This window comes from Shewanella pealeana ATCC 700345, assembly GCF_000018285.1.
GTDB lineage: Bacteria > Pseudomonadota > Gammaproteobacteria > Enterobacterales > Shewanellaceae > Shewanella > Shewanella pealeana.
Window position 1 is genome coordinate 114,905 of the sequence record NC_009901.1, and the last position, 57,103, is coordinate 172,007.

Sequence of the window (57,103 nt, forward strand, 5' to 3'; positions counted from 1 at the left end):
TGCGTGCAAGCTCTTCACTCTGCTGACCGAGCAACATACTGTCGATTAACACGCCTTGGCGTTCGATATTCGATAAGGTATTAACCAGTGGCAACTCAATATCAGTGAATACACTGGCCAGCTCAGGCAGCTTTTCTAGTCTTGACCAAAGGTGCTGATGCAGACGCAGAGTAATATCGGCATCTTCTGCGGCATAAGGCGCGGCAGTTTCAAGAGGAATTTGATTAAAGGTCAGCTGCTTAACGCCTTTACCAGCAATCTCTTCGAAACTGATGTTCTTATGGCCAAGGTATTTAAGTGCCAAATCATCCATGTTGTGCTTTGAAGCCACAGAGTTGAACACATAGGACTCAAGCATTGTATCGAACTGTACGCCACGTAAAGTGATGCCAATGTTGGCAAAAATGCTGATGTCGTACTTTAGATTTTGACCAACTTTTTTAAGGTTTTCATCTTCAAGCAGTGGTTGTAGTTTTTCAAATACAAGGGCGCGATCTAACTGCTCGGGAGCATCGACGTAGTCATGCTCTAGAGGTAGATAAGCCGCCTTACCTGCTTCAACCGCGAAAGAGATGCCGACTAGCTTAGCCTCCATATAATTGAGGCTAGTGGTTTCGGTGTCGATGGCGATAAGCTCTGCAGCTGTTAATTTTTCAATCCAGCAATCGAGTTGCTCTAGGCTCAGAATGGTATCGTACTCAACTTCGATATCTAGCTTTGCTGCAGGGGCATCATCTTCAGACTCTGTGGCTGCTGTGGTATCGCCCTTGTTATCGAGCACTTCTGCTAGCCAGCGCTTAAACTCCATCTCACCGTAACACTTAATGAGTTCGTCTTTGTCTGCAGGTGTTATCGACAGTTGATGCCAATCTTGCTCAAGTTCGACATCTAACTTGATGGTTGCAAGTTCATAGCTCAATTTGAGCATATCGGCATGCTCAATAATCTTAGCTGGCATAGTTTTCGACCCGCGAAAGCCTAGCTCTGGCATCTTCTCTGGCGCAGCAAGGATCTTATCGACACCACCGACACCTGTTAGCATAGCGAGTGCCGTTTTCTCGCCAACACCGGGCAGGCCTGGAATGTTATCGGCCTTATCACCTTGCAAGGCTAGTAAGTCGATAATTAACTCTGGTCCAACACCAAATTTCTCGGTGACCTCGGCCGGCCCCATGATGGTGTTAGTCATGGTATTAATTAGCGTGACGTTTTCATCCACTAATTGCGCCATATCTTTATCGCCGGTGCTGATCAATACCGCGCGGCCTTCTTTACTGGCTTGGGTCGCAATGGTGCCGATAACATCGTCGGCTTCAACGCCAGAAATGGATACAAGAGGTAAACCCAGAGCTTTAATGATTCTATGCAACGGCTCGATTTGCGTGCGTAGATCATCAGGCATAGGTGGACGCTGCGCCTTATATTCCGAATACATGTCGTTACGGAATGTTTTGCCTTTTGCGTCAAAAACCACAGCCATTTGTGATGGCTTATATTGGTTTAGTAGGCTACGAAGCATGTTGATAACGCCGTATACGGCACCAGTTGCTTCTCCCTTAGAATTCGTTAGGTGAGGTGGTGCATAGTAGGCGCGGTAGAGGTATGAAGAACCATCCACAAGAATTAAAGGGTTGTCGGCAATTTTAGGCATAGTTAAGTATTTATATATCGGAGTTCGATGATGGCGCTAGCATGCCATATTAGGGCTATTTCGGCCACGTAAAAATAAAATACAGCCTGTGGATAACTCTGTGAGTTAAACTGGGTAAGTCGATCTTGATTAAAAAATGGAATAACCGGCGCCGAACCTAAGTCATTGAAAAGTGGCTGGTTAAATTAAATGTGTGAAGTGGGTTTTATTTTGGTTATTTGAATTAAATATGTGGACTTTTTATTTTTATGCATTTTTTAAGTCCATTTTCTGATTAAATATTGCTCGCCTGCTAAAGTGTTGACCTAACTTAGCATGATAAATAATCTGATCAAGCTGTTTATTGCAATTTTGTTAAAACAATATGATATATAAAGAGGCTTTTTAATGAAAAAAATAGCAGTACTTTTAAGTGGTAGCGGTGTTTACGATGGTGCCGAGATCCATGAGTCGGTTTTAGCGTTATTAGAGATCACTAAAGCAGGGGCGAGTTACCAATGTTTTGCACCTGATATCCCTCAACTGCATGTGGTTAATCATTTTACGGGAGAGGTGCAGCAAGGCGAAACACGTAATGTGTTGGTTGAGTCTGCGAGAATAGCCCGTGGTGAAATTAAGGCGCTAGATGATCTTAATATTGCCGAATTTGATGCTTTGGTGATCCCTGGAGGTTTTGGCGCTGCCAAGAATCTATGTGATTTTGCCGTATCGGGCGCCGATCATGAGGTCGAACCGAGTGTTAAGCGATTTATCTCGCAGTTTAGCTCGGCTCATAAACCTGTCGGCTTTATCTGTATTTCACCTGTGATGATCCCTAAGCTTTATCCTCTAGGCGTTAACGGCACTATAGGGAGTGATGAAGGCACTGCAGCAGCCTTTGAGCTGCAAGGTGGTCTACATAAGATGGCACAGGTAGATGAGATCGTTGTCGATGAGGAGCATAAGGTGGTGAGCACACCAGCCTATATGTTGGCGGGAGATATCCTAGAGGCGCATTCAGGGATCAGTAAGCTGGTTGCGAAAGTAATAGAGATGGCTTAATGCTTTAGTATTAAAGAGTCTATAAGCGTTCGCCCGCTGTTTGCGGGCTAACGATTGTGGGTCTAGCAAACCTAGCTATCACGAGGGGAAAATACCGCTATCGATATTGATTCAGGAGATTTAAATCTTACGAGTCTTACTATCAACAAACCCTTGAATCAACCCTACCAATAAACCACCTAAGTGGGCACCGTTGGCAATAGAGAGGCCAAACATATCGGTAAAGCCAAAGACCAGCCATAACAACATAAAGCCAATATAAGCTGGAGGCAGACCTATGCCTGATTCGGGCCGTTTTACGCCCATAATCCATGTGTAACCGACAACAGCATAGACCACGCCAGACAGACCGCCAAAGCCAGGCCCTGCCATGTAGTATTGCAAGATATTAGGTAGCGTACCGCCAACGATTAATAGAATAAATAGTGGGGTAAAGCCGAGTTTGTTTTCAATCTTACCGCCTAGATACCACCACCAGAGTAAGTTAAAGATGATGTGCATGGCAGAAAAGTGTAGCAAACTCGGGGTAAAAATCCGCCAGAATTCACTCAGTGTGGCTGGGGAGGTGGCACCAAAAAAAGACAACTGTTCGAAGATAGGGTTAGCAAAGCCAAGATTCATCGCAGCGTAGATGACGACGCAGGTAAAGAAGACCAGCAAGGTTAAAGGTCCCGCACCGGTAATAAACTGACTGACCAGTTGCAGACTCGGGCTGCCATAATCGAGTGTGGTGCGAGTATCGCCATTCTCCCATGACGCTGCGAGATACTTTTCGTCGTAGGGATTATGAATAAAGGCTTGGAATTCGCGCTGGGCACGATCTAAGTGGTTTTGATCATGGATCATCAGTGCCACGCCTTGTTCGGTCGGCACTAACTCACAATCAATATTTAGCCCTTTGAGGTAGTCAATGAGAGCCTGTGCTGCTCGGTTGTTAGGAAGTCTGCCAATCTCAATCATTTTCTCCCCCTCTTACATGTTTATAAGTTAGCTTGATGCCACGCGCTATAGCCGCCATCTAAACTAAACACGTCATCAAAGCCTTGCTCATTAAGATAAGTGGCAGCGCTTTGGCTGCTGATGCCATGATAGCAAACAACAATAAGTGGCAGATCCATGTCGGCATCGCCAATAAAGCGAGCTAAGTTTTCATTGGTTAGATTGACTGAACCAAGGATATGACCGGCTTCATAGCTGGCTGCATCTCGGATATCCACGATTTGTAACTCGTCTGATTCAGACTGCATCTGAATAAGTTGATTAACACTAAGATGTTGAAAAGCAGACATAGAAAACCTGTATTGATTAGATTAGAGAAGACAAAAGCGACTGTAATAGTCTCAAGCAGATATTACAGTCACTTGTTCGGAGAATAAATCAAAAGCTGGCTAATGATTTAATCCCAGTTGAGGATCACTTTACCTGATTGACCTGAACGCATGGCATCAAAGCCTTGCTGGAACTCATCAATACTATAATGGTGGGTGATGATTGGCGAAATATCGAGTCCAGATTGGATAAGGCTTGCCATCTTATACCAGGTCTCAAACATCTCACGGCCATAAATGCCCTTAATGATAAGCCCTTTAAAGATCACCTTGCTCCAGTCGATAGCCATGTCGCCACCTGGAATACCTAGCATGGCAATTTTGCCACCGTGGTTCATGGTGTCGAGCATAGAGTGGAATGCCGAAGGCACGCCTGACATCTCTAGACCTACATCGAAGCCTTCTGTCATACCGAGCTCTTGCATTACATCTTCAAGATTCTCTTTGGCGACGTTAACTGCACGGGTCGCTCCCATTTTCTCGGCTAGCTCTAGGCGGTATTCGTTCACATCGGTGATCACCACATGGCGCGCACCAACGTGACGACATACGGCCGCTGCCATAATGCCAATTGGGCCTGCACCAGTAATAAGAACGTCTTCACCGACAAGATCGAATGACAGCGCAGTATGCACCGCGTTACCAAATGGATCGAAGATAGAGGCCAAATCATCAGAGATATCATCAGGGATCTTAAAGGCGTTAAATGCTGGGATAACTAGGTATTCAGCAAAGGCACCTTCACGGTTAACGCCGACACCCGAAGTATTGCGGCATAAGTGAGTGCGACCACCACGACAGTTACGGCAATGGCCGCAAGTAATATGGCCTTCACCGGAAACACGGTCGCCAATAGTAAAGCCACGTACTTCTTGGCCCATACCGACAACTTCACCCACATATTCATGACCAACAACCATAGGCACAGGAATGGTGTTTTGTGACCACTCATCCCAGTTGTAGATATGAACGTCGGTACCGCAGATAGCGGTCTTACGAATTTTAATTAATAGATCGTTATGGCCCACTTCTGGTTTAGGCGCATCTACCATCCAGATGCCTTCTTCAGGCTTTAGCTTGCTGAGTGCTTTCATTTTATAACCTATTACAGGCCGGCTTGCGGCTTGCTGAATGTCATTCAAAAAGGGCTACATACGTAGCCCCTATTGATTTGATTTTAGCTGATGATACCCATCTCTTTCGCGATACGGGTAAAGGCTTCAATTGCCTTGTCGATCTGCTCTTTGGTGTGAGCTGCAGACATCTGAGTTCGAATACGTGCCTGACCCTTTGGTACCACAGGGAATGAGAAACCGATAACGTAGATGTTTTCAGTTAATAGACGGTTAGCAAAATCGCCAGCCAGTTTTGCGTCACCAATCATTACAGGAATAATGGCGTGATCGGCGCCACCTAGGGTGAAGCCTGCCGCAGACATCTGCTCGCGGAAGTAACGGCTATTTTCCCAAACAGCTTCGCGTAGCGCTTGGCCAGATTTGAGCATCTCAAGTACATGGATAGATGCCGTGACGATTGATGGCGCTAATGAGTTTGAGAATAGGTAAGGGCGAGAGCGTTGACGCAACCAGTCGATGACTTCTTTTTTACCAGAAGTGAATCCACCTGATGCACCACCAAGGGCTTTACCTAAAGTACCTGTGATGATGTCTACGCGATCCATCACTTCACAATACTCGTGAGTACCACGGCCTTCTTGGCCAACAAAGCCTACGGCATGTGAGTCATCAACCATCACGAGTGCGCCGTACTTGTCAGCAAGATCACACACACCTTTTAGGTTGGCAATTACGCCGTCCATTGAGAACACGCCGTCGGTAGCGATCATGATGTTGCGAGCGCCAGCTTCTTTAGCGGCGATAAGTTGCGCCTCTAAATCTGCCATGTCGTTGTTAGCGTAGCGGAAGCGCTTCGCCTTACATAGACGCACGCCATCGATAATAGATGCGTGGTTTAGTGCATCAGAAATAATCGCGTCTTCTGCGCTTAATAGGGTTTCGAAAAGACCGGCGTTAGCGTCGAAGCATGAAGAGTAAAGAATGGTGTCTTCCATGCCTAAAAATTCGCTAAGGCTCGCTTCTAGTTGCTTATGGATATCTTGGGTGCCGCAGATAAAGCGCACAGATGCCATGCCAAAACCGTGAGCGTCTAGGCCAGCTTGTGCTGCCTTAATAAGCTCTGGGTGGTTAGCTAAACCTAGGTAGTTGTTGGCACAAAAATTAATAACTTGGTCGCCATTAACTTTAATTGCAGTTTGTTGAGGAGAAACAATGATTCGTTCGCTTTTATACAAACCTTCGGCTTTAACGTCGACAAGCTGTTGATTTATTTGGTCGTAGAATGAGGTCTTAGGCACCTTTATTCTCCTTAATTAGCATTATTTTGAGTATTGGAGTGCTGGCATTTTAACCCTAATTGCCGCGGCTCTACAGCCTTTTTTTAAGACTAAAACCGGGATTAATTAGATTGGGGGATACAGAGGTTTTACATTAGTTAAACTAATGCTTAACTTTCAAGTGCTTTTAGTCGAGGAGATAATGGGGATAGTGAGAGTCACTAAAGCTAGCGCATGAAAGCTAGTTCATGCGTCTAGGCCCAAGTGAGCTGTTATTGCATTTGTGAGCGGTAGTGCTCTTCTAGTCTTAAAAAAGTCGCCTGTGAGCTTGGTGTCGCATAGGATTTAAATAGCATAATCACCCGCAATAAGCCTTCATATAGTGACTCTTTGGTGATTGAGCCGATGTTTGACTGAGTTTGGGTGAGCTTATAGCTGATCCAAAAGCTGACTAGCATCTTTATGGTGTCGGCTAGAGGCTTAATATCTTCAGAATTAATCGCTAAGAAGCCATCTTGAGTTAATTTTTCTAGTACGCCGCTTGAGCGTTCGAGCACATCTTGCTGAGCCTTAAGGTAGCGGTTTTTTAGCGTTTCATCGCGGCTGAGAATATCGGCGAGATTGGCGTACATAAAGCGGAATTGCCAAAGGGTATAAAACATCGCATCGAAATAGCCGACTAATAGATCGACATCGACCTCTTTATCGACATAAGGCTGAAAACCAGACTCGAGATGTTGCTCATAAAGACCAAAAATCGAACGTATGATGTCTTCTTTATTGCGAAAGTGGTAGTAGAGGTTACCAGGGCTAATATTTAGGTGGGCGGCGATATGATTGGTTGTGATTGTTCTTTCGCCATGTTCATTAAAAAGCTCTAAACTGGCTTGTACGATTTTGTCACGGGTCTTCATATTCATCCTAAATGATTAATATCCAGTATAATTAATTCGGCAAGTAATTGACCGCTTAATAGCCTCTATTATGCCTATTCCGTTTGAATTACACCTGTGTCATTACGTTAAGGCCTGACTATCATGTTAGCATTGGCGCAATTGTTCAAGTAAAACGCAAGAAAGTAGTAAATTTGATGAATCGTAGCCTGTATTCGATAGTTTTATATTTAATTACTCCGCTGTTGTTGGTGTATCTTGCTGTGCGCGCCTTCAAAAGCAAAGATTATCGAGGCCGCTGGAATGAGCGTTTTGGCCTTAAATCATTAAAGCACACCGATCTCCTAGTGCATTCGGTCTCTATGGGTGAGACTTTAGCGGCGATTCCATTAATTAAGCAGCTCCAGCAACAGCATCCACATCTGAGTATTACCATCACCACGACTAGCCCAACGGGATCGGCCGAGGTGGTGCGTGCTTTTGGTACCAGTGTGCAACATTGTTATCTACCTTTCGACCTAGCTTGGTGCGCTCGCAGATTCGTTAAGCAGATAGCACCTAAGTGCTGCATCATTATGGAAACAGAGCTTTGGCCGAATCTGATCCATTACCTTAAACAGGTTGACGCTAAGGTATTGTTGGCCAATGCGCGTTTATCGCAAAAGTCGGCTAACTCTTATCAAAAGCATCAAATACTCACAAGGCCCATGCTCAAGTTACTCGATGGTATTGCGGCGCAGTCACAGCAGGCGGCTGAGCGCTTTATTGGCTTAGGTGTTGCGCCTGAGCGAGTTACCGTTTGTGGCAGCTTAAAGTTTGATATCAGTATCGATGAGCAACGTATTAATACGGCGAAAGCGCTAAGACTACAATGGCTGGCAACAGATAAACCAGTTTGGGTGGCAGGCTCGGTGCACCCGGGGGAGTTTGACGCGTTAATTGCAGCGCATAGGCAGCTGTTAGCGAAATACCCTAATGCCTTAATGATAATGGTGCCGCGTCACCCTGAGCAATTTGATGTCGCCGCCCAAGCCATAAAGTCGGCTGGGTTGGCTCTCACTAGGCGTAGTAACGGTGAACCGGTATTGGTCGACACTCAGGTTGTACTCGGTGATACTATGGGGGAGTTATTGACCTTTTATGGCGCCGCCGACCAAGCCTTTGTTGGTGGTTCATTAATCGTGCATGGTGGTCATAATCCTCTCGAACCCGCCGCTATGGGGCTGCCGGTGATGATGGGGCCTAACTATCGTGACTTTGTAGAAATTACTGGGCTGCTTGAGTCTGCTGGTGGTTTGCAAGTTGTCGATTCAGCTCAAGCGTTGACGCAAAATTTGATTCGGTTATTTGAAGATGAAGGCGCTTATAAACAAGCGAGTACAGCGGCAAAATCTGTGGTTGAGCAGAACCGTGGATCGCTGGCTAAGCAGCTGGCAGTAGTGGAAAGTTATATTCAGCGTTAGTGTGGTGATATCAGCAAAAAAGGTCAGCTTTGCGCTGACCTTTTTTATTGAATTTGATTGCTAACACTAATGATTGAGCTTGGCTAGATAGCCTTGATGCAGTTGCTGCCAATTGCCATCATTAAACGCCAGCGTTGGCAATTTACCCAGCTCCTTTCTAAAGGAGCGCAACAAACGACTCATGTTGGCTTGCTGCCATTGACTGTTGGGCTTTCTTAGCTCACCACGGTCAAAATCAATCAGATAAAACTTGTCATCACAGATAAGGATATTCTTAGCGTTGAGGTCCGCGTGGTAAACGCCGTGATTGTGAAATTCGGCAATGGTTTCACCGAGAACCAGCCACTGCGCATCCGTCATAGCGGCTTTGCTTAATCTGGCGACTAAGTCTTCGGCACCTTCTACCCGCTCTATAATTAAGTCGGCACGATAGAACAGACCTGAGCGCTCAACATTGGCGGCGATCGGCTTAGGTACGGCAAAGCCTTGCTGGTAAAGGTTTTCTAGCAGCGCTAGTTCAGCTACCGCACGGGTTTTTTCTAAACCGGTAAACAGATATTGGTCACGGCTAATTTTTTCTATCAAACCACCACGATAGTAGTGACGAAGTACCCACTGGTTTTGAGCTTTGCCAACGCTGTTAGCATCGACGAACCAGGTGGTGTAACGCCCCTTCGACGAACCAGTAATGGCAGATTGCTGACGCCAAAAGTCGGCAGCAAACCAGTTAGGTTCGATACTTGATGGTGTGTATTGGCAATAAGCGATACTGCCTTTGGCAGTTTTTTTAAACTTCATAGATAGAATTGTAAGCTAAAGCGTGGAACCTGCAGGCATTCTACATTAAGATCGGTAGATTGCGTTAAATAACCTTCGAGCACTAATGAGCCTATCAACTTCAAGTGACAATCCGAACTTAAAATCAAGCAGCTTAGACTTAAGTCAGGCTGAGTCTTTATGCCTTCTGAGGTTGTCGGCAATCGGTGATGTTTGTCATGCCGTGGCCATGGTGCAGGCTATTCAGCGCCGTTATCCACAGCTTAAAATCACTTGGATTTTGGGTAAGGTCGAATATCAATTGCTTAAGCATCTTGAAGGTGTGGAGTTTGTGATTTTTGATAAGTCACAAGGCTGGCGCAGCTACTTTAACCTTAAGCGCTCTTTAAAAGGTCGCAAGTTTGATGTGTTACTGCATATGCAGATTGCCCTGCGCGCGACGATTGCCTCATTAGCTATCTCGGCTAAAACTCGTATCGGCTTCGATCGATTTAGAGCCAAAGAAGGGCAGTGGTTGGTGACAAATCACCACATTGAGCCGCAAGCAACGCCTCATGTTCTCGAGGGATTTATGGGCTTTGCTAAAGCGGTAGGCGTTACCGACTTGACTCCAAGCTGGAATATACCTGTTCCCGTGATCGATACTGAATTTGCCGAGACGCTAATTCCCACTGGCACGCCAGTAATGGTTATCTGTGCAGCGGCGAGTAAAGCTGAGCGTAATTGGTTACCAGAGCGATATGCCGCAGTTGCAGATCATGCTGTAGCGAAAGGTTATCGAGTCATCCTATGCGGCGGTCCTACGCCACTTGAGCGTGAACTTGCCGAGAATATACAAGCAACGGCTCAATCAGAGTTAGAGAATCAAGTCGGCAAAACCTCTTTGCTGCAACTGTTAGCAATACTTAAGCAAGCGAGTGTGGTGCTGGCACCCGATACCGGGCCGGCACACATGGCTGTGACTCAAGGTACACCCGTTATTGGCTTATATGCTCATTCAAACCCAGGACGAACCGGCCCATATACCTGTTTAGATTCAGTGGTTAGCGTTTATGACAAAGTGATTAGTGAGCAGAAACAAGGTGATATTCCTTGGGGGACTAGGGCTAAGGGGGGGCATTTGATGGAGTTGATTGCTGTAGACAGTGTTGTTGCCCAGTTAGATCGTTTGTTAGAACAACCATAAGCATAAATTTTTGTTAGTATGCCCATTAGCATAGTGCTTCTTCGTAGTTTGATGAGTTGACTCAATGACCCTAGCCGCCCCTAAATTTCTATTTGTGCCCGTGTCTTCAGCTGAGGGGGTCGGTGAGTATATGCGTTCGTTAATCGTTGCCGATGAGGTTAAGCAGCGCTGGCCCAATGCGACGATTCAATTTATTTTAAGTCGTCAGGCTCCTTATGCCCTAACTTGCCCCTATCCTGCAGCGCTTTTGGATGATACGCCAACCAAGAATATTAAAGCAGTAAATGACTTTATGTCTTTCTTCCTGCCAGACTTTGTCATCTTTGATGCATCGGGTCGCCGCTCTCAATTGGTACATGCGAATAAGCTAGGCGCAAAAGTTATTTTCCTGAGTCAACATAAGCGTAAACGCAGTAGAGGAATGAAAATACTGCGAGCGCGGGTAACCGATAGCCATTGGGTGGTACAGCCTGAATTCGTTATAGGCCCAATTAGTTGGCTAGACAGACTAAAATTGAGATTAATTGAAAAGCCAGAGCCAACAGTTACTGGACCCATTTTTGTTAATCCTAACCCTAAACATCAAGCTGCTCTTCTTAGTGAGTATGGCCTAACTGTCGGTGAGTTCATCATACTCAACGCTGGCTCGGGAGGGCACACTAATAGTCGCGGCTTTATTGTTGAAGAATTTGCTCTCGCGGCAGCTAGTATTTACCAAGCAACGCAGATCCCCTGTGTGATCGTCTATGGACCGAATTACCCTAACACGATGATTGAGGCTGAAGGGGTTACAGCTATACAGGAGCTGAACCATGGTGAGCTAATCGATTTGCTCGATGCCGCAAAAGTTGCAGTGTTAAGTGGTGGAGATACTTTACTGCAGGCAATCGCGTTGAAGAAACCATGCTTATCGGTCGCTGTATCGAAAGATCAAAATTACCGACTAAAAGTTTGTGAAGAAAGGGGGTTAACCGTCTGCAGCGACAATAAAGCGCAACGGATATCGGATGGACTCGTAGAGTTAATGCAGGCTGATAACTTGTTAAAGTTAGAAACGGCTTTGGCGCAGTGTGACTGCGTTAATGGTTTGGAGCTGGGGATGAATATTATCACAGCGCTATACCGTAATAAATTTGGAGTTCATTGATGAGAATTGCTATTGCGATTGATAGCCTAGGTGGCGGCGGTGCACAGAAAGTGATGCTGACATTGGCTAAAGAGTTTACAGAGTTGGGCCATGAGCCGCATTTTTTTGTGATGTCCGATAATACGGCATTTGATATTCCTCAAAGCTTGCCCGTACATATTTGTTTTGCCAAAAAAGATCGAGATTTCAATCGATTCTGGAACTTGGCTCCAGCGGTAGAGAAACTTACTGCGAAAATTCGGAGTATCGAGCAGACCGTTGGGAAATTTGATCTATTCTTGTCAAACTTAGATAAAACTAATCGTTTGATGGTAAAAACAAATGTTTCCCCATTATTTGTTGTGGTTCATGCATCGGTTGAGGAGGAATTAACTCGACATGCTAAGTTAGGTCCTTTTGCCTATCTGAAGAAGCTGTTGGCTAAGAAAGCATTGAACGGGCACCATTTAGTAACAGTGTCTGAGGGGATTGCTAACGAGATTCGACAAACAAAGCGTATTGAGCCAGCTTCAATAAAATGCATCTATAATCCGTTTGAGTTTGATGAGATCGACCACTTATCACAGCAGCAAGCGCAAGGGATCCCGGATTCGGACTATTTAATTCATATCGGTCGTTATGTTAAGCAGAAGCGCCATGATGTGCTGTTCCAATCCATTGCTAAGATGAAGAGTCAAATTCCAGTGGTACTTCTGTGTCATAACCCTAAAAAAGCACGTAAGGCAGCTAAGAAATACGGTGTGGAAAGTCGAGTCGTTATTCCAGGATTCCAACCTAATCCTTTTCCATGGATAAAGAGTGCTAAGGCCCTAGTATTGAGTTCTGACTTTGAAGGTTTACCAACGGTTTTGATTGAATCATTAGCCTGCGGTACACCTGTGGTGAGTACAGATTGTCCTCACGGGCCGAGCGAAATCATGACCGGAGACTTAGCGAGATTTCTCGTTCCTCGCCGTGACCCTGCAGCATTAGCTGCTAAGTTAGATGAAATGTTGGTATCACCACCATCTATGGCAGAAGTCGATATTTTAGCAAAAGTACAAGCAGCACGGATTGCTCAAGAATATTTGGCGTTGGTTAAATAAACATTGAAGAGTTTGTGGGGAGAATTGTTGTGAGTGGGAACAACAAACGTTATTTATTGTATATTGCGCAGAACTATTCATATGCGATTTTGCGGCCGTTGCAACAAGCTATACAAGCACGAGGGGATGAGGCTTGTTGGTTTCTAGAAGGCTGTGAGGTGAATCCTGCTTTTTTAAGGCCGACAGAGAAGCGACTGTTAACTATTGCTGAAGTCAAAGCGTGGAAGCCTGATGCTGTATTAGTACCTGGAAATATGGTGCCTGATTTTATTCCAGGAATTAAAGTCGGTGTTTTCCATGGTTTTAATTCAGGGAAAAGAAATCAAAGAGGCCATTTTCAAATACGCAATTGCTTCGATCTCTACTGCACTCAGGGGCCTGCGACAACGCTACCTTTTGAGGATCTGGCTGACAAATCCGGAACCTTTAAAGTGGCAGAAACTGGCTGGCCGACACTGGATCCTATGTATAAAGGGGAGTTAGATCTTGCTTACGATGTAGAGGGAGATAATAGGCCTGTTGTGCTTTTTTGTTCTACTTTTTCTCATCGTTTATCTTGTGCGCCTATCGTCTACGATAAGATTAAAGCCTTATCGGAGCAGGGAAATTGGCGATGGTTGGTACAGTTCCATCCAAAGATGAGTAAAGAGATTGTAGATAAATACAAGGCGCTTCAAAGTGACAACCTGACATTTGTAGAGACAGATAATGTTTTGCCATTATTGCAGGCGGCGGATGTGATGCTGTGTGATACCTCATCAGTATTGATTATGTTTTTACTACAGGGTAAGCCTGTGGTGACGTTCAAAAATAATACAAGTTGGTCGCATCTTGTTAATGTAGAACAGCTCGATGAAATCGAGCCTGCATTAAAGGAGGCGCTGAGAAGGCCTCCTGAGCTAATGGCTAGAATAGAAGCGTATTGTGATGATATTCATCCATTTCGGGATGGACTGTCGAGTGAGCGGGTGCTCGCTGCGACAGATGATCTGCTTGAAAATGGTACTGCCGGACTTAAGCGTAAGCCATTAAATTTATTGCGCCACTTAAAGATGCGACGCAAATTAGGCTATTGGAGAATATAGCGCAATTTTACTGATGACAGAGCTCAATGTATTTTTGTGCAATATGACGACTATCTACCTTTTTTATAATATCGATATTCTCTAATTGAGGAGGGGCTGCGAGGCATGCTACTGCACATTCAGCTAACGCTTTTGGATTTCTGCGAGGAACTAAGTAACTTGCTAGCTCTCCAGTTAGAATTTCATTTGGACCGTAAGGGCAATCTGTACTTACCACAGGGGTTCCGCAGATAAGAGACTCTGCAATTACGAGTCCAAAACCCTCAAAGTCTGAACTAAGTAGCATCAATTCTGCACGTGCAATCCAAGCGTAAGGATTCGATTGAAAGCCGGGTGTAATAATGCGTTTTTCGACATTATATTTTTTCGCTAGCTTTCGTGCTCTTTCGGGTCTATTGGTTAGTAATACTAATTTAGGAGCCGATGGCATTAGGGCAAGCGCTTGAAAAAGGATGTCTAAACGTTTCTGTCGCGTAATTCGTCCAATATGGATCATAAAGGGCTCATTTGGGATTTCATCGTTTTCAGCCAATGCTTTATGTCTTATATCTTCAATTCTAAAAGGGTTGTAAATAGCTTGAATACTTTTAGCTTTTAGCCAGCCCGTATTTTTTAGCTCATCCGCAATGCCTTCAGAAACCGTGATGATATTTTTTTTAATTAAAGCTTTGGCTTTTATCCAGCGTCGATAGAAGTGGATTGGACCTCGCTTGAGCTCCATGATTAATTCTTGTTTTAACGCACAGTGGCAAAAGTAATAACAGGGATCAAAGTTACAGCCACTAACAACTGTATCGCAGTCTGTCGAGTTGGATAAAAATAGATCAAACTTCCCGCTTGAGTCCTCGACAGCCTCAACGCACCGTTTTAATTGTTGCTGTTGCTCTTTAAGTTTTAGCTCTTTCTGGTTTTTATAAACATAGTGAATAGTTACGTTTTGTGGCGGAGGAAAATCTCCCTCTTGCTTGAAAACGAATAGATGTACATCTTGTCCAGCTTCTTGCAAAATCTCTGCTTGAGTTAACGCAACTTTGACTGTTCCGTTTGCATAAAAGTTGTGGCAAAAGATAGCAATCTTTTTCATTCTACATATGTCTCTTACATAATATTAAGGTAAGAATTATATCAGATGTGCTGCTAGTGAGCATAAGTAAATGCATTGACTTTGAGGAAGAGAGTCTCGAGCTGGCAACGTTTAATTTATGATTTAGAATACGTCGCCATTCGATTATAATCATTTGCAGATTACTCTATTAAATTTGGTTGTTAGGTTATGAGATGTTTCGTTATTAGCTTGGTTACAGAGGATCGGAGACGCTCTCATATTAGTCATGAGTTTTCTTCTCAAGCTATTCCTTTTGAGTTTTTTGATGCAATTACTCCCGTTCAAAATGAAGCTGAAGCCAATCGTTTACAGATCCTAACTCAAGGTACAACCCTGAGTAAGGGTGAGACTTCTTGCTTGTTAAGTCATGTCGCCATTCTGCAAAAAATCGTCGATGAATCGATCCCTTATGCTGCGATTTTCGAAGATGATATTCATTTGAGTAAGGATGCTTATCACTATCTCTGTTCTGAAAACTGGATCCCTGACTCGGTAGAACTGGTTAAACTCGAAATGTTTAATCATATTGCCAAAGGGCAGTTTTTGGGGACGCATAAGCTAGAGTCTGGTAAAGAGCTTTTTAGGCTGAAGGGGCGCCACTTAGGAGCTGCTGGTTATATTGTAACGTGCAACATGGCGAGTCAGTTATTAAATGAAGTTCGTCGATGCGAACCTGTTGAAGCGATAGATAAGATTATCTTTGAAGAATTGATCACTTCAAATAAAGTGGACGTGTATCAGTTGCAGCCTGCGATTTGTGCGCAAGATGACATTATCGACAGGAAAAATAGTGTTCTCCATAGTAGTTTGAATGCCGAACGAATACTGCCAGCAAAGAAAAAGTTGAGCTTAGCGATGAAAGCTAAGCGTGAACTGGAGCGTATTTTTAGCCGTCGCATCCAATTTAAGTAAGTTTGATGATTTTACCCTGCTCTATTCGTCGTTAAGCCAGTAGCAGGTTATAATTAAGTTTTACTACTAACGATATCTAGCTATGAACCGTACTAAAAAAATCACTTTAAAACACATGAGCAAGCTCAAAAAAGCCAATGCTAAACTGCAAAATAGCAACAAGCCGAAGTACGTTTCTAAGGCTGAGCGGGAGAGACTGGCGGCGCTTGAGGTGGTTGAAACTGTGCAAATAGAGAGCGAATAGCTCCTTTTTTGTGCGTTAGTGCGTTTTTCATGATCCAACACCGAATAATTACGCTAAGACTAATATTATTTACCCTAATGAATATGACAGAATAGCCGGCTAATTTTGGTTTTGTAGGTTTTTCACTACAAAACCTAACGGATAGGAGTTTCATGAATACTGTTTATTCAATCGGAGAACTAGAATCATTTTTGGTCGCCATCTTGGTACTGTTTATCGGCCACTCAGTTAACCGCCACGTTCCTTTTTTCAAAAAGTATAATATCCCAGAACCTATTATCGGTGGCCTGGTTGTCGCAGCCGTTATCACTGTTCTTCATTTTCAAAATATTACGCTAGCGTTTTCTCTGCCGATGCAGAACACGCTGATGCTGATGTTCTTCAGCACCGTGGGCTTAGCTGCCAGTTATAAACTGCTAGCCCGTGGTGGTAAAAAAGTCTTTATTTTTCTTGGGATTGCCTCGATTTACATCATATTGCAGAATGCAGTAGGCGTGAGTTTGGCGGCGGCGCTAGGCTTGGAAGCATTGATGGGCTTGGTTGCTGGCTCCATTACTCTTTCGGGTGGCCACGGTACTGGTGCCGCCTGGTCGCAGACGTTTGCCGAGCAGTACAATATGAATACCCTAGAGTTCGCTATGGCCGCAGCTACATTCGGTTTGGTGATGGGGGGAATTATTGGCGGCCCTGTGGCACAAAGACTCATCGATAAGCATAAGCTTGAATCCTCTTACGGTATTGGTGGTAACCATCATACGGACCATCCCGATCTAGTAACCTACGATCAGTTAGAAGTGGATAATGTTACTGCCAAGAGTGTTCTAGAAACCCTATTTATTATCATGTTATGTGTGGCTGGGGCTAAATGGGTCGGGCATCTAGTTGCTAGTTTTGATATCAGTTGGTTGAAGATGCCGGACTTTGTCTATGCCCTATTTCTTGGGGTGGTGATCACTAACTTCACCGAGATGACTCGTGGCTATAAGATGAATAACGAATGTGTCGATATCTTAGGTACTGTCGCCTTATCTCTATTTCTTGCTATGGCATTAATGAGCCTGAAGTTGTGGGAGATCTTTGACCTAGCGATTCCGTTATTGATTATTTTAATGGTGCAAACCGTTGTTTTAGCCTGTTTTGCATACTTTGTTACCTTCAAAGTGATGGGTTCTAACTATGATGCAGCCGTGATGGCGGGGGGGCACTGTGGTTTTGGTATGGGGGCGACACCTACCGCGGTTATGAATATGGGAGCCCTAGTTTCACGTAATGGTCCATCGCCACAAGCTTTTATGGTGGTGCCTATTGTCGGTGCTTTCTTTATCGACATTGTGAATCTAGTCGTATTGCAGGGTTATATAAAATTTATCTTATAGTGGACAGTATCTATTTCAAAAAAGGCACGCATTAGCGTGCCTTTTTTATTGGACTAGAATTAATTTTGACCTTGATGCAATCAATAACGATTGAGATTCGTTATAGCTATTGAACATCTTATCAATCAAAAGGACATTCTGATATGAAATCGACTAAAACAGCCATAGGCGCAACCGTAGCAGGCATTCTTGCTGCCAGTCTTTCGTTAGGGGCGCAAGCGGTGCCCGATCAACCCAAAGAGTGGGAGAAGTGTGCTGGCGTAGCAAAAGCTGGAGCAAATGATTGTGGTGCCTTAGATGGCAGCCATGGTTGTGCTGGCCAAGCTAAAGAAGACAATATGCCGACGGAATGGATTTATGTGCCAGCAGGGACTTGCGACAAGATCACTGGCGGTAAAGTTAAAGCCGTTAAACCGGCTAAAAGCTAGTGCCTTTATCAAGCATTAGGGGCGCAGGCATAGGTCTGCGTACTCCCCATGTAAAGCAGTTACTAGCGGATGAATCCTTATCCTTACAAATCCCTTGGCTTGAAGTACTAGTAGATAACTGGTTGGTCGATGGTGGATTAAACCAACATCTACTCAAGGCTGTCAGTGAACGCTTTGCGTTAGTCTTTCATAGCGTCGGGCTATCACTTGGTGGCCAAAACTCTCTTGATCTTGATTATCTTCGGCAGATAAAAGCCTTAAAAGAACAATGTGGTGCGCATTGGTATTCTGAGCATGCCAGCTTCTCCGGCAATGACGACTTTAAGGTTGCCGACCTGCTGCCATTGCCATACACCCAAGAGGCGGTGATGCATATCAGTCAGCGTATTAAGCAGACTCAAGATTTTCTGGGTGAAAGGATTTTGCTAGAAAACGTGTCTACCTATATGAGCTGTCGTCACAACGAGTTGAGCGAGGGGGAGTTTATTGCAGCCATAGCCGAAGAAGCCGATTGTTACCTGTTACTCGATATCAATAATGCATTCGTGACCAGCGTTAACCTCAATCAATCGATGCAGTCGTTTATGGATGCTATTCCGGTCGAGCGGGTTAAGCAGATCCATCTTGCGGGGTTCCACGATAAGGGGGATTACCTGCTCGATGCCCATAATCATCCCGTTGCTCCTAGCGTCTGGGCGGCATTTAGCGCATACATTCAGCAGCATGGAGCGATTGCCAGCATGATTGAATGGGATAGCGAATTACCGACGTTGGAGCGTTTACTGCAAGAGCGACAAATTGCAGCCGATATATTACGAGAACCGGCAGTAGTTGGTGCTAGAGATGGTGTAGGTGACGAGCGATGCGCTTAGCAGATTGGCAAAAGGCCTTCATTCAGGCGCTCGAGCCGCAAGGCAGCGCAACTCGTCTTGTCCAATTAGTTAACGAGGCAGAGCAGAATAGGCTAGAGATATACCGTAATAATGCTTTTCAAGCGATATTGAGCGCACTGCAGTTAGTCTTTCCTGTCTGCCAAGCCGTGGTTGGTGAAACTTGTTTTACACAATTGGTAAAAGGTTACGGTCAGCAATACCCATTAAATGACAGTAACTTGAATCGATATGGTCAGAACTTTGCTCACTGGCTAGCGCTAGAGATTAGTCAGCATCAAGTTTTTAGAGATCTGCAGTACTTACCAGAGCTTGCTCAATTGGAATGGTTACTAAACCAGAGCTACTACGCAATGGATTTAGAGGGATTTATGCTGCCGCCAAATTGTAGTCTAGAGCAATTAGCCGAGCTAAATGATCTGGAGCAGCAACAGGCAGTTTTATTGTTACGGCCGGATCTCGAACTGCTCATTTGTCATTATCCTGTGCAGCAGGTATGGCATCGACATAAACAGAGTTCGAAAAACAATATTGCGGAACATATTGATAATGATGCCTATTATCTAGTGATCCATAGAAACGGTTTTAAGGCGGAGTTTAGTCTAGTGGAGCAGCCTATGATGCGGTTACTGCAAGCATTAGCGGAAGGGCAAACACTAGCGCAAATTACCAATCCGGCCCAAGATCTTAGTCTCTTGAGTGAGTTGATCGAGCGCCAGTGGATCTGTGGTTTTAGGTTAGCGGTTGAGACTGGGTAATCTGTATGGATAGAGAACTATTACAGAGTTTGTATCGATACTGTATTTGCCTCACAGGTCATAGCGCTCAAGCAGAGGATTTGCTGCAAACGGCGGTAGAGAATTGGCTAAAGGGTTGTAGTCGACCGGTTCAATTAAAAGCTTACCTTAGAAAGGTGATTCGTAATCAGTTTATCGATGACTGCCGTAGACTCAAATTGGTGGACTTTGAACCGCTCGATGACAATGCTCCCGTGCTACTCGATGAAACATGCCTAGAAGAAATTGAGATACAGCACAACCTCATAGAACATCTATTTGAGTTACTTAATCCAGCGGAGCGAGAGGTGCTATACCTTTGGGCCATAGAAGGTTATAGCGCAGCTGAGATAGCAGAAGATCTACAGCAACCCCGTGGCACTATTTTGTCTCGTTTACACCGTATTAAACTTAAAACAGCCGATCTTGCACTCGGTGATTCGGCGCAAACTATCGGAGGGCAATAAAGATGACTAAGAAGAAAGGTGCCACCGATATGAGCTTTAAGGCCTTAGTTAAGCAGCATATAGAAGCGCAAGCTATGAGTGAGCAGGGGCTGGCTAGAATGGAGAGCCTATTGGTTGGCGTAGAGCTGGCTCAAAACAAGGCCATTCAACAGAAGACTCAAGTTAAAGATATAGGTGAGCCCGATCCTCAACTGGGCAATAATGACTTAACCGCTGGGGAAGAACGGAGCGATAATACTCCGACGCGATTTAAGAGTATGTTGGCGCTCGCTGCCAGTGTATTGCTGCTGGTGTTTAGTCTGCATTGGTATCCAGAGGTTGTTTGGCAGGGAGAGGCGGCTTGGCAGGGAGAGGTGAGCAGCAATCAACAGCCAGGCGTTAGTGAAATGAGCATCAAGATTGCCGTAGAAGTGGCTAAAAACCATATCAAGATGAAGCCGCTCGAAGTGCAAACCGCACAGCTATCGCAGCTAAGGGCGTATTTCACCGAGCTTGATTTTACACTCGTAAGCTCTAGCCGTATCGATGATGCAAAACAGATGATTGGCGGTCGGTACTGCTCAATTCAAGGCCTGACGGCTGCCCAGATAAGGTTTGTCGATCCGCTGCAGTCTGTGACGCTATACCAAGTCCAATACGATAGGACGTTATATGGTGAGCTGCCCAATATTGACTCTGGCGAGAAACCATTACAGCTGGTGGAGAGAGGGGTTGCCGTATCTATCTGGGTTGAGAAAGGGTTATTGATGGCGACAGCGCGTTCAATTGAATAACCCTCATCATAGTGGTGCTCGCTTTTATTCCGAGACTTTATTGTCGCGACGATACAATTGCCATTGCTCTATTTGCTCACCACTGGGTAAGGTACAGATACTGGTCGCAAGATCGACGCTGCCACCTTGGGCAATACAGTTTTGTGTCGCTGGGTTCGGCTTGCCCACCCGAGGTTTATGCTGCTCGGAACTGGTCTCTGAGACAGAGCTATCTGGCTGGTGCTCTCTACGATACAAGCTCCACTCCTCTATACGCTCGCCACTCGGTAGGGTGCAATAACCGACTTCCCCCTCCGCTTGTTTTTCAATTTCCAGTTCGCCGCCAAGTGACACACAATAGGTTGAGGCTGGATTGGCTAGCTGAACGGGTTTTGCCGTGTTTTCAGCTTTCGGAGCTTGGCTTTCAGCTGAAGGGTTGCAGGCGGAAAGTAGTGCGACAGCTACACTGATTGTGGCGATTTTTGCGCAGCGACTTAGGCTGTGACTTAGAGATAAACATGTATTCATTAGCGGCTCCGTTGCGATCTTTATCAGGCTTGATATTAAGTTGGTCACTTTACTAACGTAATAGCAGCACAAAAGGGTTACTCCATTTGCATGTTAATTTACGGAAGCTTTTACTTGAGTACAAGTTAGAAACGGTATCTGTTTTGAGCGCGAAGTGAGGAAATTCTTTAACTTGGCTTGGTTAATAGAGGGATTAATACTGAGTATTTTTTGGTTAATTCATCTATTTTATAATTGGTTAGCGAGATTTAACACTTTTGTAATAGATTTTTGCGATACAACCAATCGATAAAGGTTGCTTCTTTTAATCGACATTATCGCTCAAACTGTTTTTGGGCAGAAAGAGCGTGCGTTGTTAATTAAGAGAATACTCATGGAAATTGTAAAAAAGGCTGGTTTGGCCCTATCGTTGAGCTTGGTTGTTGTGAATGTGCAGGCTGAAACGTTAACACGTGACAATGGTGCCCCAGTAGGAGACAACCAAAACTCAATCACTGCGGGGAGTAACGGCAGTGTGCTGCTACAAGATGTCCAGTTGATCCAGAAGTTACAGAGATTTGCGCGTGAGCGGATCCCTGAGCGCGTAGTTCACGCTAGAGGAACTGGTGTACATGGGGAGTTTATTGCTAGTAGTGATTTGAGTGAGTTAACACAGGCCGCACCGTTTGCTGAAAAAGGCAAAATTACTCCGGTATTCGTACGCTTTTCAACAGTTATTCATTCAAAAGGTTCGCCAGAAACTCTACGGGACCCTAGAGGTTTTGCGACTCGTTTTTACTCAGATCAAGGTAACTGGGATCTTGTGGGGAACAACTTGCCGGTGTTCTTTATCCGTGATGCGATAAAGTTTCCAGATATGGTGCACTCACTTAAGCCGTCGCCTATTACTAATCTACAGGACCCAAATCGCTTTTTTGATTTTTTCAGTCATGAAGCTACAGCAACAAATATGCTGACTTGGGTTTATACCAACTTAGGTACTCCTGCTAGCTACCGAAAAATGGACGGTTGGGGAGTGCATGCATATAAATTTATTAACGATGAGCATCAGGTTAAATACGTAAAGTTTCATTGGAAAAGCCAACAAGGTGTAGAAGGGCTAAGGCCTGATGAAGTCGTTAAAACTCAAGGCCAGAATTTTAACCATCTAACAGACGACCTTTATAGCGAGATTAACAAGGGCAACTTCCCAAAATGGGATCTTATGGTCAAGGTATTGCGCCCAGAGGATTTGAACAAGTTTGATTACAACCCACTTGATGCAACAAAAATGTGGCTGGATGTACCAGAAACTAAAGTGGGCACTATGACGCTCAATCGCGTCCCGGATAACTTCTTTCAGGAAACAGAACAGGCAGCTTTTGCGCCTTCAAACTTAATACCCGGTATTGAACCTTCGGAAGATAAGTTGCTTCAGGGACGTATTTTTTCCTATGCCGATACTCAGCTTTATCGTTTAGGTGCCAACTTGTCTCAATTGCCAATTAACCAACCTAAGATGGCTGTGGCAAATCATAATCAAGAAGGGGCAGCTAATTATGGTCGTACAAGCTCTGATGTGAATTATCAACCTAGCACTAAGCTCGCATTAGCTGAAGATCATCGTTATCGAGCCGTACAAACACCCCTATCGGGCACAGTTCTGCAAGCGGTTATTGCTAAACAAGATAATTTCACTCAGGCGGGCGTGCTTTACCGTAGTTTGAGTAAACAAGATAAGCGCGATCTTATTACCAATTTATCTGCTGACTTAGGCAAGGTGACAGACAGTCATGTTAAGCATCAAATGTTGAGTTATTTCTATCAGGCGGATAAGGACTTTGGTAAGCGTTTAACGCAAGCTGTGGCGGGTGATTTAAATGAAGTGAAAAAACTCGCCAATATGTAGCTAGTAACTAACTCTATAGGTTAACGCTTAATGGGCCGGCGTTAACAGTTCCCGAGTCAGTCTCTTGATTCGGTTTCTCGAGTAAGTCCCGTAAGGCGTGTTTTTGCTCTTTTCTGCCCAGGTTAGAGTGCGCCTTACGGGCAACCTAAACTTCAACTGAAAGTCTCAAACAGAAACGTTAATTCGTTATCGAGGTCGAGTTCATGCACCGTACTTTTTCATTGAAACAAACCATTCCCCTGTGGTGGCTGGCTCTAGTTGTGAGCATTTTAACAGCTATATTCAGTACCAATAACGCTCAGGTTAACTCGCTTGAAATCGAAAATTCAGATAAGCGTCTTGGGTTACAAGTTAACAGCCAAACCGCACAAATGCGGCTATTGGTCGACTATTTCTTTGCTGCAGCAAGAACGGGTGATATTGAGGTGTTAAATCACTTTATCGAAGCGGGCTTTCCCATCGATCAGCGTAATAATCAAAGTTATAGTGCGCTGATGGTTGCAGCATACAATGGCCAAGCACAGGCTGCGTCTGTTTTACTTGAGCATGGCGCGAATGCGTGTCTTCAAGATAAGCGTGGCAATACCGCTATGATGGGCGCTGTTATTAAGGCTGAGTTCGCAATAGTAAAACAGCTATATAGTCAGGAATGTGATGCAGAGTTAACCAATAATTCGGGGATGACATTGCAAGAGTTTGCTCAATATTGGGGGCAAAGTAGCAAACTAAAGGAAGCAAGTTTAGCTGCAAAGCAGTCGTTGTTATCTTCAGCGGTGCTCTGAATTTGCTTTTAAACAACAAACGCAGCCCAAGAGCTGCGTTTGTTTACTTGTTTGTCAGTTAATATGCTAATGACAAAGGTCAATATGGGAGCAAAATGGGTTAGCTACAAACCTTACACTGCGGCAGTTTTGGGAGTTTCATCTCTCTAAACTCCATGGTCATAGCATCGATCATCAGGATGCGCCCAGCTAGAGTTTGTCCCATATTAGCAATCACCTTGATGGCTTCAACCGCTTGTAAGCAACCAATCATGCCTACAACGGGGGCTAAGATCCCAGATTCAACACAGCTAAGTTGTTGCTCACCAAAAAGCTTACTAAAGCAGTGGTAGCAAGGAGTATCGTCTTGGTAGTCGAATACCGTGACCATGCCTTCCATACGAATCGCAGCAGCCGAGATAAGTGGCTTCTTGTGCTTAAAGCAGCTTTGGTTTAGCTGTTCGCGCACGGCAACATTGTCGGTGCAATCCATCACGATAGAGTGTTGCTCTACGAGGGCATCGATCTCATGATCATCGAGGACCGCATTGATTGTTTCTATCTGAATGTGCGGGTTAAGTGCCGTTAAACTCTGCTTAGCCGAGTCGACTTTAGCTTGGCCGACGTTGGCGTCTTGATGTAAGACCTGTCTTTGCAGATTTGATATCTCGACGGTATCAAAATCGACTAAGGTCATTGAGCCAGCACCTGCTACGGCAAGATATTGACTCGCGGCGCAACCTAAACCGCCAGCTCCGATAATGAGCACCTTAGCTTGCTTGAGTTTTTCCTGGCCTTCAAAGTCCATTGATTTAATCGATATTTGGCGGCTATAACGTAATATTTCCGCATCAGATAAAATTTCATCTGTTGCTATTTGTTCGGTCGACATCAAATTGATCTCATATGTTTACGCGGTGCTCGTTTTAGCAAAGCACGCTATTAAAAGGCTCAACCGTCACCTGGGTATCATTGCTTAAACCATCGCAATCCTGAGCCAAGATAATGAAGCAGTTCGCCAGAGTCATGGAGGTCAGCATTCCTGAACCTTGGCCACCGGTGACTTCAACTTCGGCTTCACCTTTCGCGTTATAGCTTAAGATGGCGCGTTGGTATTCCACGCGACCAGGGGCCTTACGAATCTCACCTTTGAGCCTAGCTTGCAGTGTTACCGGTGTAACTTGAGGTAAGCCCTGCATCTTATTGAGTAGTGGCCACACAAGCTTGTAGAAAGTCACCATGGATGAAACTGGGTTGCCAGGTAGCCCACAGAAGACGGCATCTCCAAGGTGACCAAAGGCAAAAGGTTTACCCGGTTTAATGGCTAGCTTCCAGAAGGTGATCTGACCCTCTTCATCTAAAATCTGCTTGGTATAGTCGGCGTCGCCTACGGAGACTCCGCCCGAGGTCAGTACCATATCGGCGCATTCTGATGCGGTTTTAAAAGCTTGGCGAATCGCTTCTTTATCATCTTCGATGACGCCAAGATCGATCCATTCGATATTGCCGCGGCTCAGTAAGCCTTGAATACTATAGCGGTTAGAGTCGTATATTTGTCCTGGGCCTAGTTCGCTTCCAACTGGGCGTAGCTCGTCACCGGTAGAGAAGAAAGCGACTTTAACGATACGTTTAACGCGTAACTGGCTTGCGCCTATTGTTGCCAGTACGCCCATTTCTGCCGCGCCAATCAATGTGCCCGCAGTTAATACCTTAGTGCCACTTGTGAGCTCTTCACCGCGAAGGCGCACGTTAGCGCCAAGCTCTTTAGGCGCTTCAATAGTGATCTGCTCGCCATCGGCTGTGACCTTTTCCTGCATCTGTACCGTATCGTAACCGCTAGGCACTGGGGCACCGGTCATGATGCGAATGCAACCCCCTTCGATACATTCACCTGTAAATGGGTGACCTGCGAAAGATTGGCCGATTAATTTTAGCGGCGCGTTAGCACTTAAGTCGGCAAAATTGAAGGCATAGCCATCCATTGCCGAATTATCGAATGGTGGGAGGTCGATATGAGAGGCGAGATCTTCAGCAAGTACTCGACCCAACGCTTGTGGCAGTGTCACGACTTCAGAGTCTGTGATTGGATTAACTTGTTCTAGTAATTTAACGATAGCCTGATCGGGATGCATTAGGCTAGGTTGAGAACATGGATCTGCATGAGTCAGCATCTATCTATCCTTGAGAGTTAAATCGGAACGTTAAGTAAAAACGAATATAGTGCATTATGCCACGGTGAATGTAGATGGCTATGATCTGCGCGGCAGTTTTTAAACAGAGTTAAAATTGAATCGTAATTTATGCCAACAATTTAGCTTGTATCACTTTGAGGCTGAATTAGGGCCTTAACTCTGATTTTATTCGTTATTTTGTTAAATGTAGTCGCAAGTAAGGTAACCTAGGCTGCTGTAAATGAAAACCATTATTATTTAATTAACAATCACTTAAGTAAATTTTATTGCAATTAATAGCCAGCTTGATAACAATGGCCGCCATAAACCGAAAGTCCTAAGGAATAGATATGCTAGCCCAGAAGATGATTGACCAGTTAAATGACCAGATCAACATGGAGTTCTTCTCCTCAAACCTGTACCTGCAAATGAGCGCATGGTGTGAAGATAAAGGCTTTGAAGGGGCGGCTAAGTTTATGCGCGCTCATGCAGATGAAGAGATGGGTCACATGCAGCGTTTATTTACTTATGTAAGTGAAACGGGTGGTATGCCATTACTAGGGACTATCGAAGCACCACAGGCCGAGTTTGCTTCATTGTTGGCTCTATTTGAATACACCTATGAGCACGAGCAATTGATCACTAAGAAGATTAATGAACTAGCTCATGCTGCATTCACTAATCAAGATTACTCTACCTTCAACTTCCTGCAGTGGTATGTGTCTGAGCAGCATGAAGAAGAGAAGCTATTCAAGTCAATCGTCGATAAAATTCGCCTAGTGGGCGAAGATGGCAAGGCGCTGTTTTTCGTCGATAAAGATTTGGCACAGATGGCAGTCGAAGAGTCTGCAAGTGTGATGACTAGCGCTACAGTATAAGTCGCTGGATTGAAGTAAAAAAGAGCAGCTTAGCTGCTCTTTTTTATGGCTACAACTTTTGTTCGGCGATTATACTGATTGGTATTAGACTGCGCTGAGTTCAGTGCCTATCTCTAGGTACTGAAATGGCTTAGCGTGGCGTAAAAATTCAACTAATTCTGCCTTGGCAAGAGGCTTAGACATCAAGTAACCTTGGGCGTAATCACAGCCTAAGTTACGTAAGAAGTGCCATTGTTCAACCGTTTCAACTCCTTCAGCCACCAGTGGCATCTCTAAGCTTTGTGCCATCATTACAATCGCCTTAATCAATTTAGCATCAGATGGATTGTCCAATGCATTATCGATAAAGCTCTTATCGATCTTGATGACTGAAATAGGGCATTGAGTCAGATAGCTGAGTGCCGAATAGCCTGTGCCAAAGTCATCTAGGTAGATATCGACACCCAGCTGTTTTATCGATTCTAAGGTCTGTAAACATTGCGGCTTGTCTTCTATCAGCATGCTCTCGGTGATTTCGATATGTAAATTTTCGGCGGCGATGTCGTGCTTGGCCAATGTTTGTTTGAGTATGTCGAAAAAGCTAATGTCTCTGGAGTGAATGCATTGGCGTGCCGAGACATTAATCGCCATCTTGAGCATCAAGCCTTGGGCATGCCACTGTGCAAGATCTGACAAGGCTTGCTGTAAGATCCATTCGCCTAAAGGTTCAATCAATCCTGCCTCTTCGGCGATAGGGATGAAGGCCTGTGGTGAGATGACACCATAATCTGGATCTTGCCAGCGGACAAGCGCCTCAACACTGGTCACCTCGCCGCTATGCATATCGATAACTGGCTGATATTCAAGGTAGAACTCTGACTGTTTGACAGCCTTACGCAGCCTCTGTTCAAGGTGCATACGCTCAAGCATTTCAACATTCATCTCTGGGGAGAAATATTGATAATGTGCTCGGCCATCGCGCTTGGCTTGATACATGGCGGTTTCAGAGTTATGCAGCAACATTTCAATATCTTGACCATCTTCAGGATAGAAGGCGATACCAAAACTAGAGGAGATAATGGTCTCTTTATTGTCGAATAAGTAAGGCTTAGCCAGCGTATCACTGAGCTTCTGCGCCAATTGTTCGGCGCCAACGTTGCCAGTTTGCGGCGATATGACGACAAACTCATCGCCGCCGATACGGGCGATAGAGTCATCAGGTCCAAGTACGGCTTCGAGTCGTGTCGCCGACTGCTTAAGTACCTTGTTGCCTGCTGCGTGGCCATGAAGCTCGTTAATAAACTTAAATCTGTCTAGATCGATAAAGAAGATGGCGACTTGGCTATTGGTATTGTGTGCGCTATCTATGGCTTGCTGCAGCCTAGAGGAGAATAGGTGACGATTAGGCAGTTTGGTTAAGGAGTCGAAGTTGGTCTTATACCAGATATCCTGCTCATACTGCTTGTTGTTGCTGATGTCTAAAAATAGGCCGATATGCTGAATTGTTTTATTTTTACTGTTCTTCACCGCTGTTATCTTTAGGTACTCAGGGTAGATCTTACCACCTTTGCGTTTATTCCAGATCTCTCCCTCCCAGCTATTCTTGCTAGATAAAGACCGCCACAGCTGTTGGTAAAAATCCTCTTGGTGATGGGCAGAGCTTAAGATGCTGGGGCTCTTGCCTTTGACATCGTCAAGGGTATAACCGGTGATCTTAGTAAATGCGGGGTTAACTAGCTCGATGTGGTTGTTAGCATCGGTGACGATAATCCCTTCGGCTGAGTGCCTGAATACGGCCGAGGCTTGATGCAGCGCGCGTCTCGATTTCATGCGCTCCGATACCATTTGGTTTACGGCTAGGGCTATCTGTGTCAGTTCATCTTTGCCCTTAACCTCTAGAGCGAGTTCAAGACTTGGGTCTTTTGCTAGTTTCTCTACATCATCAACTATGCCTCTCACCGAATCGATAAGGTCGTTGGCAATGTTTCTACCGACGAGATAGACGATGTAGAAGAAGAGTAAGCCTGCAAAGAGGCTGATATAGAGATAAGAGAGGATCTGCTGTTTCTCAATCAGATTTTGATGGACTATTTTAGCCGTCAGCTGGGTATTGAGTTGGTGGAGGGCGTCAATGCCCGCCGTTGCTGCTTGCCACCATGACTCGCTATCAATCACTGGCTGCTGTTTTAGTAGTTGATAAAGGCTGTCATGTAAGGCGATATCTTGTGCCAGCAGCTCCAATGTCGCTTCCGGAGCGGGCAACTGCTTTAGTTCGGTTTCGGTAACATATTCTTGGTAGCTGTCGGCAGTTTGCTTAATGGTCTTTATTAGCTCTTGTTGCTTAGGGGTTAGAGTGTGATTGTTAGTTAAATGAGTTAACGCGCTTTTTAAGGCGAAGTAGTTTTCTCGAAAGTTAGCTAGGTAGCTTGGGTTTAATGTGGTTAGGTAACCATTAAAGTTATAGCTAAGCCCTCCATAACCAATCAGATCATTGATTATTTCGGTCTGTTCTATCAGATTAACTTGTTGCTGGATCTGCGAGCGGTAACCAGATATCAGTTGCTGCGGCTGGCTGTCCATCAATAGGGAAAAGCTGGTGCGATTTTCCTGTGTCATAACCGAAACGGCATTGGTAATTGCATTGTCGAGTTGTGTTCTAATCTGTGCGATCTGCTTGAAAGCGCCAGCCTCTAATACCGGTGCAGAAAGTAGTTTATTGACTAAGCCGCGCTCTTGGCCTGATAGTTCCTGGATCCTGAGCATGTTGACTAGATCGGCCTGTACTAACACCTGATAGGAGTTATCACTCTTAAAGCGTAATTGAGAGACGAAGTTAATCAGCTTTTGAGTGAGACGCGAGTAAAAACTAAAGTTTTCGGGGGTATTTAATTCGATAATTTTTTGGCGGGCGATACTGAGCTGTTGACGCGCCAAGCTGGCTTTACTGAGTTGTTCCTGCAGTGTATTAAAAAGTTCGGTGTCACTCTTGACGGTATTGATTGTTTTATCGAGAGCTGAATTGAATACTAACTCTTGAAACACCTTATCGGTCGTCTGCCATTGCTGTTGTAGCTCTTGTTTAAATAAGCGACCGTCGCTACTTAGGTAGCCTGCCGAGAGTCCGCGCTCTTTCTGTAGCTCATAGATGACATTTTCTATGCCTAAAGTCACTTTTGTGGTGAGCACATTTGCTGAAGCATGTTGGTACTGCTTAATGAGCGTCGATGCACTCAGTACTGCAAGCAATACCAATATAAACATAGGTAAAGATGCAGATAGAAATAATTTCTGTTTCAAGCTCAATCGGCTTAATACGGGTTGCATTCGTCGATGACCCTCCGCAGGAGATAATTTTGGCTGAGTAATGCAATGGAGCGATACGAAGTAAAAAATAGCGTTAAATAATAACCATAGAAATGAATATGCGCCTTAGCATGTCCATTAAAGTTCAGTCTAGGTCACGAATTTAGCAAAATACCTCAAACATCTGCTAAATCAAAGGTTTTGCTAACCCGTTTTTTATATTTAATGAATATAACTAAGTGATAGTAAAGCTTAAATAGGATATAAAACAGCCGCATAGGCAGCGGCTGTTGATTCCGATCTTAATTACTGAGTATTACGGTAAGCAACAATGTCTTCGATGGTCAGTACCGGCATATCATGCTGCTGAGCAAATTCGACAATTTCAGGCAAGCGGGCCATGGTGCCGTCGGGTAGAGTGACTTCACAAAGCACGCCAAAAGGCTGTAATCCGGCGAGTTTCATCAGATCAACCGTGCCTTCTGTATGGCCACGACGCTCTAATACGCCACCTGGACGAGCACGCAGCGGGTACACATGGCCTGGGCGGGCTAAATCATCGGGCTTAGCATCATCGGCGATAGCTGCCTTGATGGTCGTCACGCGATCGGCTGCCGAAACACCAGTGGTGACACCTTGTTTGGCTTCGATGCTAACGGTAAAGGCGGTGCCATATTGGCTATTGTTGTCACTCACCATAGGTGGAAGTTGTAACTGCTTGATACGTTCATCGGTTAGACATAGACAAACAATACCACTGCATTCGCGAATGAGTAGTGCCATCTGTTGGTTGGTAAGCGTTTCGGCTGAATAGATCAGATCGCCTTCATTTTCACGATCTTCATCATCGACCACTAACACACCTTTGCCTTGGCGAAGTGCGCTAAGCGCTGCATTAACACGTTCGATTGGATTGCCATAAGGGGCAAGTAAAGACTGATTCATGGATAACATCCTTAAAATACAACATTGGGTTGACCAGAATCAGGGCGTACAGAAAATGACACATCGTCAGAGTCGAACGGATCGACACAAGCTGATGTGCATAATAAGAGCTGAGCAAAATGCACCACTAAGCCTAGAGAAGCGTTATGGATTATTTGCTTAAACCTTATATTCTCTTTCATCCGGACTCAGTGTACTCACTTGGTTAGTCAGTACTCATTACCGTCGGCTCTGGAGTAGGTACAACCTTACGTATGACGAGCGTCTTTGATAAGGTCTGTTTACCAGATCTGCTGACCCTAGTTAATATTCGCAGCTATTGATATTTAATAGCGTAAACTAGGCGCTCGCGGGCTTTTATACTGTGATTAATATACGCAGCATAATTTACCGCCGGTGGGGAGTTGCACCCCGCCCTGAGAATTATTCTTGGCTGATTATTAATGAATTGATTAACAAACTAGCCAAGTGGCGTTATGTTGCCCCTATTTAAATAAAATGACAAGCTGGGCAGTTAAAATGGCGCGATAGTGCAAAAAACTGTCGATACCGCGATTCATGATCGCCCCAGTCAATTTACGGAATATTTTGACTGAAAATTATAAAGGGATGTTAGATGAAATTGTTTGCTCCGCTCATACTCAGCGCTGTATTGCTATTTGGATGTAATAATATGACCACCACCCAAGCTGTAAAACCACCGCAAGCCGATAAAGTTCCACATAGCATGACACTCCATGGGGTGACCCGTGTCGACGATTATTACTGGATGCGGGATGACGAGCGCAAAGAAGACAAGGTGATTGCGCATTTAAACGCTGAAAATGCCTATGCCAAACAAGAGTTCAAGGCTTTTGGCGACCTAAAGCAAGGTTTGTTTGATGAGCTGGTGGGCCGTTTAGATAAGGACGAGTCGAGTGTGCCTTATTTCTGGCATCGGCATTGGTATTACCGTTATTACAAACAGGGCTTTGAATACCCAGTTATTGCCCGTAAAACCGCGTTAGAGAGTGACCAAGAACAAGTACTGCTAGATGTGAACGAACGCGCGGAAGGCAAAGACTTCTATGGTTTGGGCGGCGTGTCGGTAAGCCCAGATGAAACCAAGCTAGTGTTCGGTGAAGATCTTCTTAGCCGACGTATTTATACCTTGTACTTTAAAGATCTCACAAGCGGCGAGCTAATGGGTGACAAGCTTGAAGGGACGGATGGTGGCGTTGTATGGTCTAACGATAATCAGCATCTGTTCTATATCGCCAAAGATCCGCAAACCCTGCTCGGTTATCAAGTATTCCGTCATAAGTTAGGCACGGCGCAATCTGAAGACGTACTAGTGTATGAAGAGCAAGACGACGCCTTCTATATCAGTTTAGGTAAATCGCTGGATGAGTCGGTTATTGTCTTGCATGCCGAAAGCACAGTGACTAGCGAAGTTAGCATGCTGGATGCGAATCAATCTTTGGCTAAGTTTGAGCCTGTCTTAGCAAGGGAAGAGGGGCATGAGTATTCGGTGTCTAAGTTGGGCGACAGCTATTACATATTAACCAACTGGCAGGCGACTAACTTCCGCCTGATGAAGGTAGCAATTAGTCAGGCGGCAGATAAGAGCGCTTGGCAAGATGTGATAGCCCATGACCAAAATTCACGCATAGAAGATGTATTGCTGCTGAGTGACTATATGGTGGTGCAAACTCGTGAGCGAGGCATTAGTCGTATTCGAGTGTATCCGTTTAATGAGCAGGTTGAGTTTGAGCTGGCCTTTAACGATCCCGCCTATGTAGTGGGTTTCGATATTAACCCAAGCCAGCAAAGCGATAAGCTAAGGATTTATTACTCAAGCCCAACTACGCCTGAGTCTGTGTATGAATATGCACTGGCTAAGCCGAATCAGCGTGAGTTACTTAAACAAGAGCAAGTGCTTGGTGATTTTAATGCCGATGATTATCAGGCGGAACGTTTGTTTATTGAGGCTCGTGATGGTAAAGAGGTGCCAGTGACCTTGGTCTATCGCAAAGATAAGTTCAATAAGGATGGCACGAATCCGCTTTATCAATATGGCTACGGCTCCTATGGCTATACCGTCGAGCCAGACTTTAGCTCATCGGCATTGAGCTTACTGGATCGCGGTGTGGTGTACGCCATTGCCCATGTGCGAGGTTCTGAGATGCTCGGTCGTGGCTGGTATGACGACGGACGAATGCTCAATAAGCAGAACAGCTTTAACGATTTCGTCGATGTAACTAAAGCATTGACTGAGCAAGGTTACGGCGCAAAAGATAAGGTGGTTGCCGCTGGTGGCAGTGCCGGTGGCTTGTTAATGGGCGGCGTAATCAATCAGGCGCCAGAGCGTTACTTTGCCGTGGCAGCTCATGTGCCGTTTGTCGATGTGGTCACCACCATGCTCGATGAGTCGATCCCACTTACCACTAACGAGTATGACGAGTGGGGTAACCCCAACGAGAAGGTCTATTTCGACTATATGCTCAGCTACGCACCTTATGACAACGTCAGTGCCCAAGCTTATCCGCATCTGCTAGTGACCACCGGCTTACATGACTCACAAGTACAGTACTTTGAGCCAGCTAAGTGGGTGGCTAAGCTGCGTGATGTGAAGACTGACAGCAATATGCTGTTGTTTGATACCGATATGGAAGCGGGGCACGGTGGCAAGAGTGGCCGCTATCGCCAATATGAGGATACCGCTAAAGAGTATGCCTTCTTCTTAGGTTTGCTAGGGTTAGATACTGCTAAGAATACTAGTCGCTAATGCATAACTCCGTAGAGACAGTTATCGAGCCGGCAAAGGTGCAAGACCCAGCAAGCGACATCAAAGTGAGTAAAGCTAAAGTTATTGAAACCAAGGCAAGCGAAACTATGTGGTATCTGTATATGGTGCGCTGTGCAAACGGCCACCTCTATACTGGGATAACAACAGATGTGGCTCGCCGTTTTAGCGAGCATCAAAGTGGTAGTGCAAAATCGGCCAAGTTTCTTCGAGGCAAAGGGCCATTAACTTTGGCATATTCTGAAACTGTGGGTAATCACTCCGATGCTCTGAAGCGGGAGATAGCGTTAAAGAAGTACTCGAGAGCCAACAAGCTGGCCTTGATCGCAGCGCGAGATTAAGCACTTGCAGTGTTAGGTTAAGTATTGATGGCGTAACCACTTACAGAGGTTACGCCATGTACTGACTTGAGTTAACAGTGTTTACCCGCCATAAAGGCTAGTGAAAAACCGATCTTGGCGGGGTATGTAGTTGTCTTCATAATCCAGTGAGAAAGCAACTTGGGTTGCTTTACCTTTGATTTCATCCCGAGGGACAAAGCCATATACCCGTGAGTCAGCGCTGTTACGGCGGTTATCGCCCATCACCATATAATGCCCTTCGGGCACAATTACCGTTTCGAAGCTACTTAACTGATCACTGGCCTGCTTTTCAATACGGATGCTATGGGATAAGCCATTGAGATCTTCCTTAGCAATTAATTCTTGAGCACTGCTAGATACCACCGAGTAAGCCAACGCCTTGCCATTAATAAATAGCACTTCATTGCTTAAGCTAATGGTATCGCCAGGTAAGCCAATAACCCGCTTGATTAAACGTTTATCAGCGGCTTTTGATTCAAACACCACTATTTCACCGCGTTCAGGCTCGCCAGTTGTGGCTAATGATATTTGAGTAAAGGGCACATGTAAGTCGTAGGCCAGTTTATCGACCACAATGCGGTCGCCCTCTTTAATCGTAGGCTGCATAGAGCCTGTCGGTACTGTGTACCAGTCGGCGATAGCACTTCTGCAAACAGACATTAAAACAATGAATAGCACAAGCTGACGATTTTCTTTCCAAAGCTGTTTCACTTTATTCATAAAGCACCTTATACCAATCAGTATAAGAAGTTGATCTACTCAGAGTGCTTTTTGGCAAACTAATTCAAGGCGAATGGACGACATAATGGTTGTTCCCTTATGAGTTCATTCAACGCAGAATTAGGCAGCCAAAAACACTCCTTACAGGCGAGTCTTAGCGGTTCTGATGCTGCGACTCTTAATAAACAAAGAGGGAGCTTAAACCTAGTTTAACTATGCTCTTCACTCGCTGCCTTGCCTCAGGACCGCTAAACTCTCGCTGAGCGATCAAATCTTTATACTGATTGGTATTCTTTAATTAGTTGGGCAGGGCACTGCTGGCGTTAGTGTACTTGGTCAGTATCATTGTCCAAATGCACTAGTCGACAGCAAGCCTTGCGCCGGGAAGCCGTTTAGCGTGATAGTCGCAATGGTTAGTGCATGCTGACTGAGCCGTTGATGTTATCTACGCTTAAATCACCAGAGCCAGATTCGATAATGCTTAGCCCTAGGGTATTGTCGACATCGATGTCGCCCGAGCCATCGTCAATCACCACATGACCATTGACGTTTTCTACGCTTAAATCGCCCGAGCCATCATCGATATGGGTATCACCGCCAATACCAGATAGGGTAATAGAACCTGAACCATCTTCTAGGGTGAGTTTGCCTGTAGTGTTGCTGATATCGATTGAGCCCGAGCCGTCTTGGATGTTGAGGTCGTTACCGCCCTTGATCCAAACATCACCAGAACCATCATCAAGTGTAATGTTTGCCGAAAGGCCATTGATCTCGATATCACCCGAGCCATCGTCGATATCTAGCATCATGCTGCTAGGTACCTGAATGGTAAGATCGATATAGGGTGAGCGCTGAAAGTTAATGCTGCTATCGAACTCTGCAACTAGTGTCGCTTTTGAGCCGCTCTGCTTAAGGCTGAGATTACTTTCTATATCACCATAGGTATAAATATCCGCAGTGACCATGATCTGCGCAAGCCCATCGACACCTTGAATCTTGAGGTCTCCTGCGCCTGTTTCAGCCACTAAGGTATCGATATCGTTAGCATCAATTTGAAGTTGTTTCTTTTGGTGGTTAAGGGGCCCCGCGTTGGCACCATTTACATTGATGATGCAGCCCGATAGTGACACGGTAATAAGTGCGGCAAGCAGAGTCGCTGTAGATTTCATGAGTAAACTTCCTTTTATTATTCTGATTGGCAGCATTTACAAGCTGCTGTCTTTTTTAATACCTATCAATAAGCAGAAAGTGTGCCAATAAGTTATCTATTTGTTTTAACTGTGTTATCTTTGGTTTGCGGTTGGTGGTAGTGGCTAATTCACTCAATAACTGCCATTAAAGTTTAATTATTAGTGAAATTACTCAAAGACTTGGCTAAAAATAATAAAGAACCTAGAAGCAGCTAGTACTCAGGCCTAGACTTTAAAATCATGTAGGGAAACAGAGATGGATTATTTATCGGTTAACCAGCAAGGATGGGATAGACGGGTACAGACCCACGTCACATCGGAATTTTATGATGTTGCAGGCTTTCTAAAAGGTAAGAGTTCGCTACAAGAAATCGAGCTGGCAGCTCTTAATGTCATGGGTAAAAGCTTGCTACATCTGCAATGCCACTTTGGGCTCGATACGCTATCTTGGGCGCGCATGGGGGCCGATGTGACCGGCGTCGATCTCTCTCCCGCGGCGATCACTCAGGCAAAGTCACTCTCTGAACAGGCAGATTTAAAAGCAGACTTTATCTGCAGCGATATCTATAGCGTGTCGGAGACGGTCGCGGCCAAATTTGATCTGGTTTTCACTTCTTATGGAGCCATTGTTTGGCTGCCGGATCTCGATAAATGGGCACAGATCATAGCGAGTAAGCTGGTGGCTGGTGGCCAGTTTTATATGGTGGAGTTTCACCCTGCTCAAGCGGTGTTTGAGGGATACAGTTATTTTCACCAAGATGTGCCAGATGTTGAAGATGAGGTGACTTATACCGAGAATGCCAATGATGACAGCAACACCTTTATGAGTTGGTCACACTCATTGTCAGATGTGATTAATGCGCTGATAAAAGCCGGGTTATCGATCGATAGTTTCGATGAGTTTGCTTTTAGTCCCTACAACTGTTTTGAGGGTTTATCTGAAGAGACAGTAGAGGTTGATTTACCTCAGGGTGAAGAGTTGCGCCAACGCTATTTTGTAGAGCAACAAGGCCAACGTTTACCGCTGACCTATACAATATCGGCGACGAAGAAAGCCTAAAAGGAACAGCGCCAATTGGCGCTGTGTTTATGATTGAGTCGTAGGACCGTTGAATTAGTAGCCTCTTAATACTGGGTACTTTAAGTATTGGTTATCGTAGTAGGGGCTACGCTGATAGAACCAGCGTAAACGTGCTTTGGGATCCGCCGCAAACTCTGGGTCTTTAAGCGCCTTATTGAACTCAGTCTGCAGAGCCGGATCATCTTCTAGCATCTGAGCGGCTAAAGGCTCCACTGCATAGTTTTCAATGTACTCGGTGCGAGTAAAGATAGGGTTGAAAAAACCCCATTGGAACAGCGAATCGGGTGATTGCGGTTCCAATAACAATATGGCCAAGTCACCTAAAGGTTGTTTGGTGTCGATGCGTACTGTACCTGTGGGGAGTTGTAGGTCGATGGCTTGGCTACTTACCTCTGCCTTTACCCGCTGACGCCCTTCATAATCGCGATTGGCAAAGCTTGGTTCTGAAAATTGATATTGTTGTAACTTAAGCTCTGTAGGTTTATCTAGCCTAGTCATACGGATACCATGCACACGTAAGCGTTCAATAACCTCTTGCCATTGTGGGGGAATGTAATATGCATCTGGGCGACTTACTTTTATATCGGCTTTGGTGCCACCAATTACTGGCAAGTTCGGGTACAGCTGTGGCAGGCCATTCCAGCGCACAATATCGTTACCACTAATAGCGCTTTGCTCTAGCGTGTAACCTATGCCTTTAAAATCCCAGCCTTGAGCTTGCTGCTCCTGTTGCCATGACAGAGTCACCCTAGGTGAGTAACGATACTTATCTTGCTGAATAGCAGATTGTAATTTAGTGCTATCGTTAGCGATGGCCTTAAGACTGGATTCGAGCATCACATAGGTGCCGAGTACTCGCTGTTTAAAGGGCTTCAAGCTGTGGTTTTCAATCAAGATAGTCGGTAGGTGGCGAGCGTCGCCATAGCCATTAGAGAAGCGTGGGCTAGCATTCCAAAGTGACATGCCCTTAGTGATGTCGGTGTTATCTATTGCGAACACTAAAGGGCCGGGTATGTGTCCCTGTTCAGACAATGCTGACTCGATACTTGGGCGATAGCTGTTTTCTAACCAGTTGTAGATCGAGGGGCTTTGGCCTTGCGCTAAGTTATAGCCAAAAGTCACATCGTATTGATAGTCGATGCCGTCGGTGACATGGACATCGATATAAAGATCCGGTTGCCAGATGTTGATTGCTCGCAGCATATGCTGCATCTCTGGCGTGTCAGCCTTGGCATAATCACGGTTTAGATTGAGGTTTTGCGCTGTGGTGCGCCAGCCCATATTGACCGGGCCACGTTGGTTAACGCGGTTATATTCAGTTGAACGCTCATGACCATCGACACTAAAAATGGGCACGAATAGTAAGTTGGCGTTATCGAGCAACCCGGCTTTGCCGTTAAATACCATGTCACGTAGTAGCATCATACCGGCATCTTTGCCGTCAATTTCACCAGAGTGGATCCCCGCTTGTACGAGTAGGGTCGGTTTACCATTACGTGCTAGTGCGCTTGCGTCTTCCGCTCCCTCTTTTGAGGCGACAATCATCCAAATGTCGCGACCTTGTGGACTCTTGCCTATGCTGACCTTCTTTAGCATTTCGCTCTGGGCGATTAGCTTATCTAACCAGGCAAAGGTCTCATCATAGCTTGGACTGGTTTTAAGGCCGTTTTGCTCAAAAGGCGTCGCCCATTGGGCATCAGGAGCTTGGAGTAGCGATTCGCTACTTCCCTGCCACGGGATAATTGGTGGAAGGATCTGATCGTTAATATAAGTATTGGAGAGTTGTGGGGTTGCAGTATCAGTTTGCTCGGTCGCGAGGCCGTTGCTGCTAGCCGCCAATAAGGCGATGGCCGATAGGGAAGTTAAGCGCATGGTTAGGTACCCATTTTTTGAACTATTTGAATTGTTTTTAGGCGGTTATCTTTCCTTAAACTGGCGATAAGTGCAACAGGGGAACTGTGTCTAAATATGAGTTTAGGCGTCTTTTTATCTATATATTTTCAGCATTGACAACCGGAGTTGCCAATGCATCAAGTTTTGCTTGAGATGCGCCCGCCTAGTTTATAGCGACTTCTGTTTCATCTTCAAAAATGGCTTCAATTGGCATCTCAAATAAGCGAGCAACTTTAAAGGCTAGGGGTAAACTTGGATCGTATTTACCCTTTTCTATGGCGTTAATGGTTTGCCGTGAGACTTCGAGCTTCTCAGCTAAGTCGGCCTGGGTCCAGTCGCGCTCTGCTCTGAGCACTTTTAGACGGTTTTTCATCGGTAACTGATCCTTCCTTTAATGATGCCAACGATATAGGTCAAAGTGATTAATACTATGAGGTATGCGGCTTTGAGAGGGGGCACAATAGCGCTATTTTCGAGTATTGAATAGCTGGAAAAACTAATAATGGCGACGCCAACAGACAAAGCAAGAGCATCTAGCTGAACCTTGCGCTCCATTTCATCGAGTTGCACCAGAAAGTGTCGATAGGCCACTAACATGGCAATACCGATAATCGTGTGTATGCAGAATACCAAGGTGATTAATAAGCCGTTGCCAAGCAGCTCATTCTCGCTTAGGTAGGTGCTTATCATTAGTGTGAGAGCCCATAAAAGTGCACATAAGTTAACTCGGTTGGCATTTTTTAGATCGCGCTTCGGTAAACCTTTGGCGCATATGGCTTCGATGATCTTCATGGTTGCGGTTCCTTGTGTATTTTGCTGACTCTGGTTTTATAAATGTAAAGCACGCTTGACTTATAACTTAGAGGTCGATACTCGCCAAGTCAAGCTTGCTTTACTTTAAGTTTGAGAGGCTTTACATGGAAGGCGGAGTGTTCTTTGAGGCTGACTCAGTATTTGAGCTCAGCATCTGAGCCCTGTATTCGAATCTAATTTGGCTTAGGTTTATTCATAAAAAATCCCAGCATATAGCTGGGATTTTAATTGGGCCACAGTATTCACCGATGGCTTTAAAGAGCGCTAGAACAAAGCGAATTAAGCGTTAGGGCCTGCGTTCTTGATTGAATCAGGTACCTGATACTTTTCGAAGTTAGCCTTAAAGCTATCTGCAAGGTGCTGAGCAAATTCGGCATACTGGACCTTGTCTTCCCAAGTGTTGATTGGGTTAAGCAGCTTGCTGTCTACACCTGGAATGGCAACCGGTACATGTAGGTTTAGCTTTTCTAGGTACTCTGTCTCGACATCTTTAAGCTCACCAGACACGATGGCATCGACAATGGCGCGAGTTGTTGGGATATCGAAACGCTTACCAATGCCGTGAGGCCCGCCTGTCCAGCCAGTGTTAACTAGGTAAACTTGACTGCCAAAAGACTCGATACGCTTCATCAGTAGCTCAGCGTAAACTCCTGCAGGACGAGGGAAGAACGGCGCACCGAAGCAGGTCGAGAATGTCGACTGTATCGCGGCAGTAGACCCCATCTCCGTCGAGCCAACTTTTGCGGTATAACCAGACAAGAAGTGGTAAGCCGCTTGCTCTTTAGTTAACTTAGATACTGGTGGTAACACGCCAGAAACGTCACAAGTTAAGAACACAACTGCGTGAGGCTCAGCGCCACAGTTATCTAGTTTACGCTGGGCAATATGCTCGAGTGGATAAGCGGCGCGGGTGTTTTCGGTTAAGCTTGAATTTGTGTAGTCGGGTACGCGATTTTCATCGGTTACTACGTTTTCAAGCACGGTACCAAAGCGAATAGCATCCCAAATGACAGGCTCGTTCTTCTGGCTTAGGTCGATACACTTTGCATAGCAGCCACCTTCGATGTTGAATACGCCGCCTGGTGCCCAGCCGTGTTCATCGTCACCAATTAAGAAGCGTTTAGGGTCGGCTGAAAGTGTAGTTTTACCTGTACCCGATAGACCGAAGAACAGAGTGGTATCGCCATCGGCACCGACGTTTGCCGAGCAGTGCATTGGTAGCACACCTTTAGCGGGTAGTAAGAAGTTTTGTACCGAGAACATCGACTTCTTCATTTCACCAGCGTACTTAAGGCCAGCAAGTAGCACCTTACGCTCTGCGAAGTTGATGATAACTGTCGCATCAGAATGAGTACCGTCTCGCTCAGGAACACACTCAAAACCAGGTGCGTTGATGATCTGCCATACAGGCTTATCGGCGGCATTAAATTCTTCTGGCACTATGAATAGGTTACGAGCAAATAGTTGGTGCCAAGCATACTGAGTAGTGACTTTTACTGGCTGGTAATGCTCTTTGCTGGCACCGACTTCGAGATTTGATACGAAAGTGTCTTTGTCAGCTAGAAAAGCTTCGACTCGGTTCCAAAGTGCAGTAAAGGCATCGGCTTTGAAAGGCTTGTTTACTGGACCCCATTCGATATCTGCTTCAGAGCTTGGCTCTTTAACGATGAAACGGTCGTTAGGCGAACGGCCTGAGCGTTCACCAGTCTTTGCAACTAAAGCGCCATTCGCGGTCAATTGGCCTTCTCCACGCGCTAACGCAAGCTCGACTAACTGGCCTGTTGAAAGGTTTAGATACTCGCGGTTTGATCCATCCGCCATAGGTAAGGTCTCCATCTGTGAGGTCATTATTCGGTGCTGATCTATTGCGCCAGCTTATATTTACGGCGATTGTAACGTATGCGGATATGAATATGTGTACTAGATCAAAAAAATTACGAAAAGTGACGTGGAAACACTTTTCTTGACATTTTAATCTGTTATCAGGGGCGTTTTAATCATAAAAAAAGCGCTCAAAGAGCGCCTTTAATCGGTTTTGCCAATAAAGTTTGGCTAACTCAATATTACTTATTGAGTCACATCGCTAGTCGGAGCGTTGGCGAAGATGGCTTCAACATCGATAGCGTCGAAGATGTATTTGCTGTTGCAATACTCACAGCCCATCTCCACCTTGCCTTGCTCGGCTAGAATCGAATCGACTTCTTCTTTCGATACAGTGCGGATAGCTTGTGCGCTGCGCTCTTTAGAGCAAGTACACTTAAAACTAATCGACACTGGATCAAATAAGCGCACTTCCTCTTCGTGGTATAAGCGGTGCAGTACTTCTTCCGCTGGTAGTGTGAATAGCTCTTCCTGCTTAACGGTTGCAGTTAATACAGATAGGTGTTCGAACTCTTGGTTGTGGTTACCATCGGTAGGTAGCACTTGCAAGAACATGCCTGCGGCTTGCTTAGTATCGGCAAACAGCTTGATCTTGGTTGGTAGCTGTTCAGATTGGGCGAAATAATCTTCTAGACATTCCGCTAGGGTGTCTTTATCTAGTGCTACCACGCCTTGATAACGTTCGCCGTCATCTGGAGTTAGGGTGATCACCATATAGCCTTTACCAAACATCTGCGTAAGGCTGGCATCGTCGCTAATTTCGCCGTCCCAGCGTGATACGCCTCGAAGCTGTTGCAGATTATTACCGTTGATTACCGCTAATGATACCGGACCATCGCCTTGCAGCTGAATGCTGATATCACCGCTAAACTTCAAAGTTGCCGTTAATAAAGCAGTAGAAGCCATTAGCTCACCCAATACGTGTTGGATCGCCAATGGGTATTCATGTGCTGATAATACTTCTTGGTAACTATTTTCTAACTGTACTAATTCGCCACGTACACTCGCGTTTTCGAATAAATAGCGATATAGATTGTCTTTAGTCATCTGTTCGTTCATTTCGGGTTTCCAATTTCTAGCTTTCTTTAAAGCGCATTATTTGTCGACGTTGTTTCTTATCCGGCTTATGATCGGGAGCGGGATTATTAAGAATATTCAGACGTCGTTGCTCGGCATAGGTCTCACGTTTGGCTATACTTTGCGGTGTCTCTTCATAAAGGGTTTGTGCTATCGACCCTTTTTGTCGGTATTCTGACAGCTCTTTGATGACGAGCTCTTTTTCGTCATAGCCCTGTCTTAATCTAATGGTGGCACCAACCTCGGCATATTTGCTCGATTTTGTACGCTGGCCGTTATAGTGTACTTTACCACCATTAATCATCTCTTTTGCGATGGCTCGCGTCTTATAAAAGCGCGCAGCCCAGAGCCATTTATCAAGCCTGACTTGAATGGCTTGTTGCTCGTTATTATGCATGAGCGACTCCAGTGATTAGATTAATTTAAATTAAATTGCTGGGCGAAGTTCACATGCTCAGCAGTAATATACAAATCTTTACTTTCTCGCTGATAAAATAGTGGCAGGCCTCACACCCTTTTTAGGCGCATAAAGTTAGCATATTTGGTCAATTACCGCCAACATTGCTGCTGTTATGGGCTTGTTGCCAAAAGCAGTGTGGGTTAGCATGAGTCAGGATTTGCTAAATTATAATAATCAGAACAGAGACCTGCATAGAGGGTCCACTTAAATATGGATTTATTAGATAAGTTTTTAACTAAAGCGGCTGGAGTGCCCCAAAAGCCAGTCAGTACGGCGATATTTAGTATCGGGCTATTAATAGTTCTTTACTTGTTAGCGCAAATTACATGGAAATTAGTACCTGATGACTCGACTCAAGCACGTTGGGTGCCTACACCTGTCTCCAGTAATGCGGCGGGTCAAGTCAATATTCTTAATCTGCAACAACTCTCTCTCTTCGGTAAACCTGATGCGGCGGGTAATAAACCTAAAGCTGCCGCTATCGAGGAAATCATTACCGATGCCCCGAAAACCTCGCTATCTATTCAACTAACGGGTGTTGTGGCATCAACCACCGAGCAGAAAGGTTTAGCGGTTATCGCCTCTAGTGGTAGCCAGGATACCTATGGTTTAGGTGACAAGATAAAAGGCACATCGGCTTCGCTGAAAGAGGTCTATGCCGACAGAATTATCATCACTAATAGCGGCCGTTACGAAACCTTGATGCTAGATGGTCTAGAATACAATACTAATGGTACTGCTAATCAGCAGTTACAAAAGGCTAAGAGTGTTTCTAAGGGTAAGACTATCGACAATCGTAACAATCGCGCTGTAGCGGCTGAGTTAAGCCAGTCTCGCGATGAGATTTTAGCCGATCCGAGTAAGATTACCGATTATTTGTCTATTTCACCGGTTAAGAGTGGTGGCGAGCTTGCTGGTTATCGTCTTAACCCTGGTAAAGACCGTGAACTATTTAAGCAGGCTGGTTTCAGAGCCAATGATTTAGCCAAATCAATTAATGGTTATGACCTGACGGATATGGGGCAGGCGTTAGAAGTGATGGCGCAGTTGCCCGAGATGACCGAAGTTGCCTTGATGGTAGAGCGAGATGGTCAGCTAATCGAGATAATGTTTAGTCTGCCGCAATAGAATAAGCAGCAGAAAATAACAATAAAATTTGCAGTAATACACATTGAGTTTGCCGCAACGAAAGGGTTTAGGGGAAGTATAACAATGAATAATAAGCGGATTAGACGCAGATTAATTGCCGGTATGGTGATGGGGGCTTCCTTACTGGCCCCACAACTTGCATGGTCTGAACAATATGCGGCTAACTTTAAAGGCACAGATATCCAAGAGTTTATCAATATTGTTGGTAAAAACTTGAATCGAACTATTATTGTCGACCCAACCGTACGCGGAAAAATCAATGTTCGTAGTTACGATCTACTAAACGACGAACAGTATTACCAGTTCTTCCTCAACGTATTACAAGTCTATGGTTATGCTGTTGTCGAGATGGACAACAACATCATAAAGGTAATCAAAGATAAAGATGCTAAAACGGCATCAATCCGTGTCGCCGATGATGATGCACCAGGCTTGGGTGACGAGATGGTTACCCGTATCGTCGCACTGTATAACACAGAAGCAAAGCAGCTAGCCCCTCTATTACGTCAGCTAAACGATAACGCCGGCGGCGGTAACGTAGTTAACTACGATCCGTCCAATGTTTTGATGATCTCTGGTCGTGCGGCCGTGGTTAATAAACTGGTAGAGATCGTGCGCCGCGTAGATAAGCAAGGTGATACAGCCGTTGAAGTGGTTAAGCTTGAATATGCCTCAGCCGGTGAAATCGTTCGTATTATAGATACCTTGTACCGTTCAACGGCTAATCAAGCACAGATGCCTGGCCAAGCACCAAAAGTTGTTGCCGATGAGCGTACCAACGCTGTGGTGGTAAGTGGTGATGAGAAGAGTCGTGAGCGAGTGGTTAAGCTGATTAAAAACCTAGATGCAGAGCAAGCAAGTACGGGTAACACTAAGGTCCGCTACCTGCGTTATGCAAAAGCCGAAGATTTAGTCGAGGTGTTAACGGGTTTTGCTGAACAACTTGTCGATGATAAAGGCACCTCACAAGGTGGCGGCAGCAAGCGTCGAAATGAAATTAATATCATGGCCCACAATGACACCAATGCCTTGGTGATTAGTGCGGAACCAGATCAGATGCGCACCATCGAGAGCGTGATTAATCAGCTGGATATTCGCCGAGCACAAGTACTGGTTGAAGCGATCATTGTAGAAGTTGGCGAAGGTGATGATGTTGGTTTTGGTGTTCAGTGGGCAACCGAAGCTGGCGGTGGTACTCAGTTTAATAACCTAGGCCCAACCATTGGTGAAATTGGTGCAGGTGTTTGGCAGGCTCAAGGTGAAGAGGGCTCAACAGTCTGTAACGACGGTACTTGTACCGAGAATCCTGACACTCGTGGTGATATTACCTTGCTTGCTCAAGCGCTTGGTAAGGTCAATGGTATGGCGTGGGGCGTGGCAATGGGCGATTTTGCTGCCTTGATTCAAGCCGTGTCGAGTGATACCAAATCAAATGTTCTTGCTACACCATCTATCACTACGCTTGATAACCAAGAAGCCTCATTTATCGTAGGTGATGAAGTCCCTATTTTAACCGGTAGTCAAAATTCTAGTAACGGTAACAGCAATCCATTCCAAACGGTTGAGCGTAAGGAAGTGGGCGTAAAGCTTAAAGTTGTTCCTCAAATTAACGAAGGAAGCTCGGTTAAGCTGACAATCGAGCAGGAAGTTTCAGGTATTAACGGTAAGACTGGCGTCGATGTAACCTTTGCTACTCGTCGTTTAACCACAACGGTAATGGCTGATTCAGGCCAAATCGTGGTACTCGGTGGTTTGATTAAAGAAGAGGTGCAAGAGTCAGTACAAAAAGTCCCGTTCTTGGGTGATATCCCGATCATTGGCCACCTATTTAAGTCCTCTTCTAGCGGTAAGAAAAAAACCAACTTGATGGTATTTATCAAGCCAACGATTATCCGCGACGGTATGACCATGGAAGGCATCGCAGGACGTAAGTATAATTACTTCCGAGCGCTGCAACTCGAGCAGCAGGAACGCGGCGTTAACTTAATGCCAAATACCGATGTGCCGATCCTCGAAGAGTGGAATCAAGCTGATTATCTGCCTCCTGAAGTCAACGACGTGCTGAACCGTTACAAAGAAGGTAAAGGTTTAGACACAAAGATGCGTGAAACCGATCCGGCGCTAAAGTCTATCTCGAATAGCAAAGATGCCGATAAGCAAGGCACTGATACAGATAAAGAAACTTCTGATGAGTGAGAATTCAATTATAGTCGATGAAGAGCTAGTGCAGGTCTCGAATGAGCTTGGACTAGTGTCTGAGGAAGAGGCGGATCAGCTTTTTCATTCGAATAGCAAAGAGCGTTTGCCCTTTGCTTTTGCCCATAGATTTAAGGTGGCGCTTGCCGCCGACGCTGACGGCGAGTTGTCGCTTTACCATACTCAAGGTACACCATTGAGTGCATTGCTTGAGGTACGTCGCTACTGTGGTAAAGAATTGCCCTTGATAACGTTAGAAGACACAGCTTTTGAGGCGCGTCTTACTCAAGCCTATCAAGCTAACTCTTCTGAAGCGCAGCAGATGATGGAAGATATCGGTAATGAAATGGACCTGTTCACTCTTGCCGAAGAGTTGCCACAAACAGAAGATCTACTCGAGGGTGACGATGACGCACCGATTATTAAGTTAATCAATGCGCTATTGTCTGAGGCTATTAAGGAAGAAGCGTCAGATATTCATATCGAAACCTACGAGAAACAGTTAATTGTGCGTTTCCGTGTCGATGGCATTCTCAAAGAAGTTCTCAAGCCTAATCGTAAACTGTCATCTTTGTTGGTGTCACGTATCAAGGTTATGGCACGTCTCGATATTGCTGAAAAACGTGTACCACAAGATGGTCGCATTTCGCTGCGTATCGCGGGACGAGCTGTGGATGTGCGTGTATCGACTATGCCGTCAAGTCATGGCGAGCGTGTGGTGCTACGTCTACTCGATAAAAATGCGGGTAACTTAGACCTAGAGCAGCTAGGTATGACCGAAGCGGTTCGTCATCAATTTGATGACTTAATCCGCAGACCACACGGTATTATTTTGGTGACCGGTCCAACCGGTTCGGGTAAGAGTACCACTCTCTATGCAGGCCTTACCGAAATTAACTCGAAAGATACCAACATTCTTACCGTCGAAGACCCAATAGAATACGAACTCGAAGGTATTGGTCAGACTCAGGTAAACACTAAGGTCGATATGACCTTCGCTCGTGGCCTACGTGCTATTTTGCGTCAAGATCCTGATGTGGTGATGATTGGTGAGATCCGAGATCTTGAGACTGCGCAAATTGCGGTTCAGGCATCGTTAACTGGCCATATGGTTATCTCAACCCTACATACTAATACGGCATCGGGCGCGATTACTCGTTTACAAGATATGGGCGTAGAACCTTTCCTCGTGTCTTCCAGTTTACTTGGTGTCCTCGCTCAACGTCTTATCCGTACCTTGTGCCCAAGCTGTAAAGAGTCGCATACCCCGGATAATCGTGAAAGAGAGCTTCTCGGTATTACCGCTGACGATCCTCGTGTTATTTTCCGCGCGAAGGGTTGTCAGGCTTGTGGTCACAATGGTTATCGTGGCCGTACCGGTATTCATGAGTTACTCATAGTCGATGATCATGTGCGTGAACTTATTCACACCGGTCGCGGTGAATTAGCGATTGAAAAGCATATTCGTCAATCTGTTCCGAGCATTCGTCACGACGGTATGAGTAAAGTGCTTGCGGGGAAAACTACCCTAGAAGAAGTGCTGCGTGTCACTCGAGAGGAGTAAGCCATGCCTGCATTTGAATACAAAGCATTAGACAAAACGGGTAAGCAGAAAAAAGGTGTTGTCGAAGCGGATACCGCAAGGCATGCACGTACTCAGCTAAGAGAGCAGCGCTTAATGCCACTGGAGATAACTCCAGTAGTAGAGAAAGAGAGCAAGACTAAGGCCGCAGGTTTTAGCTTTTTAAAGCGTGGTATTTCAACTGCAGAGCTTGCACTTATTACCCGTCAGATTGCGACTCTAGTGGCTGCTGGACTCCCTGTTGAAGAGGCATTAAAAGCCGTTGGTCAACAATGCGAGAAGGACCGTTTAGCCAGTATGGTGATGGCGGTGCGATCTCGGGTGGTTGAAGGTTATAGCCTTGCCGATTCTATGGCAGAGTTTCCACATATATTCGATGAATTGTATCGAGCTATGGTGGCATCGGGCGAAAAATCCGGTCACTTAGAAGTGGTACTGAATCGTCTCGCCGATTACACCGAGCGTCGCCAGCAGCTAAAGAGTAAAATGACCCAAGCTATGATCTATCCTATCGTACTGACAGTTGTCGCCATAGGTGTGATCGCAATTCTGCTTGCCGCCGTAGTGCCGCAAGTGGTGGGGCAGTTTGAGCATATGGGGCAGGAGTTACCTTGGACTACTGAACTATTGATCGCCTCATCAGACTTTATCCGTGATTATGGCCTAATTGTTCTGGCTGTTATCGTCGGTTTGTTCTTTATCGCCAAACGTTTACTCGTTTCACCTAAAAATCGCATGAAATACGACAGCATGTTGCTGCGCCTACCTGTGATCAGCAAGGTGAGTAAAAGCCTTAATACGGCACGTTTTGCTCGTACATTAAGTATTTTAACGGCCAGCTCTGTACCGCTACTCGATGCAATGCGTATCGCGAGTGATGTACTGATCAACGTTAAAGTGAAAGCCGCAGTCGAAGATGCAACACTAAGGGTGCGTGAGGGCACAAGTTTGGGAACGGCACTAGCCAACACTAAACTTTTCCCACCTATGATGCTCTATATGATTACCTCTGGTGAAAAAAGTGGTCAACTTGAGCAGATGCTTGAGCGCGCCGCCGATAACCAAGACCGAGATTTTGAGTCGAATGTGACGATAGCCTTGGGGGTATTTGAGCCTATGCTAGTTGTTAGTATGGCTGCTGTGGTTCTATTTATTGTTTTAGCGATTCTTCAGCCAATATTAGCGCTGAATAATATGATTAGTGGTTAATACTCACAGTCTGCTACAGAGTCTTGTAGTTAGCGTGGGTGATATAGTTTAAGGAAGTTGTTAATGCAAGCACGTAATAAACAGAAAGGTTTCACCCTATTAGAAGTCATGGTGGTGATTGTTATTTTAGGTATTTTAGCCTCTATGGTCGTACCTAACTTAATGGGCAACAAAGATAAGGCCGACCAGCAAAAAGCGGTTTCAGATATTGTTGCATTAGAGAATGCCTTGGACATGTATAAGCTAGACAACAGTGTTTATCCGACCACTGAGCAGGGCCTCGAGGCATTAGTACAAAAGCCTACAATTTCTCCAGAGCCGCGTAACTACCGTGCCGATGGTTATGTTAAGCGTCTACCGCAAGATCCATGGCGTAACGATTACCTGCTATTGAGTCCAGGTGAAAACGGTAAATTAGATATCTTCAGCTCAGGCCCAGACGGTCAGGCAGGTACTGAAGATGATATCGGAAACTGGAACCTACAGAATTTCCAATAATATGAGCTTGCTGCGATTGAACTTAGCACGCCAAACGGGCTTCACCTTAATGGAGGTGTTGCTCGTTGTTTTGCTTATGGGCTTGGCCGCAACTGCTGTCACCCTTGGCATGGGCGGGGCGAGTAAAGAAAAGGCGCTAGAACGCACCGCGCAGCAGTTCATGATGTCTACCGAAATGGTGCTAGATGAAACGGTTCTAAGCGGCCATTTCGTGGGCATAGTGATCGAAGACAATAGCTATAAATACGTTTATTACGATGAGGGTAAGTGGAAGCCTTTAGAGCAAGATAGATTGCTCGCTGAGCGTCAGATGGAACCTGGTGTTGAGATGGTGCTGGTGCTCGATGGTTTACCTTTAGTTCAAGATGACGAAGAACAAGATTCTTGGTTTGATGAGCCCCTTATTGAAAAATCCGCCGACGAAAAGAAGAAGTTTCCTGAGCCGCAGATCATGTTATTCCCGAGTGGTGAGATGAGTGCGTTTGAGCTGTCTTTCGTTAGCGAAGATGAAACGAAGCAAGATATCGAAGTTGTGGTATTCGGTGATGCCTTGGGTCGCTTACGTATGGGTTTCGAAGATGAAGAAGTCTTATGAGCAGGCGAACTGATCAAACAGGTATGACGCTGCTAGAAGTGATTGTTGCCTTGGCGGTATTTTCTATCGCCGCAGTTTCTATCACTAAGAGCTTAGGCGAGCAGATGGCCAACATGCCCATTTTAGAAGAGCGCACCATGGCACAATGGGTCGCTCATAACAAGATGGTTGATGCGCGTTTAGAGCCTAAGTTTCCAGATATTGGTCGTAAAGATGGCCAAACGGAGCTCGCCAATAAAGATTGGTATTGGCGTAAAGAGGTCATTAAAACGACCGATGATAATTTTAGAATGATCCGTATAAGTGTTAGTGATGATGAACGCTTTGCTCGGGTCATTGCTGAGGTGAGCAGCTATGTGCTTAAGGCTGACTAAATCTCAGCGTGGCTTCACGCTACTAGAGATGCTGATCGCCATCGCCATTTTTGCCATGCTAGGTTTAGCGGCGAATACCGTGTTGAGCACAGTGATGAAAAACGACACCGCGACCCGAGATTTTGCCGCTAAGCTAAAGGCGATGCAGCAAGGTTTTGGAGTGATTGAGCGTGACTTAAACCAGATGGTCGCACGCACGCCTAGGTTATTAGAGGGCGGTAGAGCCACGACGGTTTTTCAGACGGGTAGCAATATGCTCGATTCGGAGTCTGAATCCTTAGTCTTTTTTCGCTTAGGTTGGCTAAATCCAGACGGACTCTTGCCAAGAGGCAGTTTGCAGTCGGTTGCCTATGTGGTGATGGAAGGGCAGTTGCAGCGTTGGTATTACCCTTATCCTGAACCGGAAATTGGTGCAGAGCCAATTAAAACTGTGATTATGGAGAAGGTGCTTTCAGTGGAATACGCCTTTTTTACCGATGACAAATGGGAGCGTCAAACTGATGCAACTAAGTTACCCAAGGCGATTGCGATAGAAATTGAGTTTGAAGATATTGGTAAGGTGCAACGTAAATTCCTAGTGCCTAAGGGCGCGCTTGCTGGCAGTAACGATGATACCAATAGTGGTGGCGGAGACGAAGAGTCTATACCGGATGGAGACCGTAACAGCGGCAACGGTAGCGACACCGGAAAAGGGCATGGTGAATAATGCCTTCTAAACAACGTGGTGTAGCCCTTATTGTGGTGCTATTGATTGTGGCTATGGTAGCCATTATTGCGACCAATATTACCTCGCGTAATCAATTATCAGTTAGACGCACCCTAAATATGGCGCAGTATGATCAGGCCTTTTGGTATGCGATTTCGGGAGAAGAGATCGCTAAGAAGGTGCTCAAGCAAGATCTAGAAGATTCGGATACGGTTCATCTACAGCAATACTGGGCACTTGCCGATGTAATATTCCCGGCAGAAAAAGGGGAGATAGCAGGAAAAATTAGCGATATGCGCGCCTGTTTTAACGTGAATTCGTTATCGGCGCCTAACGAAAAAGTTGAAAACGGTCAGCCTAAACTGCCCTTGCCAGCGGTGCAATTCAAGGGATTGTTAGTCGCATTGGGAATGGATGATTTCGCCGCCGAGCGCTTAGCGCAGACAGCTAAAGATTATATCGATGAAGATCAGACGGCAGGTCCTTATGGTGCCGAAGATGCGGAGTATGAGTCGCGTAATGTACCGTATCGAGCGGCTAATACGCTCATGAGTCATAAGAGTGAGCTGCGGGCCGTGATGGGCTTTACTCAAGATATTTACTTGAAATTGGCGCCCTACGTCTGTGCGATCCCAGGCAATACCACCCAAGTATTGAATGTGAATACCGTAACTGTGGAGCAAGCAGCGTTAATTGCCGGTATGTTCGATAACAAGATTTCTGTTGGTGAAGCTGAAAGCATCATCAATCAGCGACCATTAGATGGATATGACAAGATTGATGAGTTTTGGGAAAATTCATCAATTGCTAGCCTCGCGAGTGATGCAAAACTAAAGTCGAGTTTCGGTGTTAGCAGTAAGTACTTCTTACTCGAAGCCGGAGCTAAGGTCGATACGGCGGTATTTAGATTAGAAAGCGTTCTGTACGGCGATAGTAAAAAATTAGAAGTGTTATCTCGCCAGTTTGGTGGGCAAAAATAACAACAGTCCTTTAATGAGTTGAAGAGACTTGTGGAGATAAATCAGTGAGTGAAAGACTATTCATCCGCTTAGGTCAGACAGCCGAGCAGCCATGCTCTTGGCTAGTATGGTCTGAGCAGGAGCAAGAAATTATAGGTTCTGGTGAGCTAAGCGATGCCAGTGCTCTATCGACTCTTACTGAAAGAGCGGGTAATCGCGCGGTTGACGTTTTAGTACCTGCTTCCAGCATTACATTAACCCATGTTGAGCTACCAGAGAAAAGCCAGCGGCAGGCCGTTAAGGCTTTACCTTTTATGCTGGAAGAGAACCTAGCTCAAAACGTAGATGAATTGCATTTTGTTACAGGGCCTCGCAATGGCGAGCAGCTAAGTATTGCCGTGGTGGCTCATGAACAGATGCAAGCTTGGATCGAATGGCTTAACGATGCCGGCCTTAAAGCAAAATGTATCGTACCAGACTGTTTGGCACTGCCATTGGCCGAGTGCGACTGGGCTGCAATGAGTTTTGGCAAAGAGATTTTGCTGCGTACAGGCGAAGGTAGCGGTGTGAGTCTGACTCAGAGCTGGATGGATGTGGTGCTGCCACAGCTGTTAGCGACTGCAGACCATGATAATACTACGGTTGCGGCATATACCGATCTACAAGTGAGCGGGGCGGAAGTGAAATCTCAGCCACTAGACCTGCCTATGCTAGTGCTAGCAAAAGGTATACTCAATGCGCCAATGAACCTACTTTCTGGGGTTTATAAACCGAAGAAAGAGTATGGTAAGCATCTTGTTTTATGGCGTAATACGGCTATCGCATTCGGGATTGTGATCCTACTAGCCCTAGTGAACAAAGGACTTAATATTCATCAGATGAATAGCGATGCGGATAGGTTACAGGCGCAAAGCGAGCAGATCTATAAGCAGGTTGTTCCTGGGAGTTCACGAGTGGTGAACTTACGCTCTCAGATGGAAAGCTATGTTCGAACACTTCAAGGCGGCGGTAGTGGCAGCGAGTTTTTTGTCATGCTTAGTGGTATGCAAGAGGCTTTTGCTCAAGTGCCTGCACTTAAGCCAACCACCTTGCGCTTTGATAGTAATCGTAACGAAATTCGTATGCAGGTTACTGCTAAGAATTATGAGCAGATAGAAAAGTTTAAAGAGATCATTGCGCGTTCTTACAAGCTCGATGGTGGTGCGATGAATAGTGGTGAGTCTCAAGTCACCAGCACCTTAACCATAAGGAGCAAATAAGATGGAAAACTTTAAAGCTTGGTGGGGTGGATTGGTTCTTCGTGAGCAGCAGATGGTTGCGGCTTGTGGTGTGGTGTTAGTGATAGGCATTTTGTATTGGGGCGTTTGGACGCCAATAGCCAATGCGGAAGATGAAGCTCAGCGTAGACTCGAGGGTCAACAAAGTACCCTTAATTACGTTAAGCAAACCGCGAATCGTATTGCTGGTTTGAAACAAAGTGGTGGTAGTAACGCTTTTAGGGGCAGTTTGAGTGCCGCGGTTAACCAAACGGCGGGTGCGTTTGGCTTAACTATCACGCGTATGCAGCCACAAGGTAATAAGATCCAAGTGTGGATGGATGAAGTCCCTTTCGATACGTTATTGAATTATTTAAACGAATTGGTGCAGAACAAGGGCTTGTCATTAGAAAGCTTAGACTTAGCAGAGTCTGATACTCCAGGCTATGTTAATGTTCGTCGTATTCAGCTGTCCAAGTAAGGTGTTGTAGTGAAATTAGCAAAGATGATTGCGTTAGGCTTTTTAGTCTACTTGGTATTTTTAGTGGTGCAGTTTCCGGCCAATTTCGCAGTTAAGCTGGCGCCTTTACCAAACAATGTCGCCATTAGTGGTGTGTCAGGCACGATTTGGGCGGGTAAGATCGATATGCTCAGCGTGCAAAAGCGCCAAGTGGAAATGATAACTTGGGATTTGAATGTCTGGTCTTTATTGACTGGCACAGTTAAGGCCGATGTGGTGATCGGTAATCGGGCTAGTGCGGTAAACGGTAAAGGAACTGTCGCTTATTCGTTTAGTGGATTAGACGTTTCAGGCTTAAGGTTTGAAGCGCCGAGCAGCTTCTTATTAGGGCGCACTAACTTACCCTTTAGAACCAAAGTTAATGGTGACTTAAGCGTGTTGGTAGATAACTTTGAGCAGGGCATGCCTTGGTGTGAACAGTTATCTGGTAAGTTATTTTTGAATCAAGTGAATGTTACTAACCAGTTTGGTAAGTACCCACTTGGCGATATTGCGCTTGGACTCGCCTGTCTTGATGGCAAAGTTGAATTGACCACAGACGAAAAGCTTAATGGACTTGGCCTCGATGGCAATATCGTATTAGCCGATAACAAGATGATACAGGTGAACGCCAAGATCCGTGAAGTGAACACTCAGCCAGATGACTTGAAGAAGGCGTTATCATTCTTAGGTAAGAAAGATAGCCAAGGTTATTACCCGATAACCTATCAAGGACGTTTACCTATCTAGTAAGCTCAGTTTGGATACTTTAAAGGCGCCTAAACAGCGCCTTTTTTGTTTTTGATTTTTTATATTTGGTTCTTTTACAGCTGTGAATTGCTACGGTTGCTTAATGAGCTCTTTTAGTAGGTAGTGGTAATCTTCAATGGCTGGGAAGTCATCGAACACTTTATTGGGCTTTTGGCTATCAGGGTTAGCAATTCCTAACTGATAACCCACCCCAGCTAATTTTGCCGCTTGTAAAATGGCTTCATTATCATCGATAAACAGGCAGCGACTAGGGTCAAGGTTGAAACGTTCAAATAGCTGCAGCCAAAACTCTGGATGCTCTTTCGGGTAACCGGTTTCATGGCTCGAGATTATTTCATCTAGGCCTAAGCCTAAGTCTGTGTGTTCCAGCTTCAGCATCAGATTTTTAGGGTGAGCGTTAGTGACTAAGATGCGAGACTTTCCAGCGCTCTGTAGCGCGTTAAGAAAGGGCATGCTGTCTTGGCGTAACTGAATCCTATCCACCAGAGTTCGGTGTAGCGACATAATATCTAGTCCCATCTGCTGCTGCCAATAATCGAGGCAGTACCAATTTAATGTACCTTCTACATCGGCATAGCACTGCTCAACCCATTCGCTGGCTTCTTTTTCTGATATACCGCGCTGTTGACTCAGTTCCTTTGGGATCAGCTGCACCCAAAAATGATTGTCAAAATGCAGATCCAATAAGGTGCCGTCCATATCGAGTAAAACACTGTCAATTTCATTCCATGGAAACATAGTTGAGCAATCCTAAAAAATTCATGTTGTAGATTGGAGCGAGAATAGTAAGATTATACTTGAATTGGTAGTTGCACTGGGATGTGTATGACTAAAAAGAATGAGAAACCGGAGATTTTGCACACTGAAATAGTGGCAACCAGTCGGCTGTTTCAGATTGAGCAGGTGCACTTGAGGTTTTCTAATCAAGTCGAGCGTCAGTATGAGCGAATGAAAGGTAATAATCGTGGCGCTGTCATGGTTGTGCCGGTGCTCAATGGCACCGAGCTTTTATTGGGTAGAGAGTATGCTGCTGGTACTCACAGCTATGAGTTAGGATTCCCCAAGGGCTTGATAGATCCTGGTGAAGAAGCCCATGAAGCGGCTAACCGAGAGTTACAAGAGGAAATTGGCTTTGGTGCCAGAAAGCTAACTCATTTGATGGAATTGAGCTTAGCACCGGGTTATTTCGCCAGTAAGATGCAAATCTTTTTAGCTGAAGATCTATATGAGAGTCGACTAGAAGGCGATGAACCTGAGCCGATCGATATGGTTACCTGGCCGTTGGTAACATGGCAAGAGCTGTTGTCGGAGGAAGATTTTTCTGAGTCTCGCAGTGTAAGCGCTTTATTTTTAGCTCAGAAACATCTACAACTTAGATAGTTTAAATTGGCACTCGTTATTGGTATTAGGCTGTTGGAGTCATTATGAAGCCAGAGAATTATGTAGATCAAGTCATTGAAATTGCTACGCTCGCGGGTAGCAAAATCCGTGAAATTTATCAGAAAGGCGATTTTGAGCGAGAGATAAAATCTGATAATACGCCAGTGACTTCTGCCGATCTCGCTGCTCATGAAATCATAACTAAGGCTTTGATGGCGCTAACGCCAGATATCCCGGTCTTATCTGAAGAAGATG

Annotated in this window: 57 protein-coding genes, 1 pseudogene and 1 riboswitch (2 of these 59 cut by a window edge); of the genes and pseudogenes, 34 read left to right on the forward strand and 24 right to left on the reverse strand. The window is 45.3% G+C overall.

All coding sequences use genetic code 11. The annotated features are described in order from the left end of the window. Positions 1–1,651, reverse strand: partial view of a DNA polymerase I gene (gene polA / locus SPEA_RS00555; protein WP_012153377.1) — the 5' portion only. It extends 1,106 nt beyond the left edge of the window; only the first 1,651 of its 2,757 coding nucleotides appear in the window; it begins with the start codon at positions 1,649–1,651; its stop codon lies off the left edge, out of view. Between the two features lie 387 nt (positions 1,652–2,038). Between polA and elbB the strand changes: the two genes are divergently transcribed. Continuing rightward, positions 2,039–2,692: an isoprenoid biosynthesis glyoxalase ElbB gene (elbB, locus tag SPEA_RS00560; RefSeq protein ID WP_012153378.1), complete on the forward strand. Its 654-nt coding sequence runs from the start codon at positions 2,039–2,041 to the stop codon at positions 2,690–2,692. Between the two features lie 120 nt (positions 2,693–2,812). Here the strand turns inward: elbB and glpG are convergent, their stop codons facing one another. The 5 genes from glpG to SPEA_RS00585 form a co-directional block, all read right to left on the reverse strand. Next, a complete protein-coding gene (glpG, locus tag SPEA_RS00565) occupies positions 2,813–3,652 on the reverse strand; it encodes a rhomboid family intramembrane serine protease GlpG (RefSeq protein ID WP_012153379.1) in 840 nt (279 codons plus the stop codon). Between the two features lie 20 nt (positions 3,653–3,672). Next, positions 3,673–3,981, reverse strand: a complete 309-nt coding sequence (gene glpE, locus SPEA_RS00570; RefSeq protein ID WP_012153380.1) for a thiosulfate sulfurtransferase GlpE — start codon at positions 3,979–3,981, stop codon at positions 3,673–3,675. Positions 3,982–4,088: 107 nt separating this feature from the next. Further along, positions 4,089–5,114, reverse strand: a complete 1,026-nt coding sequence (gene tdh / locus SPEA_RS00575; RefSeq protein ID WP_012153381.1) for an L-threonine 3-dehydrogenase — start codon at positions 5,112–5,114, stop codon at positions 4,089–4,091. 83 nt (positions 5,115–5,197) lie between these two features. Further along, the gene (locus tag SPEA_RS00580) at positions 5,198–6,394 is read right to left on the reverse strand and encodes a glycine C-acetyltransferase (protein ID WP_012153382.1); all 1,197 of its coding nucleotides are present in this window, start codon (positions 6,392–6,394) and stop codon (positions 5,198–5,200) included. 251 nt (positions 6,395–6,645) lie between these two features. Then, positions 6,646–7,287, reverse strand: a complete 642-nt coding sequence (locus SPEA_RS00585) for a TetR/AcrR family transcriptional regulator (protein ID WP_012153383.1) — start codon at positions 7,285–7,287, stop codon at positions 6,646–6,648. A 176-nt stretch (positions 7,288–7,463) separates the two neighbouring features. On the opposite strand from SPEA_RS00585, the gene waaA reads away from it, so the two are divergent. Then, positions 7,464–8,729, forward strand: a complete 1,266-nt coding sequence (gene waaA / locus SPEA_RS00590; RefSeq protein WP_012153384.1) for a lipid IV(A) 3-deoxy-D-manno-octulosonic acid transferase — start codon at positions 7,464–7,466, stop codon at positions 8,727–8,729. Between the two features lie 66 nt (positions 8,730–8,795). Here the strand turns inward: waaA and SPEA_RS00595 are convergent, their stop codons facing one another. Then, positions 8,796–9,527, reverse strand: coding sequence for a 3-deoxy-D-manno-octulosonic acid kinase (locus SPEA_RS00595; RefSeq protein ID WP_012153385.1), 732 nt, complete (start codon positions 9,525–9,527; stop codon positions 8,796–8,798). An 85-nt stretch (positions 9,528–9,612) separates the two neighbouring features. Here SPEA_RS00595 and SPEA_RS00600 point away from each other — a divergent pair, with 85 nt between their 5' ends. From SPEA_RS00600 to SPEA_RS00615, 4 genes are all read left to right on the forward strand, one after another. Continuing rightward, positions 9,613–10,692, forward strand: a complete 1,080-nt coding sequence (locus SPEA_RS00600; protein ID WP_012153386.1) for a glycosyltransferase family 9 protein — start codon at positions 9,613–9,615, stop codon at positions 10,690–10,692. Between the two features lie 64 nt (positions 10,693–10,756). Further along, positions 10,757–11,839 carry a hypothetical protein gene (locus SPEA_RS00605; protein WP_012153387.1) on the forward strand — a complete coding sequence of 361 codons (1,083 nt, stop codon included), beginning with the start codon at positions 10,757–10,759 and terminating at the stop codon, positions 11,837–11,839. Then, complete coding sequence (locus SPEA_RS00610) at positions 11,839–12,924, forward strand: glycosyltransferase (protein ID WP_012153388.1); 1,086 nt, start codon at positions 11,839–11,841, stop codon at positions 12,922–12,924. Before SPEA_RS00605 ends, SPEA_RS00610 begins: the two co-directional genes overlap by 1 nt. 29 nt (positions 12,925–12,953) lie before the next feature. Then, complete coding sequence (locus SPEA_RS00615; RefSeq protein WP_012153389.1) at positions 12,954–14,009, forward strand: CDP-glycerol--glycerophosphate glycerophosphotransferase; 1,056 nt, start codon at positions 12,954–12,956, stop codon at positions 14,007–14,009. A 7-nt stretch (positions 14,010–14,016) separates the two neighbouring features. Here the strand turns inward: SPEA_RS00615 and SPEA_RS00620 are convergent, their stop codons facing one another. Next, positions 14,017–15,093 carry a glycosyltransferase gene (locus tag SPEA_RS00620; RefSeq protein ID WP_012153390.1) on the reverse strand — a complete coding sequence of 359 codons (1,077 nt, stop codon included), beginning with the start codon at positions 15,091–15,093 and terminating at the stop codon, positions 14,017–14,019. 189 nt (positions 15,094–15,282) lie between these two features. On the opposite strand from SPEA_RS00620, the gene SPEA_RS00625 reads away from it, so the two are divergent. From SPEA_RS00625 to SPEA_RS00655, 8 genes are all read left to right on the forward strand, one after another. Further along, the gene (locus tag SPEA_RS00625) at positions 15,283–16,026 is read left to right on the forward strand and encodes a glycosyltransferase family 25 protein (protein WP_012153391.1); all 744 of its coding nucleotides are present in this window, start codon (positions 15,283–15,285) and stop codon (positions 16,024–16,026) included. An 82-nt stretch (positions 16,027–16,108) separates the two neighbouring features. Continuing rightward, positions 16,109–16,270 carry a DUF2986 domain-containing protein gene (locus SPEA_RS22465; protein WP_012153392.1) on the forward strand — a complete coding sequence of 54 codons (162 nt, stop codon included), beginning with the start codon at positions 16,109–16,111 and terminating at the stop codon, positions 16,268–16,270. Between the two features lie 152 nt (positions 16,271–16,422). Further along, positions 16,423–17,646, forward strand: coding sequence for a sodium/glutamate symporter (gltS, locus tag SPEA_RS00630; protein WP_012153393.1), 1,224 nt, complete (start codon positions 16,423–16,425; stop codon positions 17,644–17,646). 143 nt (positions 17,647–17,789) lie between these two features. Further along, positions 17,790–18,074: a BufA1 family periplasmic bufferin-type metallophore gene (locus SPEA_RS00635; RefSeq protein WP_012153394.1), complete on the forward strand. Its 285-nt coding sequence runs from the start codon at positions 17,790–17,792 to the stop codon at positions 18,072–18,074. Beyond that, positions 18,074–18,946: an MbnB/TglH/ChrH family RiPP precursor modification enzyme gene (locus SPEA_RS00640; RefSeq protein ID WP_012153395.1), complete on the forward strand. Its 873-nt coding sequence runs from the start codon at positions 18,074–18,076 to the stop codon at positions 18,944–18,946. Before SPEA_RS00635 ends, SPEA_RS00640 begins: the two co-directional genes overlap by 1 nt. Next, the gene (locus SPEA_RS00645; protein WP_012153396.1) at positions 18,937–19,722 is read left to right on the forward strand and encodes an HvfC/BufC N-terminal domain-containing protein; all 786 of its coding nucleotides are present in this window, start codon (positions 18,937–18,939) and stop codon (positions 19,720–19,722) included. The genes SPEA_RS00640 and SPEA_RS00645 overlap by 10 nt, the downstream gene beginning before the upstream one ends. Positions 19,723–19,727: 5 nt before the next feature. Continuing rightward, positions 19,728–20,207 carry an RNA polymerase sigma factor gene (locus SPEA_RS00650; RefSeq protein ID WP_012153397.1) on the forward strand — a complete coding sequence of 160 codons (480 nt, stop codon included), beginning with the start codon at positions 19,728–19,730 and terminating at the stop codon, positions 20,205–20,207. A 2-nt stretch (positions 20,208–20,209) separates the two neighbouring features. Further along, positions 20,210–20,980, forward strand: coding sequence for a hypothetical protein (locus SPEA_RS00655; RefSeq protein ID WP_012153398.1), 771 nt, complete (start codon positions 20,210–20,212; stop codon positions 20,978–20,980). 24 nt (positions 20,981–21,004) lie between these two features. Here SPEA_RS00655 and SPEA_RS23335 read toward each other — a convergent pair whose 3' ends face one another. Together SPEA_RS23335 and SPEA_RS23340 are read right to left on the reverse strand one after the other, a co-directional pair. Continuing rightward, positions 21,005–21,148, reverse strand: a complete 144-nt coding sequence (locus SPEA_RS23335; RefSeq protein WP_223296592.1) for a DUF333 domain-containing protein — start codon at positions 21,146–21,148, stop codon at positions 21,005–21,007. Between the two features lie 42 nt (positions 21,149–21,190). Further along, positions 21,191–21,487, reverse strand: a pseudogene (locus SPEA_RS23340) (putative hemolysin); the annotation flags it as partial. Between the two features lie 373 nt (positions 21,488–21,860). Between SPEA_RS23340 and katE1 the strand changes: the two are divergent. Together katE1 and SPEA_RS00670 are read left to right on the forward strand one after the other, a co-directional pair. Beyond that, complete coding sequence (katE1, locus tag SPEA_RS00665) at positions 21,861–23,375, forward strand: catalase KatE1 (protein ID WP_012153400.1); 1,515 nt, start codon at positions 21,861–21,863, stop codon at positions 23,373–23,375. Positions 23,376–23,578: 203 nt separating this feature from the next. Continuing rightward, positions 23,579–24,157 (forward strand): ankyrin repeat domain-containing protein, encoded by a 579-nt coding sequence (locus tag SPEA_RS00670; RefSeq protein ID WP_012153401.1) that lies wholly within the window; start codon positions 23,579–23,581, stop codon positions 24,155–24,157. A gap of 100 nt (positions 24,158–24,257) precedes the next feature. Here the strand turns inward: SPEA_RS00670 and moeB are convergent, their stop codons facing one another. Both moeB and moeA read right to left on the reverse strand, forming a co-directional pair. Then, entirely contained in the window at positions 24,258–25,028 is a 771-nt protein-coding gene (gene moeB, locus SPEA_RS00675; protein ID WP_012153402.1) for a molybdopterin-synthase adenylyltransferase MoeB, read from the reverse strand. A 34-nt stretch (positions 25,029–25,062) separates the two neighbouring features. Beyond that, positions 25,063–26,307, reverse strand: a complete 1,245-nt coding sequence (moeA, locus tag SPEA_RS00680) for a molybdopterin molybdotransferase MoeA (protein ID WP_012153403.1) — start codon at positions 26,305–26,307, stop codon at positions 25,063–25,065. Positions 26,308–26,657: 350 nt separating this feature from the next. Here moeA and ftnA point away from each other — a divergent pair, with 350 nt between their 5' ends. Then, positions 26,658–27,185: a non-heme ferritin gene (gene ftnA / locus SPEA_RS00685; protein WP_012153404.1), complete on the forward strand. Its 528-nt coding sequence runs from the start codon at positions 26,658–26,660 to the stop codon at positions 27,183–27,185. An 84-nt stretch (positions 27,186–27,269) separates the two neighbouring features. Here the strand turns inward: ftnA and SPEA_RS00690 are convergent, their stop codons facing one another. From SPEA_RS00690 to SPEA_RS23225, 3 genes are all read right to left on the reverse strand, one after another. Continuing rightward, a complete protein-coding gene (locus tag SPEA_RS00690; RefSeq protein WP_223296550.1) occupies positions 27,270–30,461 on the reverse strand; it encodes an EAL domain-containing protein in 3,192 nt (1,063 codons plus the stop codon). A 312-nt stretch (positions 30,462–30,773) separates the two neighbouring features. Continuing rightward, positions 30,774–31,412 (reverse strand): 3,4-dihydroxy-2-butanone-4-phosphate synthase, encoded by a 639-nt coding sequence (gene ribB / locus SPEA_RS00695; protein ID WP_012153406.1) that lies wholly within the window; start codon positions 31,410–31,412, stop codon positions 30,774–30,776. An 11-nt stretch (positions 31,413–31,423) separates the two neighbouring features. Beyond that, the gene (locus SPEA_RS23225) at positions 31,424–31,594 is read right to left on the reverse strand and encodes a hypothetical protein (protein WP_190272090.1); all 171 of its coding nucleotides are present in this window, start codon (positions 31,592–31,594) and stop codon (positions 31,424–31,426) included. Further along, positions 31,579–31,840: riboswitch (FMN riboswitch) on the reverse strand. It overlaps the preceding gene by 16 nt. 188 nt (positions 31,841–32,028) lie before the next feature. On the opposite strand from SPEA_RS23225, the gene SPEA_RS00700 reads away from it, so the two are divergent. Together SPEA_RS00700 and SPEA_RS00705 are read left to right on the forward strand one after the other, a co-directional pair. After that, positions 32,029–34,179 (forward strand): S9 family peptidase, encoded by a 2,151-nt coding sequence (locus SPEA_RS00700; protein WP_012153407.1) that lies wholly within the window; start codon positions 32,029–32,031, stop codon positions 34,177–34,179. Then, a complete protein-coding gene (locus SPEA_RS00705; RefSeq protein ID WP_012153408.1) occupies positions 34,179–34,538 on the forward strand; it encodes a GIY-YIG nuclease family protein in 360 nt (119 codons plus the stop codon). The genes SPEA_RS00700 and SPEA_RS00705 overlap by 1 nt, the downstream gene beginning before the upstream one ends. 81 nt (positions 34,539–34,619) lie before the next feature. Here SPEA_RS00705 and lepB read toward each other — a convergent pair whose 3' ends face one another. Both lepB and SPEA_RS00715 read right to left on the reverse strand, forming a co-directional pair. Then, positions 34,620–35,279 (reverse strand): signal peptidase I, encoded by a 660-nt coding sequence (lepB, locus tag SPEA_RS00710; protein ID WP_012153409.1) that lies wholly within the window; start codon positions 35,277–35,279, stop codon positions 34,620–34,622. Positions 35,280–35,692: 413 nt separating this feature from the next. After that, positions 35,693–36,448 (reverse strand): DUF4097 family beta strand repeat-containing protein, encoded by a 756-nt coding sequence (locus tag SPEA_RS00715; RefSeq protein ID WP_012153410.1) that lies wholly within the window; start codon positions 36,446–36,448, stop codon positions 35,693–35,695. A gap of 277 nt (positions 36,449–36,725) precedes the next feature. On the opposite strand from SPEA_RS00715, the gene SPEA_RS00720 reads away from it, so the two are divergent. Next, entirely contained in the window at positions 36,726–37,529 is an 804-nt protein-coding gene (locus SPEA_RS00720; protein ID WP_012153411.1) for a class I SAM-dependent methyltransferase, read from the forward strand. Positions 37,530–37,583: 54 nt separating this feature from the next. Here SPEA_RS00720 and SPEA_RS00725 read toward each other — a convergent pair whose 3' ends face one another. From SPEA_RS00725 to hslR, 6 genes are all read right to left on the reverse strand, one after another. Continuing rightward, a complete protein-coding gene (locus SPEA_RS00725) occupies positions 37,584–39,422 on the reverse strand; it encodes a M14 family metallopeptidase (RefSeq protein ID WP_012153412.1) in 1,839 nt (612 codons plus the stop codon). Positions 39,423–39,606: 184 nt separating this feature from the next. Further along, entirely contained in the window at positions 39,607–39,816 is a 210-nt protein-coding gene (locus SPEA_RS00730; protein ID WP_012153413.1) for a helix-turn-helix transcriptional regulator, read from the reverse strand. Then, the gene (locus SPEA_RS00735; protein WP_012153414.1) at positions 39,813–40,235 is read right to left on the reverse strand and encodes a hypothetical protein; all 423 of its coding nucleotides are present in this window, start codon (positions 40,233–40,235) and stop codon (positions 39,813–39,815) included. The genes SPEA_RS00730 and SPEA_RS00735 overlap by 4 nt, the downstream gene beginning before the upstream one ends. Before the next feature lie 300 nt (positions 40,236–40,535). Continuing rightward, positions 40,536–42,077: a phosphoenolpyruvate carboxykinase gene (locus SPEA_RS00740; protein ID WP_012153415.1), complete on the reverse strand. Its 1,542-nt coding sequence runs from the start codon at positions 42,075–42,077 to the stop codon at positions 40,536–40,538. 246 nt (positions 42,078–42,323) lie between these two features. Continuing rightward, positions 42,324–43,184, reverse strand: a complete 861-nt coding sequence (gene hslO, locus SPEA_RS00745) for an Hsp33 family molecular chaperone HslO (RefSeq protein WP_041411210.1) — start codon at positions 43,182–43,184, stop codon at positions 42,324–42,326. Positions 43,185–43,212: 28 nt separating this feature from the next. After that, entirely contained in the window at positions 43,213–43,611 is a 399-nt protein-coding gene (gene hslR / locus SPEA_RS00750) for a ribosome-associated heat shock protein Hsp15 (RefSeq protein WP_012153417.1), read from the reverse strand. Between the two features lie 273 nt (positions 43,612–43,884). Here hslR and gspC point away from each other — a divergent pair, with 273 nt between their 5' ends. The 12 genes from gspC to SPEA_RS00810 all read left to right on the forward strand — a co-directional run bounded on the left by gspC (position 43,885) and on the right by SPEA_RS00810 (position 55,447). Further along, on the forward strand, positions 43,885–44,802 hold the full coding sequence (gene gspC / locus SPEA_RS00755) for a type II secretion system protein GspC (RefSeq protein WP_012153418.1): 918 nt from the start codon (positions 43,885–43,887) through the stop codon (positions 44,800–44,802). An 84-nt stretch (positions 44,803–44,886) separates the two neighbouring features. Next, positions 44,887–47,019: a type II secretion system secretin GspD gene (gene gspD, locus SPEA_RS00760; protein WP_012153419.1), complete on the forward strand. Its 2,133-nt coding sequence runs from the start codon at positions 44,887–44,889 to the stop codon at positions 47,017–47,019. After that, positions 47,012–48,583, forward strand: coding sequence for a type II secretion system ATPase GspE (gspE, locus tag SPEA_RS00765; RefSeq protein WP_012153420.1), 1,572 nt, complete (start codon positions 47,012–47,014; stop codon positions 48,581–48,583). Before gspD ends, gspE begins: the two co-directional genes overlap by 8 nt. 3 nt (positions 48,584–48,586) lie before the next feature. Beyond that, positions 48,587–49,810, forward strand: coding sequence for a type II secretion system inner membrane protein GspF (gene gspF / locus SPEA_RS00770; RefSeq protein ID WP_012153421.1), 1,224 nt, complete (start codon positions 48,587–48,589; stop codon positions 49,808–49,810). A 63-nt stretch (positions 49,811–49,873) separates the two neighbouring features. Next, on the forward strand, positions 49,874–50,308 hold the full coding sequence (gene gspG, locus SPEA_RS00775; RefSeq protein ID WP_012153422.1) for a type II secretion system major pseudopilin GspG: 435 nt from the start codon (positions 49,874–49,876) through the stop codon (positions 50,306–50,308). A 1-nt stretch (position 50,309) separates the two neighbouring features. Then, the gene (gene gspH, locus SPEA_RS00780; protein WP_398353660.1) at positions 50,310–50,903 is read left to right on the forward strand and encodes a type II secretion system minor pseudopilin GspH; all 594 of its coding nucleotides are present in this window, start codon (positions 50,310–50,312) and stop codon (positions 50,901–50,903) included. Then, positions 50,900–51,277 (forward strand): type II secretion system minor pseudopilin GspI, encoded by a 378-nt coding sequence (gspI, locus tag SPEA_RS00785; RefSeq protein ID WP_012153424.1) that lies wholly within the window; start codon positions 50,900–50,902, stop codon positions 51,275–51,277. The genes gspH and gspI overlap by 4 nt, the downstream gene beginning before the upstream one ends. Continuing rightward, positions 51,258–51,983 (forward strand): type II secretion system minor pseudopilin GspJ, encoded by a 726-nt coding sequence (gene gspJ / locus SPEA_RS00790; RefSeq protein ID WP_012153425.1) that lies wholly within the window; start codon positions 51,258–51,260, stop codon positions 51,981–51,983. Before gspI ends, gspJ begins: the two co-directional genes overlap by 20 nt. After that, positions 51,983–52,963 carry a type II secretion system minor pseudopilin GspK gene (gspK, locus tag SPEA_RS00795; protein WP_012153426.1) on the forward strand — a complete coding sequence of 327 codons (981 nt, stop codon included), beginning with the start codon at positions 51,983–51,985 and terminating at the stop codon, positions 52,961–52,963. The genes gspJ and gspK overlap by 1 nt, the downstream gene beginning before the upstream one ends. Positions 52,964–53,007: 44 nt before the next feature. Further along, positions 53,008–54,201: a type II secretion system protein GspL gene (gene gspL, locus SPEA_RS00800; RefSeq protein WP_012153427.1), complete on the forward strand. Its 1,194-nt coding sequence runs from the start codon at positions 53,008–53,010 to the stop codon at positions 54,199–54,201. Position 54,202: 1 nt separating this feature from the next. Further along, positions 54,203–54,679 (forward strand): type II secretion system protein M, encoded by a 477-nt coding sequence (locus tag SPEA_RS00805; RefSeq protein ID WP_012153428.1) that lies wholly within the window; start codon positions 54,203–54,205, stop codon positions 54,677–54,679. Between the two features lie 9 nt (positions 54,680–54,688). Next, positions 54,689–55,447: a type II secretion system protein N gene (locus SPEA_RS00810; RefSeq protein WP_012153429.1), complete on the forward strand. Its 759-nt coding sequence runs from the start codon at positions 54,689–54,691 to the stop codon at positions 55,445–55,447. Positions 55,448–55,537: 90 nt separating this feature from the next. Here the strand turns inward: SPEA_RS00810 and yrfG are convergent, their stop codons facing one another. Continuing rightward, entirely contained in the window at positions 55,538–56,206 is a 669-nt protein-coding gene (gene yrfG / locus SPEA_RS00815; RefSeq protein WP_012153430.1) for a GMP/IMP nucleotidase, read from the reverse strand. Positions 56,207–56,293: 87 nt separating this feature from the next. On the opposite strand from yrfG, the gene nudE reads away from it, so the two are divergent. After that, positions 56,294–56,848: an ADP compounds hydrolase NudE gene (gene nudE / locus SPEA_RS00820; protein ID WP_012153431.1), complete on the forward strand. Its 555-nt coding sequence runs from the start codon at positions 56,294–56,296 to the stop codon at positions 56,846–56,848. 44 nt (positions 56,849–56,892) lie between these two features. Continuing rightward, positions 56,893–57,103, forward strand: partial view of a 3'(2'),5'-bisphosphate nucleotidase CysQ gene (cysQ, locus tag SPEA_RS00825; RefSeq protein WP_012153432.1) — the 5' end (the start) only. It continues 599 nt past the right edge of the window; only the first 211 of its 810 coding nucleotides appear in the window; its start codon is at positions 56,893–56,895; its stop codon lies beyond the right edge, outside the window.

Coding starts and splice junctions, on each gene's coding strand:
- elbB (WP_012153378.1), top strand. CDS start 2,039: ATGAAAAAAATAGCAGTACTTTTAAGTGGTAGCGGTGTTTACGATGGT.
- glpG (WP_012153379.1), bottom strand. CDS start 3,652: ATGATTGAGATTGGCAGACTTCCTAACAACCGAGCAGCACAGGCTCTC.
- glpE (WP_012153380.1), bottom strand. CDS start 3,981: ATGTCTGCTTTTCAACATCTTAGTGTTAATCAACTTATTCAGATGCAG.
- tdh (WP_012153381.1), bottom strand. CDS start 5,114: ATGAAAGCACTCAGCAAGCTAAAGCCTGAAGAAGGCATCTGGATGGTA.
- SPEA_RS00585 (WP_012153383.1), bottom strand. CDS start 7,287: ATGAAGACCCGTGACAAAATCGTACAAGCCAGTTTAGAGCTTTTTAAT.
- waaA (WP_012153384.1), top strand. CDS start 7,464: ATGAATCGTAGCCTGTATTCGATAGTTTTATATTTAATTACTCCGCTG.
- SPEA_RS00595 (WP_012153385.1), bottom strand. CDS start 9,527: ATGAAGTTTAAAAAAACTGCCAAAGGCAGTATCGCTTATTGCCAATAC.
- SPEA_RS00600 (WP_012153386.1), top strand. CDS start 9,613: ATGAGCCTATCAACTTCAAGTGACAATCCGAACTTAAAATCAAGCAGC.
- SPEA_RS00605 (WP_012153387.1), top strand. CDS start 10,757: ATGACCCTAGCCGCCCCTAAATTTCTATTTGTGCCCGTGTCTTCAGCT.
- SPEA_RS00610 (WP_012153388.1), top strand. CDS start 11,839: ATGAGAATTGCTATTGCGATTGATAGCCTAGGTGGCGGCGGTGCACAG.
- SPEA_RS00620 (WP_012153390.1), bottom strand. CDS start 15,093: ATGAAAAAGATTGCTATCTTTTGCCACAACTTTTATGCAAACGGAACA.
- SPEA_RS00625 (WP_012153391.1), top strand. CDS start 15,283: ATGAGATGTTTCGTTATTAGCTTGGTTACAGAGGATCGGAGACGCTCT.
- SPEA_RS22465 (WP_012153392.1), top strand. CDS start 16,109: ATGAACCGTACTAAAAAAATCACTTTAAAACACATGAGCAAGCTCAAA.
- gltS (WP_012153393.1), top strand. CDS start 16,423: ATGAATACTGTTTATTCAATCGGAGAACTAGAATCATTTTTGGTCGCC.
- SPEA_RS00635 (WP_012153394.1), top strand. CDS start 17,790: ATGAAATCGACTAAAACAGCCATAGGCGCAACCGTAGCAGGCATTCTT.
- SPEA_RS00645 (WP_012153396.1), top strand. CDS start 18,937: ATGCGCTTAGCAGATTGGCAAAAGGCCTTCATTCAGGCGCTCGAGCCG.
- SPEA_RS00650 (WP_012153397.1), top strand. CDS start 19,728: ATGGATAGAGAACTATTACAGAGTTTGTATCGATACTGTATTTGCCTC.
- SPEA_RS00655 (WP_012153398.1), top strand. CDS start 20,210: ATGACTAAGAAGAAAGGTGCCACCGATATGAGCTTTAAGGCCTTAGTT.
- katE1 (WP_012153400.1), top strand. CDS start 21,861: ATGGAAATTGTAAAAAAGGCTGGTTTGGCCCTATCGTTGAGCTTGGTT.
- SPEA_RS00670 (WP_012153401.1), top strand. CDS start 23,579: ATGCACCGTACTTTTTCATTGAAACAAACCATTCCCCTGTGGTGGCTG.
- moeB (WP_012153402.1), bottom strand. CDS start 25,028: ATGTCGACCGAACAAATAGCAACAGATGAAATTTTATCTGATGCGGAA.
- moeA (WP_012153403.1), bottom strand. CDS start 26,307: ATGCTGACTCATGCAGATCCATGTTCTCAACCTAGCCTAATGCATCCC.
- ftnA (WP_012153404.1), top strand. CDS start 26,658: ATGCTAGCCCAGAAGATGATTGACCAGTTAAATGACCAGATCAACATG.
- ribB (WP_012153406.1), bottom strand. CDS start 31,412: ATGAATCAGTCTTTACTTGCCCCTTATGGCAATCCAATCGAACGTGTT.
- SPEA_RS23225 (WP_190272090.1), bottom strand. CDS start 31,594: ATGAAAGAGAATATAAGGTTTAAGCAAATAATCCATAACGCTTCTCTA.
- SPEA_RS00700 (WP_012153407.1), top strand. CDS start 32,029: ATGAAATTGTTTGCTCCGCTCATACTCAGCGCTGTATTGCTATTTGGA.
- SPEA_RS00705 (WP_012153408.1), top strand. CDS start 34,179: ATGCATAACTCCGTAGAGACAGTTATCGAGCCGGCAAAGGTGCAAGAC.
- lepB (WP_012153409.1), bottom strand. CDS start 35,279: ATGAATAAAGTGAAACAGCTTTGGAAAGAAAATCGTCAGCTTGTGCTA.
- SPEA_RS00715 (WP_012153410.1), bottom strand. CDS start 36,448: ATGAAATCTACAGCGACTCTGCTTGCCGCACTTATTACCGTGTCACTA.
- SPEA_RS00720 (WP_012153411.1), top strand. CDS start 36,726: ATGGATTATTTATCGGTTAACCAGCAAGGATGGGATAGACGGGTACAG.
- SPEA_RS00725 (WP_012153412.1), bottom strand. CDS start 39,422: ATGCGCTTAACTTCCCTATCGGCCATCGCCTTATTGGCGGCTAGCAGC.
- SPEA_RS00730 (WP_012153413.1), bottom strand. CDS start 39,816: ATGAAAAACCGTCTAAAAGTGCTCAGAGCAGAGCGCGACTGGACCCAG.
- SPEA_RS00735 (WP_012153414.1), bottom strand. CDS start 40,235: ATGAAGATCATCGAAGCCATATGCGCCAAAGGTTTACCGAAGCGCGAT.
- SPEA_RS00740 (WP_012153415.1), bottom strand. CDS start 42,077: ATGGCGGATGGATCAAACCGCGAGTATCTAAACCTTTCAACAGGCCAG.
- hslO (WP_041411210.1), bottom strand. CDS start 43,184: ATGACTAAAGACAATCTATATCGCTATTTATTCGAAAACGCGAGTGTA.
- hslR (WP_012153417.1), bottom strand. CDS start 43,611: ATGCATAATAACGAGCAACAAGCCATTCAAGTCAGGCTTGATAAATGG.
- gspC (WP_012153418.1), top strand. CDS start 43,885: ATGGATTTATTAGATAAGTTTTTAACTAAAGCGGCTGGAGTGCCCCAA.
- gspD (WP_012153419.1), top strand. CDS start 44,887: ATGAATAATAAGCGGATTAGACGCAGATTAATTGCCGGTATGGTGATG.
- gspE (WP_012153420.1), top strand. CDS start 47,012: ATGAGTGAGAATTCAATTATAGTCGATGAAGAGCTAGTGCAGGTCTCG.
- gspF (WP_012153421.1), top strand. CDS start 48,587: ATGCCTGCATTTGAATACAAAGCATTAGACAAAACGGGTAAGCAGAAA.
- gspG (WP_012153422.1), top strand. CDS start 49,874: ATGCAAGCACGTAATAAACAGAAAGGTTTCACCCTATTAGAAGTCATG.
- gspH (WP_398353660.1), top strand. CDS start 50,310: ATGAGCTTGCTGCGATTGAACTTAGCACGCCAAACGGGCTTCACCTTA.
- gspI (WP_012153424.1), top strand. CDS start 50,900: ATGAGCAGGCGAACTGATCAAACAGGTATGACGCTGCTAGAAGTGATT.
- gspJ (WP_012153425.1), top strand. CDS start 51,258: ATGTGCTTAAGGCTGACTAAATCTCAGCGTGGCTTCACGCTACTAGAG.
- gspK (WP_012153426.1), top strand. CDS start 51,983: ATGCCTTCTAAACAACGTGGTGTAGCCCTTATTGTGGTGCTATTGATT.
- SPEA_RS00805 (WP_012153428.1), top strand. CDS start 54,203: ATGGAAAACTTTAAAGCTTGGTGGGGTGGATTGGTTCTTCGTGAGCAG.
- yrfG (WP_012153430.1), bottom strand. CDS start 56,206: ATGTTTCCATGGAATGAAATTGACAGTGTTTTACTCGATATGGACGGC.
- nudE (WP_012153431.1), top strand. CDS start 56,294: ATGACTAAAAAGAATGAGAAACCGGAGATTTTGCACACTGAAATAGTG.